The organism is Paenibacillus sp. 10L310 (assembly GCF_056395745.1).
The window spans coordinates 1-57,671 of the sequence record NZ_JBFTKC010000008.1 but is presented as its reverse complement, the minus strand read 5'-3'; the positions used below and the strand labels follow the sequence as shown (position 1 = coordinate 57,671).

The following is a 57,671-nucleotide window of genomic DNA, read 5'->3' as shown; positions in this document are numbered from 1 at the left end:
AAGTCAGTTGGCTCCACAACGGATATCTGATCTACCTTGTATTGGATAATCGTTCGATCTGTCAGGGTGACTTCCATTGAATCACCGATCTGGAGTTCTCCCAGACGATTGAACAGCCGTCCTTTTTTGTGGGCGCGATGAGCGGCTATGGCAGCATTACCTTTGTTCCCGATACGGGTGGTTTCAACAAGATGGGTTGCAGCTACCTTCATGTTGTCCTCCGTTGCACCCTCCAGAATCGGTAAGTGGACATCAATCTTGTCAATCGATAGCACCCCCAACGTATCCGACGAGGCCTCTTGCACTGTACCTGTATTGTCAGTAGTCGGCTCGGCAGAAGCTGCATCCTGTATGCCTTGTTCGAAGGAGTGATTAAGCTTAGACAAGCCGTTTTGCAATTGCTCCAGATCGTTCATGACACGGGTTTGCTGCCAATCATAATACGTTTCCCGCAGGAAAGGAAAGCTGATGATCAGGATGCCCAGTAGAACGAGCAGAATAGAGAATTTTTTCATTATACATCAACTCCCGTTGTCCAAGAAAAATAGTATACCTTTCTCTATTCTACTTACGGATCTATACAAAATATGGACAGGGACGAAAGGATGTACAGAAATGTTCGAAGGGGGAGAGTCGAACCAAAACAAAACCTCCCCGTTTCGCTACAGTAGGAAGACTGCAACGCTACGGGGAGGTTTTTTTAATATGAAGTTAAATCGTAGTAACTGTATAAGTTAAACTATCCATTTACATGAGAACGTAGAGGACAGAAACAACCTGATTCTTCGTTAGTGCTTATCAGCTGGTGAATCCGTAGGTGTGAAATCACATTCCTGTAGCGGCACCACTTTGGTCTTTTTGATCCATTTGTAACCGAGCCACAACACCAGGAACAGGGGTACGCTCAAGTAGGCAACGATGGCTCCACTCCAGTCGATCTGATCACCCGTGAATGCCTGATAGTTCTGTCCGATGATCACGATAATACACAGGACAAAGGCAAAGATCGGCCCAAACGGGAACCAGCGTGCCCGATAAGGCAGATCGCTCAGATCCCTGCCTTGTGCAACGTATGCACGACGGAAGCGATAATGACTGATAGCGATACCCAGCCAAGTGATAAAACCACACATACCGGATGCATTCAGCAACCACGTGTACACAATCCCATCACCGAACAGCGAGGCAAGGAATGCCAACATACCAACGGCTGTTGTAAGCAAAAGTGCATTCATTGGAATACCCTTTTTGTTCAACTTGCCCAAGAAACGAGGGGCTTTACCGTCACGGGCAAGGGCATAGAGAACCCGGCTTGAAGCATACATGCCTGAGTTACCGGCAGAGAGTACAGAAGTCAGAATAACGGCATTCATGACGGAAGCCGCAATGGCGAGGCCAGCTTTCTCAAACACCAGTGTGAACGGGCTGACACCGATATTTTCCAGGTCACCTTTGAGCAGATTCGGATGAGTATACGGGATGATCAGACTGATCACGGTAATCGCCAAAATGTAAAAAATCAGAATGCGCCAGAATACCTGACGAATTGCACGAGGGACATTCTCGCGCGGGTTTTCACTTTCACCGGCGGCTACCCCGATAAGCTCGGTACCTTGAAATGAGAATCCAGCAGCCATGAACACACCAAGCACAGCGAAGAATCCGCCATGGATGGGCGCATCACCGATGGTGAAGTTGCTGAAACCAACGGCTTCTCCGCCCATAATACCAAAGATCATGAGCACACCAACGGCCAGGAAGATGATAACAGTAGCGACTTTGATAATGGCGAACCAGTACTCGGACTCTCCATAGCCTTTAACAGACAACACGTTCAAGGAAAAGATCAGCACGAGGAACAATAAGCTCCATAACATGGATGAACTGTCGGGGAACCAGTATTTAATGAGTACAGTAGCGGCAGCAAGCTCTGCTGCAATGGTTACCGCCCAGTTGTACCAAAAGTTCCAGCCCATGGCGAACCCGAGAGCAGGATCGACAAAACGTGCGGCATACGTATTAAATGAACCGGAGTCCGGCATAAAGGTAGCAAGCTCACCAAGGCTGGTCATTAGGAAATAAACCATGATGCCAACGGCCACATAGGCAATTAATGCTCCACCAGGGCCTGCGGTTGAGATGGCGGTACCACTTGCGAGAAACAGCCCGGTACCAATTGAGCCACCGAGGGCGATCATCGTCATATGGCGTGCGCGTAATCCTTTTTTCAGGGAAGGTCCAGTTGTTGTTGTTGGGTTACTGCGGTCTTGCATGGAAACACTCCTTCATTCGGTATACTGATGTTTGCGATACTTGAATTCATAAACAAAAGACCACAGGCATCAGCCTGCGGTCTTTAATATTTCAATGTCCGCACCATGTCCCAGATGATTAAGATAGCTCAACACAGAAGAATTCATACCTTTATATAAAGGAAATGTACTTCCGTGACAGTTCTGCGCCTTTCGACAGCAGCCCCAGCTCACTGGACCGTATAAGGAACGTCCAGCGAGCTTCGGCGGGTACACCTTTCGGCTGATCTCATAAGCGGCTCCTTAGCGCCTCCATCAGCGTACTGATCGCACCCGCGACCTCTACCTCACCATCAATGGATGAGGTGTATCTATTGTCTATGAAATTATGAACAACACAACTTAACACCGTGTGTCCTGTTTAGTAAACAGACAATCAGTATAACGCGCATGGTTTTCCAGTGCAATAACAATTGTTGGATGTGAGGTCTGAGAGACGACTATTCCTCTTTTTTATTACGGCCAGCCATCTGCTGCCATACCGTTCCAGCAGCCTGTTCGCCCGATTCGATCCGCTCCAGAGCCATCTTGGCCTGCAGGCTGACTTCAAATTCAGGATCATCGGCTGCAACGCGCAACGCTTGCTCTGCTTCTTCAGTTCCGACCTCATAGAGAAAACGTGCTGCACGCCAGCGTACAAGTTTACTTTTATCGGATAACGTAGCTGTCATGGCTGGAGTGGCGGCAGGATCACCGATATCCGACAAGGTATCCCCGGCAGTCCGGCGTACCGCAGGAGAACTGTCCTGAAGTGCTTCATACAGCAGTTCCATCGCTTCCGGTGTACGAATGTCACCCAGGTATACGACAGCCAAGCGACGTATCTGCATTTTGTTGTCATGCAAGGCATGGGCTACGAGAGGCAGTCTTTCTGCCGTAGGCTCCATGCTGTCAAATGCCGCATAGCGAACATTCCAGTCTTCGTTTCGCAGAGCCTCTTCAAGTTCGGCTCCATCCAATTCACGGCGGCGCTCGACGAACTCTTCGGATTTGGTACCATGTTCAATGGCCTGTTTAATGACTTGCTCCAGCCGTTCCGGCGGGTAAGCGGCTTCCAATTCCTGCTCGACTTCACGTGCAATATCAGGCAATTCACCATATCGAACACCGTAATCACTCAGTTTACGTTCTTTGATCATCGTTGCACTGGCGACTTCTGTTACGGCTTTGACAAAGCGGTCTGACAACGAAATTCGTTCTTCCTTGACCCCGGCCTTGACCCTAATTTGCATCGGTACACCTCGGAAGAATTGTACAAATACCTGTGCTTCTCCGAAGTGCTCGCCTGAACCATCTTCGGATTCAATCCAGTCCAGATCGATGCCGTGCTGTCCAAGGCGATTTTGGACTTCGCCCAAGATAACGGACCAGTCGGCATTCCCTTTACGATCAAGTGCGACAAAGTCTGTTGTGTGGAACACACTCTTTACACCGGGAATATGAAGCATCTGGCGAATGAACGCCGGAGCAGATCGTTCGTTGTCCAGTGTATATGTTTTGCGAATTCCGTCCTCCAGACGTTCATCGAGATGTAACATCATCGTATTTGGACTCGGTGTTGGTTCAATGGAAACAATATTCATCAATGTAACCTCCTATAGTACCAGATTCATCTTTAACTTCCCGTAAATTAAATCACACGGGTATTTCTCTATTTTACATCAATGTGTGGAATCTGCGAAATCATCCAGAAGTGAAGTGGACGTGTCTAACACTTAATGTGAAGAAGTGCGAAATTTGTTAACACTTCTTTCATGTTCACGCACAAACATTTTTAAACGAAAATTGGCACAATAAAGATAAGAATCAACTGGAGGTATACCTATGGAACCCATTACCGTGCTCTCGGATGGAAAACGTCGTATTGCATATGAGAATATTATTCAATTGTTCACGAACTGGATTGAGGACTCAACATCTGGTTCTGCGATAGAAACACATCGGGGAAGTTGGGAAAATGCCCGTTATTGTATTGTTGATTATCAGGTTGCCGAAGAAGCGGTGTCAGCAGCAAATGCCATTCGGGCTTTTATGCCACAACTTCCGTTACTAGTCATTACGGATTTCCAATCCCTTATTCGGAAGCGTCACCTGCAAGAAATTACAGGTACGGGTGAGATGAAGATGATTCTCTGGAACGAGCAAGACCCGAATCAACTAATCAAGGATATGGAAAATTGGTTTCATTCTTCGTCTATCCATAACTCAAAAATAGCCATACCACCCATCTTATCCATGAGATAAAAGAGAGATATGGCCAAAGATGTTTAACTTTATAATCGTTACGATCGTATTAGATCACATATTTATAGCCTGTTCCCCAAACCGTTTTAATATAACGTGGGTTCTTGGGGTCAGGCTCAATTTTTTTACGTAGACTTGAGATATGAACATCAATGGTACGATCCAGATAGGCGCGTTCGGAGCCTTTGATCCGATCCATCAGTTCATTGCGGGTGAACACTTTACCCGGATTGCGGTACAATTCCTTCATAATCTCAAACTCAATATGAGTGACCTCGATTTCAACGCCATCCACAAACAGGGTTCTTCTGTACTCATTCACATTCACATGTCCAGTAACCTCTGCCTGCTTGTCTTCTTTTACCGGTTTATCCTGATAGGAAATGATTGATCTTCGCAGCAGTGCTTTAATCCGGGCATCCAACTCTTTCAAACTAAATGGTTTGCACAGAAAGTCATCCGCACCATTATGCAATGCACGAAGTCGATCATTCAGCATGGTGCTTGCCGAGATCATCAGAATGGGCACAGTGGAGTGCTGGCGAAAGGCTTCTACGAGATCATTTCCATCCATTTCAGGAAGCATGAGATCCGTTACAACAATATCCGGCTGGAATTGTGGAAACAGTTGAAGTGCCTCGCGGGCATGATGAACCCGTTCAGTGATGTATCCTTCCTCCTCAAGAAAGAAAGCAATCATGTCGGCCAGATTTTTCTCATCTTCTATAAGAAGTACTTTGATAGTCATAGGGTCACACTCCTGGTGAAAATAATATGTTAAGAAAATGCTAAAAAAACAAGGTGAATTGCGAATAAATGCCGCAAATTTTTTAATGTTTCTATCCCAAAATATAGGATGTATATGTAGAGAAAGAATACGCTTTTTGAATGAACTTCAATATTCTAGCATGAATGCAGTTTGGTTGCCGATCAATCAGAATTTCCCAAAGCTACACCAAGTATTAATTACAGTATAATGGATCAGAACGAGTTAAGGGGAAAAAAGTAATATTGTATCCGCTTAAGTTTATAGGGGGAACCAACGTTGTTGTTGAAAACAGAAGAAAAAATGATCCATGAGGGCAATTGCCTATGGATCGTATAAAGGCAAGACAAATGCTGGATTGGGTCGTGTTGAAACTGAGAATACCCTGGATTGGGACCAGCATTCTGATCATTCTGGGCTCACTAAGCACTATTTTTCCGTTTACTTTATTCTATGGTGTACAGTTTATGATTGGTAGCGCCGCAGCACTCATTGCTCTTCGTTTGCATGGGGCCATCTATGGATTTGTCACCCTTACAGTTATCCATCTCCTGAATACCGTCTTTGTTGGCTTTGTGCCGCACAATTTAACTGTCATGCTTGCCCACTTCATGGAATTAATCTGGATGCTCGTTTGGCAGATCCGCTGGAAGAATGGCAGCTTAATCAAGGCTAATGCTGTCTTTTGGGTAGTCATGTTACTTCCTGTTATCTATGCCGGGCATTTTATGTTGGGTTTAAATATAGACGATTTAAAGTATGAGTATATGTATATTGCTGTGATTGGTATGGTGAATGCGCTGATTGCGGGAATTGTAGTTGATTTTTGGATCACCACGGGTGAACACAAGTCAAAACGCATGGGAACCATTCCATTAACAAGAATTGCGTTTAAATACGTAGTCGCCTTTGTGGTATTTGTTTCACTCGTACTGTTATCCGCAGATAGCCGCAGACAATTGGGTCAAATGAATGATGCCATATTACGTGATATGAAATATGCAGCAACTGCGGTTGTTCAGGATATTGATGAAGAGTATGTTACCTCCGAGAATATGGATCAGAATATGGCGCGTTATCATCATCTACTGGGTGTGAATGTGATTCTGCTGGATCGCAATGATACAGTCGTCGCTTCTGGTTTGAATACACTACAGGTGGGCGAGTATCTGGACATGGACAGATTCCGTCTTCTGAAGTCGAGGGATAACCTCATTCTGTTAAGTTCCGCAAATATCCATTACAGCGATGTATTGAATCATTGGAAACAAGCCTCTTTTATCTATGAAGCAGAAATGACAAGGTTAACACCTTATCGGGTATTCATTGTGACTGACTCGTCCGAGTATTACCCCCGAATCGAATCCATTTATCTGACCACGCTGCAATCCCTGTTCATCATCATCGTGGCTTCCATGATCGTAGCGGCTCCTCTCAGCAGTAAGGTTGTTAGCCCGCTGTTAAGACTGACCCGAATGACAGGCTCTCTTCCGAGACTGCTGTTTCGAAATGGGAAGATGGAGTGGCCAACCAGCCATGTAACCGAAGTACAGATCCTGATTGGTAATTTGCGCAAAATGGCCGATGTGCTGCTGGAACAATTCGAACAGATTCGTCACGACAAGTTAACGCTGGAGGACAGGGTTATCGAGCGTACCAAGGAACTCAAGAATAGTGAAGAGGTCAAACGTGCCATTATTGAATCCTCTATTGATGCGATTATCGCTGTGGACTCCAATGGGCTGATCGTTGAGTTTAATCCGGAGGCTGAAAGAATGTTTGGATTGCGTCGGGAAGAAGTGATCCTGCACAAGGAAGCGCCATCTCTTTTTCAAGGGGCCAGCTGCAAGGAGATCAAGAATTTGCTGGAGCGATTTGAATATGTTGAAGGTAAAAGATACACCATCGTTGAAGAAATTTCAGGTATCCGACGGGATGGTTCCGTATTTCCGATTGAGTACAAAATTGTTGAGATCCAGTTGGGCAAAAATGAGACATTATATAACCTGTTTATTAAGGATATTACGGAGCGGACCAGAGCAGAAGAAGATCGTGTACGTCATGCCCTTGCGCTGGAGAAGCTGAACTCGGAGTTGTTCAATGAGAAGATTGCCATCCAGGAACAGCGAGATATCAGTGAGCAATTTATTGAATCCGTACGAGAAGGGCTCGTGATGTCTGATCGATCAGGTACCATAACCATCGTCAATCGAAGGATAGAAGAGATGTTTGGTTTGGGTGATTTTATGGGCAGATCCATTGAGGATTTGGCGCAGGCGATTGATACGATGGTATTAACGGACAACTTCAATCTGATGGAACAGACGAGAGCATTCCTGAATGGAGAAACGGCGTTTATCGAGACCGAATTTATATTCAATAATGTGGATAAAAGTGTATTTTCCTTGTACATGAAGCAGATGGATGTCCCCGGTAAAAACCATGGGTTTCTGCTGGTGTTCCGTGACCGAACAGGAGAAGAACGGCTGGATCGGATGAAAAATGAGCTGATCAGTGTGGTATCTCATGAGCTTCGAACGCCTGTAGCCACCATTATGGGATATGTGGAACTTATGATGATGTATGACCTTCCGGCAGCTCAACAGCGGGAATTCATGCAGACCATCTCTTCGGAGGGCAAGCGGCTGAGCAGTTTGCTCGATGATGTACTCGATATTCAGCGTCTCGACAACGAAGGTATGACTTACCACATGACGTATGTACCGCTGGTGGAGTTGGTAGAAGGGGTTGCCGAACAGTGGAATATGAAGTCTGCCCAACGTATCTACGTGCATACGTTTAATGGAGACTTTTTTGCTTATGCGGACCAGAACAGGATGGTTCAGGTTCTGCATAATCTGGTGGGTAATGCAGTTAAGTATTCTCCGGGAGCCGATCGTATCGATGTTACGTTATGGGAAGAAGAGGAATGGTTATGTCTTGATGTGCGTGATTACGGAATAGGTATTGCGGAGCAAGAGAAGGACATGCTGTTTAACAAATTCTATCGGGTCGATAATTCGGATCACCGGCAGATTGGTGGAACAGGAATTGGGTTGTACATTTCCCGTAAAATTGTAGAGGATCACAAGGGTACGCTGACCTTTATATCTGCACCGGACAAAGGAAGTACGTTCAAGGTACGACTGCCCAAGCAGGACGTATTGGTCTGAATTTAATGAAGAATGAAGAAATGTATTCCACTTTTTTTATGAATAATGTTTATGTACGAGACCTACGGATAGAGCCTTTGCCCTTCAGCGCGTGAGCGTGATAAGGGGAAAGGCTTTTTTTGTTTTTCAATTTCCCCGGATAAAAAAACAACTTCTTTTGCAAACTGTCTATAGAGCCATAATTTGCATCCCATGCAAAAGGAGGACGGCAGGTATATGTTCCGTAAACAAGAGAAAACACTCATTATCGTCTGTCTGGTTGCAGCTGTGGTTGTGCTGTATGCCGTTGTGAAGAGCATCATCCGAATCATGAGTTATTGAGATACACGTTCAAGCAGAGTAACTGCTGTCGTACATAACGATTATGTGAAAGAGGAGTGTAACCATGTCATCCCTGGACCCTGTTTTGCTCAGCCGGATACTAACCGGCCTTACCCTGTTTGTACACATTATTTTTGCCTCTATTGGTGTAGGTGTTCCACTTATGATTGCCTTGGCCGAGTGGCGAGGACTCCGAACCAATGATATGCATTACACCTTGCTGGCACGCCGGTGGGCGCGAGGTTTTGTCATCACCGTTGCTGTTGGCGTCGTTACAGGCACCTCGATCGGATTACAGCTCAGTCTGCTGTGGCCGATGTTTATGCGGGTAGCGGGTCAGGCAATCGCCCTGCCGCTGTTCATGGAGACGTTTGCCTTTTTTATAGAGGCGATCTTTCTTGGAATTTACCTCTATACGTGGGATCGTTTCAAAAAGAAATATACGCATATGCTGCTGTTGATTCCGGTAGCTCTCGGCTCATCTGCATCTGCGATTTTTATTACAACGGTGAACTCCTTCATGAACCAGCCTCAGGGATTTACCCTGATTAATGGCATCATGAAAGACATTCATCCGATTGCTGCCATGTTGAATCCGGCAACGCCAACCAAAGTGTCCCATGTACTCGCCTCATCCTACACCTTGAGTGCAGGTATCCTGGCGGGGATAGCCGCCTTCAGTTTGCTTCGGGGACGGGATCATGTGTATTACAAAAAAGCACTGAAACTCACGACGGTATCTGCGCTCGTATTTGCCATTAGTACCGTCATGATCGGCGATTCCTCCGGTAAATTTCTTGCGAAATATCAGCCGGAGAAGTTGGCTGCCGCAGAATGGCATTTCAAGACGATGAAAGAGGCACCGCTCGTTTATGGGGGGATTTTGGATGAGAACAATGAAGTGAAATACGCGATTGAGATTCCCTATGCGCTTAGCATTTTGGCGGGTAATCGTCCAGATACGGAAGTGAAAGGTCTCGAAGAATTTCCGGCGGATCTGAGACCACCACTATCCATACATTATATGTTCGACCTGAAGGTCACCACCGGAGTGATCATCCTGATGATTCCTGTGTTATATGTACTGCGGCGCTGGTTGCCAGGGCGCAAGCCCTATCCCAAGTGGCTGCTGCTTGGCATTGTCTTGCTGGGGCCACTGGCCATGATTGCGATCGAGTTGGGGTGGATGTTCGCTGAAGTTGGCAGGCAACCTTGGATCTTACGCGGATATATGAAGGTGGCGGAAGCGGCCACGACGTCAACTTCGGTAGGATGGATGTTAGTGTTGTTCATATTGCTGTATCTGATCCTGTGTTTCTCGTGCATTCGGGTACTCAGCAAGCTGTTCCGTAACAAGGAAGCAGAGAAGGAACTAGAGTCTCTGGGGCTTGAAGGAGGGATCGTGCATTGAGTTTCGAAATTGCAGGCATCGCAATATTGTGGACGTTTTTGTTCGGTTACCTGATCGTTGCTTCGATTGATTTTGGCGCCGGGTTCTTCAGCTTTTATAGCATTTTGACCGGGCATGAGAACAAAATTCATAACATCATTCAGCGCTACCTGTCTCCCGTGTGGGAAGTGACGAATGTGTTTTTGATCTTTTTTGTGGTCGGACTGGTCGGGTTTTATCCGGACAGCGCCTTTTATTACGGGACGGCCTTGCTGGTGCCGGGTTCCCTGGCCATTGTACTGCTTGCGATCCGGGGCGTGTATTACGCCTACAATACCTATGGCAATCATGGGCAGAACAGCCGGATCTATATGGCATTGTACGGGGCGACGGGATTGCTGATTCCAGCCGTGTTCTCCACCATTTTGGCAATATCCGAAGGCGGGATCATTGAAGAGGTGGGCGATCAGGTGTTTTTTCGCTGGCGTGAATTTTTGACGAATCCCTATACATGGTCGGTTGTTTTGCTTGCACTGGTTAGTGTGCTGTACATCTCGGCGATGTTTCTATCTTATTATGCAAAACGGGCGGGGGATGAGCCGGCATATGAGGTGCTTAGAGAGTACGCGCTGCTCTGGAGTTTGCCTACCATTTTTGCAAGCTTTCTGGCTTTTCTGCAGATTAACAAACAGAATCCCGAACACTTTGAGCAGATGGTAAATATTTCATGGATGTTCATCGCTTCGTTTATTTGTTTTGTCATTGCCGTGTCGCTGGTGTGGAAAAGTAAATATCTAGGTTGGTGTTTTGTTGCTGTCATGCTTCAGTTTGCCTTTGCCTGGTATGGTTACGGGCGATCCCACCTTCCGTACATTCTGTATCCTTACATCAATATTTACGACGGCTTTACGAATCGCACGATGGGGATTGCGCTCATTACAGCGTTTAGTCTGGGGCTACTCGTGCTCATTCCTTCGCTTGTGCTGATTATGAAGCTGTTCCTGTTTGATGCCAATTATGTGCGCGGTAATTCTGGTAAAAAGAAAGGATGAGTCTGTTCATGCACCCATACATGTTCTCACTCATGACTTCCTTGCTGGATCCACTATCTACTGAGGGAGTCACGGGGATACCCGGTATAACCGGATTGAGCTTTTTTGAGACATTCACCATTATGTACGCCCCTCCACTGATCATTGCGGCTGCTATTGTCTTTCTGTTTGTATATCTGGCCGTATATAAGAACCCAAAGGATTGATTGGTTGGTACGTCCATTCCCGTTTGGGGTAATCTCTTGTTAAGAAATGAGGAAGGGAGGAGTGCCCTTTCATGCCAAAAATCCGTTATAACAATATCGATAATGTAAGTACGGACAAAACGCTGAAGGAATTCAAACAATGGAGGGAGCAACGGCGGAGCAAAGTGAAGGACTACTCCTACACCGTGCCCAAACACCCGCCTGAACTGGATTATCTGCATGCCAACCGGGATGACACAAGTATTACCTGGATTGGTCACTCCACGTTTTTCATTCAATATTATGGATTAAACATCGTGACTGACCCGGTGTGGGCCGAAAAAATGGGATTTCAACGCAGGCTCGGTGCCCCCGGCATTCCGATTCAGGATATTCCACCGTTGGATGTGATTCTGATATCCCATTCCCACTATGATCATCTGCATCTGGCTTCCTTGCGTAAGCTTATTACAGCCAAGACGTTGCTGATCGTACCCGATGGTCTGAAACGCAAGATGATTCGCAAAGGATTCCATCGATGCCAGGAGATGAAATGGTGGGATCATATGACACTTGGCGGAGTCAAAATAACTTTTGTTCCTGCACAGCACTGGACGCGCCGAACGTTGTTTGATACCAATACGTCTCATTGGGGCGGTTATGTATTGGAATCGAATCATTCGGCAACGAATTCAGCAGTGGAAAGTGCTACAACAACGAACAATCAGGATGAATCATCCACGGAATCAGGGAAGGACGAAACATCCAAAACATCCGGCGGTCCGCCTGTGTTGTATTTTGTGGGTGATACAGGTTACTTCCAGGGTTTCAAAACGATTGGAGAACGCTTTGACATTGGGGTTACCCTGATGCCCATCGGTGCCTACGATCCGGAATGGTTCATGACTTCTCAGCATGTGACACCCGAAGAAGCGCTGCAGGGGTTCGTTGAATCCGGCTCACAGCTCATGGTGCCAATGCATTACGGCACATTCAAGCTGGCGGATGATACGCCCAAGGAAGCGCTGGATCGGCTGGAAGTTGAACGTGAACGTTTAGGCATTGGTAAAGAGCGGATTCGGGTGCTTGGTCATGGCGAAACACTCCGCATTCATCACGAGGAAGGTAAACAGGGCTAACAAAAGTGAGCCAAATATGTTAATGTAGGGATATGCCTGCATGAACAGTACATTTACCAAATCTTTAATAAGTAAAAAGCGGCCAATTTTCGAATTTGCCGCTTTTTTGTGTTATAATATGGTGCCAGAATAGGCATCGGGATATTGAATCCATGATTTACGCAACTTGCTATTCATGCAGTATGCAGATTAACCAATAAAGGATGGTATGCTTAATGATCAGTACAAGCGGCATCACGCTCCGCTACGGAAAACGTGCACTTTTTGAAGATGTAAATATCAAATTCACGCCAGGGAACTGTTACGGCCTGATCGGCGCCAACGGAGCCGGCAAATCAACATTCTTGAAAATTTTGTCTGGTGAGATTGAAGCCAACTCGGGAGAGGTGCACATCACCCCGGGCGAACGTATGGCCGTTTTGAAGCAAAACCACTTTGAATATGATGAGTATCCGGTTCTCGAAACGGTCATTATGGGTCACGCTCGTCTGTATTCCATCATGAAAGAGAAGGATGCTTTGTATGCGAAGGCAGACTTCACAGAAGAAGACGGTTTGCGTGCAGGTGAGCTTGAAGGGGAATTCGCTGAGCAAAACGGCTGGGATGCTGAACCAGATGCAGCGGCGCTCCTGATCGGTCTTGGCATTGTACGTGACATGCATGACAAAAAAATGATAGAGCTGAGCGGAAACGAAAAAGTCCGTGTATTGCTGGCACAAGCGTTGTTTGGCCGTCCAAACAACCTGTTGCTCGATGAGCCTACCAACCACTTGGACCTCGAATCCATTCAATGGCTGGAGAACTTCCTGATGGATTATGAAGGTACCGTTATTGTGGTATCCCATGACCGTCACTTCCTGAACAAGGTATGTACGCATATCGCAGATATTGACTTCGGTAAAATCCAGATGTACGTAGGTAACTATGACTTCTGGTATGAGTCCAGCCAATTGGCACTTGCTCTGCAGCGGGATGCCAACAAGAAAAAAGAAGAGAAGATTAAAGAGCTGCAAGCCTTTATTCAACGTTTCTCTGCGAACGCTTCGAAGTCCAAACAGGCGACTTCCCGGAAGAAAACACTCGACAAAATCACATTGGATGACCTTCGTCCATCCAACCGTAAATACCCGTTTATCAACTTCAAGCCTGAACGTGAAGCAGGTAAACAATTGCTGACGGTAGATCGTATTGACAAATCCATCGATGGTGTGAAAATGTTGAATGATGTGAGCTTTGTGGTGAACAAAGGTGACAAAATTGCATTTGTTGGCCCGAACGGAAATGCCAAATCACTGTTATTTGATATTCTCATGGGTGAAACCGAAGCAGATAGCGGCGAATATACTTGGGGTATAACGACGACTCAGGCTTATTTCCCGAAAGACAACTCTCAGTATTTTGACGGTGTAGACATGACTCTCGTGGATTGGCTCCGTCAGTATTCGAAAGATCAGGATGAAACGTATCTGCGTGGATTCTTGGGCCGTATGCTGTTCTCCGGTGAGGAGTCCCAGAAGAAGGCTAGCGTACTCTCCGGGGGGGAGAAGGTTCGTTGTATGCTGGCAAAAATGATGCAGACAGGTGCAAACGCACTGATTCTGGATGAGCCAACGAACCACTTGGATCTTGAATCCATCACAGCACTGAATAACGGTATGATTGACTTTGACGGCACAATGCTGTTTACATCCCATGACCATCAGTTCATCCAAACGATTGCTAACCGGATTATCGAAATTACGCCAACAGGCATCATCGATCGCCAAATGAGCTATGACGAATATCTGGAAAGTGATGAAATCAAAGAACTGCGCAATAAAATGTATCCGGTAGAAGCTTAATCTAAGCATCATCTGCGGCACATGATTATAGGAACACCAAAGAACCGCAAGCCTCTGTGAAGAGGGCTTGCGGTTCTTTTTGTAATTCAATGGTTTCTCGGCGGCTTTAAGACCTAAGATCCACCAGTACGGCGACGTTGGTTGTTAGGCTTTTTGTTGTTTTGACTCTTCATCGCTTTAGGTCCGCCTTCAAAGTAGGCGCTGGATTGGTTACCAGAATTTGCTTGTTCTTTCTTTTGCGCCAGTTTTTGGCGTATAGCATCCTGCAAACTGACCTTTTTCGGTTCGTTATTTTCGCTCATCGTTATTTCCCTCCCGGTCTTACAGTGAGCCGTCCAGATTGGACGGGATGTACCTATTTTATACGTTTTATAAAAGCCCCACAAGGGCAACCTGATAAAATGCTCAAAACCTTTGGTTTTACCCAGGCCAACATTTTTTCTCAATAACTACAGCCCTGCCGTCTGGCAACTTTGTTTCGGCTTGCCTACAGCAATGCAACCTGGCAACACTGTTTCTGTAGACCCACACGCTCCGCATTTGGTAACATGGAAAAACCGTAATACGAAACGTTAAAGGGGTGTCGCCCGGTTTGAACGCTTATGAAGAAATTCGAAAAGGGGAGCGAGGGGCTTGGGTTAGTATCGTAGCCTATCTCGTCTTGTCCGCTTTTAAGCTGATCTGTGGATATTTATTTGCTTCCAGCGCCTTGCTGGCCGATGGTTTTAATAACCTTACAGATATTGTAGCATCCATTGCTGTACTGATTGGGCTTCGGATCTCCCAGAAACCACCTGATTCGGATCATGCCTATGGTCATTTTAGAGCGGAGACGGTTGCTGCTTTGGTAGCTTCATTTATTATGGCTATGGTTGGGCTGCAAGTATTGGTTGAAGCCGTTCGCTCCTGGTATGAAGGAGCCTTTGTTGCTCCAAACCTGTGGGCGGCAGCGGTGGCTGTAGTCTGTGCTGTGGTGATGTTAGGCGTGTACCGTTACAATCACCGTCTGGCAAAACAAATTAATAGTCAGGCTCTGATGGCTGCGGCGAAAGATAATCGTTCCGATGCCTGGGTCAGCATAGGCGCTGCAATTGGAATTATAGGTGCGCAGTTTGGACTTCCATGGCTGGATAAAGTAGCTGCCATTGCTGTAGGTCTGTTGATCTGCAAAACGGCTTGGGAGATTTTTCGGGATTCTACACATCGTCTTACCGATGGATTTGACCAGAAGGAACTGACGGATCTCAGATCCTCCGTAGCACGCGTTCCCGGTGTTGAGATGATCAAGGACGTGAAGGCACGTGTGCACGGCAGTCATGTACTTGTGGATGTAGTCATTGAAGTGGACGGAGGCCTAAGCTTGATTGAAGGCCATCAGATCTGTGACCGTGTTGAAGAGCGGTTGAAGCGATCGCATAACATCATGCATGTACATGTACATGTGGAACCAAAGACGGAAGAAGTCACAAGGAACCCTTGAACAGGGAGTGAACATCTTGGAAAATGAAAAGAGGACAGCCGCGATTGTGCGTGCTGTCCTCTTTACTTATCGTTAGAACGATTATACGATGTTATTGAATGGCAACGTGGATCCACGCTTTGCCTTTCCAAGTGTATACTTGTACCCACTCGCCGCCATCGAATCCATCAACCACTTCACCTGTTGTATCGATGACTTGGGAGCCTAATGCACCGATTGGTTTACCGTTAGGTGCATCATAGAACCAAGTGCGCTCCAGAAGGTTCAGCAACATCGTTGGTGCCAGTACTTCATCACCTGGTTTTACGAGTGGCTCTTCAAACATTTTCTCATCTGTAGTCGTAGCTGGCGTTTCAGTTGTAGTTGAAGTACCTTCTGCACCTGTAGTGTCTACTGTTGTACCTGTTACAGTCTCAGCAGTACCTTCTACTGTTTCTACAGCAGGTTTGTTCACTTCAACAGCCGGAGTTGTTGTGGTCGTTGGTGTTGTTGTAGCCTCAGTTCCTGTTTCCGGATTTACCGTTCCAGTAACCGCTTCCTCCGCACCCGCAGCGGCAGCCATCGAACCCATCAACGTTAAAGCAGCGGCAAAACTTACGATTTTTTTCATTTTGTTTTTCCTCCTCGGTAGGTATGTAAAATGTTGTCCTGATTACAAGTAACCAAGCAAGCACCCTTATGAATCACAAATTATAACAATATTTTCTTGCATTCTCCAGTGTCAACTGGCTCATATGTGGGTATATAGCAAGCCTGTAAATATCATACTTCAGTGGGATAAAACCGGGTTGGCTATCTCAAAAAGGTCCTGTTTTTTTTGGGATTCATACGAGAGCGGATTGGAATAAAGCAGAAGGGAGTGCAATACATAATATAGAAAAGTTGACCTATGCCTGAACGCACAAAAGCCAATCGGCTTGGGAGCACGATCGGCTTTTGTATGTAATCGTTTAGTAAACACTCAGTCAGATCAGAGCCTGAGGTTATCGCATTCGGCTACGTCCCGTAATCAGGGAGATTACGAACAGTACAACAAAGATGAAGAAGAGTACTTTCGCGATTGAAGCAGCTGCTTCAACAATACCGAAGAATCCAAAAATACCTGCTACCAGTGCAATAATTAGAAATAATACAGACCATTTCAACATAAGTATTCATCCTTTCGTATAATTGATTGTGGAGTGAGTTGTGTTCACCTCACCGCCTTGTGTAGTCTAACTTTAACCGAGTGCTAACCGCTTGAAACATTGGTTTTTTTTCCAAGCGAAGGCATATATGAAGGGATATATAATATTGTTTCGTCCGGGAAATCGCCGGGTAACTATAGCAATAACAAACTGATGCACATATGGAAAGAGAGGTTCTTCTATGATCTATCAAATTAGCGTGGCCCTGATTGCAGTGGCATTTGCAGTACTGGTATTCTTTTTAATTCGTACCTTGAAATCCGCTCAGGGTTCTTTGGACAATGTCTCACAGACATTGCAGGAGGTACAGAAAACCATTGACGAACTTAGTTATGAAGTGAAGCAGACGGTAAGACATGCCAATGATATTACGGTGGATGTACAACACAAAATGAAAAAAATTGATCCTGTTATGGAATCTGTTGAGAATCTGGGAGAAGTGTTAAATGAAGTGACGGCAGCAGCCAAACAAGTTTCCACAACGCTGATGGCGAAATTTCAGACCAAACGTAACAACGCTGAACAGACCAAGCATGCTGAAGCGGTTCATGTAACTGCACCGCCTGCTACATCAACGGATCGTACCCTGCAATCCTATGAAGCTACATATAATGGTGAAGCTAAGGGCGGGAAAAACTGGATGAAGTATGTTGATGTTGTAGCGAACGTATGGCAACGGATGCGCAAGTAACATGACCGCTTTGTAACCCATGAAGAAGCCTTCAGAGCGGTGATGAACCTGATGAAAGGGTGAGAATCATGATGAAACTACTGCTTGTGATGTTTAGCGTAATTTCTCCCTTTTCCGTTCAACCGGCAGCGGTACCCGCTGCTCACGATATGCAATGGACGGCAATGGAAGAGAAGGCGTCAGAGGTAACTCTGGCTGTTGATCGATCCGAGACTTTCCAGCATTTTCGGACTCTGAATGGCATTTCTCTGGATGACACCATGGATGATTTGTTGGCCAATAAGGGCCAGCCGGGGCATAAGCAGGAAGATCCTTATCTGGGATGTCCTGAATATCACTTTCATGATGTGAAGGTTGGCTTGTGTGAAGATACGGATGTCATTCAATATGTGCATATCGATGCATCTGAGAATCACATCATGTTAAACGGAAAGAGAATTGAGATGAATATTGAAGCGATCCATCATGCTCTAGGGAAACCTTATTATGTGGCAGAGGACGGAGAAGTGTTTCTCCGTGGAGACCAGGCTCTGAAGGTATATATGAAGTCAGGATCTCATCAGATTGAAGGCATTGATCTTTTTGATGACACAGTTTCCTAGGATTGGTTATTACCAAATCGTTTCAAACCCATATAGTATGGTTATATACTAAGTAGCTCGATACAGAAGATTAAATCAGAGGAGAGTGGAAACGATGAATTCAACCAATGAGCAAGCTTATGCAAAAGTGGTAGAAAACGGAGTCCAGGCGGTAGAAGCGGTGAAAGAATTGCAGATTACCGGATACCTTGCTGATCAAATCTTTGTTCTCGCCCATGAGAAGGATCGTACAGATCGAATTGCCGATACAGCAGATGCCAAAGAAATTGGCATAAAGGAAGAAGGCGTATTTGATTCCTTGGCGAATCTGTTCCGCTCACGTGGTGATGAACTCCGGGCAAAAATTGTTTCGATGGGCTTTACCGAAGCCGAAGCGGACTTCTACGAGAGTGAACTCGACAAGGGTAAAGTACTCGTTATTGCTAAAAAGAAAGATTAACTCGATAAGTTGAAGTTTGCTGAACATGGACAAGCTTCTGAATCATTTATGTAAAATGCTTAATCAAAAACATAGATAAGGAATGGGGCTTTCCCCATTCCTTATCTATGTTTTTGCAAGTTTGGAAGCGGGATCAGGACGCTGCAAAAACAGGGTGAGTCGCGGGGATATTCCCCTACGATGGTGCCATTTACTGATAGAAGTTTTTTGTTTTTACGATTATAGTTATACTAGGAATTATTATGTCTACTGCCGTTTTGTATGCAAAATTTGTATAATCAACGTTTGTTTTAACCTAATAAGAATCGACAAACCCGGACGCCACAGATAAGGAGATATCAATGAGAATACTTATTGTTGACGACAATCCGACGAATGTCATTATCATTCGAGAAATTCTGAAAAAAGAAAACTATCGTGACATTGTAACGGCGAGTTCCGCCATGGAAATGTTTGAAGTGTTAGGAATTGGGGAGGAAAGCAACGAACTTCGTCCAAGACCGTCGGATATTGACCTGATTTTGCTAGATATGATGATGCCTGAGATGGACGGTATCGAAGCCTGCAGTATTGTGCAGAAATTTGAGAATCTGAAGGATATACCGATTATTATGGTGACTGCCATCGGAGACTCCAAGAAACTTGCCGAAGCATTGGATGCTGGTGCATCTGATTATGTGACCAAGCCGATTAATAAAGTCGAACTGATGGCCAGAATTCGACTCGCACTTCGTTTGAAACAGGAGAAGGATTGGCATAAAGAGCGTGATCAACGTATTCAGGATGAGCTCAAGTTGGCAGCGATGGTCCAAAATGCTGTATTAAGTCCGGCAATTAGGGACCCGTTGTTCCAAGTGCATGCCATCTATAAACCATCCTTTGAGCTTGCGGGTGATCTGTATTCTTGGTACCCCCTTGGGGAAGGCCGTTACGGAGTACTGCTGCTCGACATGATGGGACACGGGATATCTTCATCCCTGTTTACCATGTTTATCGCTTCTGTGTTGAAAGATACGGTTACCACTTATGTGGATCCAGAGAAGGTCATTCAGGAGTTGAACCGTCGTTTTAACCAGCTCCATCTGGAAAAACAATTGGTGCAGTATTATTTCACGGCAATTTATCTGGTCGTTGATACACGGATGAAACGTATTGATTATGTTAATGCAGGGCATCCACCTGCTTTATTTTTCCGAAACGACGGCAGTGTCACCACATTTGACAGCGTCTGCTGTCCTGTTGGTTTATTTGACAAGATGGATATTGAACCACAAACGATCCATTATGAGGGTGACGGGCATATTGCACTCTATACGGATGGATTATTGGAAGCTGTTCAGGGCGGGCAGGAAGAACAACATGAATTCCTGATCGAAAAACTGACCGGCTCACATCAGTGGAATGAAGCTGCTATGCAGGCCATGTTTTTTGACGACGAAATTCCCCAAGAGCGGGATGATGATAAATGTCTGGTCTGGATTACTTTGAATAAAGGGGCGGGGGATGAATGAAGATCAGGAATAAACTGCTGATTGGTTTTACCGCTCTGATGGCCATTTTGATCGTGCTCACGTTTGTGAGTTATGAACGGTTAAACAGCAGTAATCAACAGATTGATCAGATGTATCAGGAACGTTATCTCAAAGTAAGGTTCACTTCTGCTGCACGTGGAGAGGTCAATGATATAGCCAAAGTGCTGGCTAACTTGTTATTGAATCCGAACAATTCGATTAATGCTGCTGAGGGTGACCTGAAGGAGATGAAGGATCGGGGGGATGGTTACCTCGCAGAAGTGAGAAACCGGGCAGACAGTGCACCTGAACATCAACTGGTGGATCGTGTGAATACGGCGTGGACCGCTTATACATCTTATGCAACGAGACAGATCAACCTGATGTCCCAAAACCGGGTAGAAGATGCGAATAACTACCGCAATTCAACAGGACTCGCGGTGCAAAAAGAAACTGTGGATAGTTTGAATGCTCTTTCACGTTATCAGGACCAAGAGATTGATGCTGAGATTAAGAACGCTAACGAAGCGTATACGAGAGCAGTACAGATCACGATAAGTATCATGATTGCCGGGTTGTTGCTTGCATTGGGTGTCATTCTGTGGGTGTTGCCGAGTATTACACGGGGTCTGAACACTGTATCTATGATGATTACCAGCTTTGGTAAAGGGCGTTACCGTACAATTAGACGCATACAGGTCAAGTCCACGGACGAGATTGGTCAGATTGCCAGTGTGTTCAAGGATGTATCCAGTGATCTGGAAGAAAAACTGGAGATCGAGAGGGCTTATGTGCAGGCTCAGCAGGATCAAAACTGGATGAGTTCGAACATCGCAAGAGTCCCGGAGCTGCTTCGGGGGATTGGCTCCATTCGCCAAATTTCACAGATGTTTATCAGTGAGTTCACACCTGTGCTTGGTGCTCAGTTGGGTGTCGTCTATCTGATCGATGAGGAGAAACATCCCGACGAACTGAGACGTTACGGTGCATACGCATTTGAAGAGAACGAAGATGTTGGTAAGGAAATGTATCGCATCGGGGAAGGCCTGATTGGTCAAGCCGCGCTGGATATGACACCGATTATTCTGGAAAATACGCCCGAAGATTACGTGCATATTGGTTCAGCTTCAGGCTCAACACGTGCTGCGGGTATCATGATCTATCCTGTCGTGTTTGAAGATGAACTGATTGGTGTAGTTGAAGTGGCTTCCTTTGAAGGTTTCAATGAACTGCACAAGCAGTTATTCACACAACTGATTATGAACCTGGGCGTAATTTTGAACAACGTTCGACGTCGTTTGCGTGTGGAGGAGCTGCTGCGTGAATCCCAGGCACTGACTGAGGAACTGCAGGTTCAATCGGAAGAATTGCAGACACAGCAAGAAGAACTTCGTCGTTCCAATGAGAATCTGGAGGAGCAGACAGAGGCGCTTAAACGATCTGAGGAGTTGCTACAGCGTCAGCAGGAAGAACTGGAACATTTTAATACGGAACTCATTGCCAAGACGCGGGCGCTTGAAGAGCAGGTGCGTGAAGTTGAAGAGAAAAATGACGAAATTGAGAAAACGAAGACACAGTTGGAACAGCAAGCTACACAGCTGTCGATGACAAGCAAGTACAAGTCCGAATTTTTAGCGAATATGTCACATGAACTCCGTACACCATTGAACAGTCTGCTCATTTTGTCCCAGTTATTGTCGGAGAACAAAGGTGGAAATCTGACTGACAAACAGCAGGAATATGCGCAAACCATCTACATGTCGGGCGCGGATCTGCTGAAGATGATTGATGAGATTCTGGATCTGTCCAAGGTGGACGCAGGTAAGATGGATATCAATTATGAGACCGTACGAATGGAAGAGCTGACCAGCTTTGTTCAGCAGAACTTTGGACCGATGGCGAACAAAAAGGAACTGAACTTGAATATTGATTTCGACAGCGATCTACCGGAATGGGTGTACACCGACAGCCATCGCGTCAAACAGATTTTACGGAATTTGTTGTCGAACGCATTTAAGTTCACCAATCGAGGTTCGGTTAGTCTAATTGGACGACGGATGAAACCGGAAGAACTGCCGGGTTATATGAACACCAATCAGGAATATCTCGGATTTAGTGTAAAAGACACCGGCATTGGTATTCCATCGGACAAGACGGATCTGATCTTTGAAGCGTTCCAGCAAGTAGACGGGACCACAAGTCGGAAATACGGTGGAACTGGTCTGGGATTGTCCATTAGCAGGGAACTGGCACGTTTGCTTGGTGGTGCAATACAGGTGGAATCATCCGAGGGAGAAGGTAGCTGCTTTACCTTATACCTGCCGGATAATCATGAAGAGGAAGCCTTGGCGGAGGAAGGTGCTTCAAGAGAAGCGGCTGTTTCCTCAGAGGATCTTTATGAAAAGTCCATCGAAGCACGGACCATGCTTTCAAGTCATCAGTCCATTCTCTCTCCTGATCCGGAGCGTAGCGTGGGTACAGATCTTTCTCCTTCCCATACTCCAGATGTCACGCAGATCGAAGATGATCGGGAGAATCTGATGGAAGGTGACAAAATCCTCCTCATCATTGAGGATGACGTGAACTTTGCACATATTTTGATGGATATGGCGAGAGGAAGAGGATTCAAAGCTCTTGTTGCCCTTCAAGGTGATAAAGGACTTGAAATGGCACGTCAATATTTGCCGGATGCCATTATCCTGGATATTCAATTGCCGGTGATGGATGGTTGGACCATTCTGGGCGAGCTGAAGAGCAGTTCGGCAACACGCCACATTCCGGTTCATGTGATTTCAGTCATTGATGATATGAAGCAAGGTCTGATGATGGGTGCCATTGCGTATCTGAAAAAACCTTCGAGCAAGGATTCACTGGATAAAGCATTCTCGCATATCAAATCATATACTGAGAATCAATTGAAACGACTGTTGATCGTCGAAGATGACGAAATTCAGCGTAAAGCCATTATTGAATTGATTGGTCATGATGATGTTGCAATCACTGCTGTGTCGACAGGTAGTGAGGCGTTAAATGAATTACACAGCCAGCGTTATGACTGCATGGTACTGGATCTGATGTTAACGGATATGACCGGTTTTGAGTTGCTCGACCAGATTCGTGATGATGAATATCTGAACGATCTGCCGATTATAATTTATACAGGCAAAGAACTGGATTCCAAGGAAGAAATGAAGCTGCGCAAATATGCGGAATCCATCATTATCAAAGATGTGAAGTCACCGGAACGTCTGCTGGATGAGACCACTTTGTTCCTGCATCGGGTAGAAGCCAATTTGCCGGAAGACAAGCGTCGAATCTTACAGAAACTACACAACAAAGAAACGTTGTTTGAAGGCAAGAAAATATTACTTGTAGATGACGATATTCGTAACGTATTTGCCCTTTCAAGTGTTCTTGAAGGCTATCGGATGGATGTGACGTTTGCTGAGAACGGCCGAGAGGCTTTGGAGATTTTGGACAAAAATCCGGAATTTGATCTGGTACTCATGGATATGATGATGCCAGAGATGGACGGTTATGAAGCGATGACACGAATCAGACAGATCCCGCAGTTTGAAAAGTTGCCGATTATTGCGCTTACGGCCAAAGCCATGAAAGAGGATCGCGGCAAATGTATTGAGGCTGGAGCATCTGATTATGTGAAAAAACCGATCCAGACAGATCAATTGTTATCCTTAATGCGCGTATGGCTGTATTCGTAAGTTCATTATTCGTAAGTTCATTATTCGTATGTTCATTGTTTGGGTAATGAAAGACAATACGACGAATACGCAAGTAACAAATGAAGAAGTGGAGAGAACTTATGACACCGTGGGAACCTACCGAGACGGGGGCAGATTTGGTCCGTATGCCGCAAGATGAAGAACGCGAGCTGATCGAGATTGAGTTGCTGTTGGAAGGCATGCACCGTTTATATGGATATGATTTTAGAAACTATGCACTGCCATCCCTCAAACGAAGAATCTGGCATCATGCACATGCTGAAGGTGTTAAGAGCATATCCGGCTTGCAGGAGCGTGTTCTTCATGACCGTTCCGCGTTTGAACGTTTTGTACAGAACTTATCCATCCCTGTAACGGAAATGTTTCGAGATCCTTCGCTTTTCCGAATGTTTCGGGAACAGATTATTCCTATCCTGAGAACCTACCCGTATATCCGAATATGGCATGCGGGATGTTCTACAGGAGAGGAAGTTTATTCCATGGCCATCATGTTGCATGAGGAAGGACTGTATGACAAGGCAAGAATCTACGCAACGGATATGAATGATCGCTCTTTGCAACAGGCCAAAGAAGGCGTATATGGTATTGAGAAAATGAAACTATTTACTACAAATTATTTGGAGTCAGGGGGTACCAGAGCCTTCTCCGAGTACTATACAGCGAAATACAATTCGGTGATATTTCATCCTTTTCTAAGGAAGAACATCATTTTCGCCGAGCACAACCTGGCAACAGACCGGTCATTTAACGAGTTTAATGTTATCTTTTGCCGCAATGTCATGATTTATTTTAATGATGAACTGCGGAACCATGTGCATGGGCTGTTTCATGAGAGCTTGAGCCACTTTGGTATTCTGGTTCTGGGGTCGAAAGAATCGATACATTTTACAGAGTTCAGTGATACCTATGAGCCGTTAGACCGGACCGAAAAAATATACCGGAAGATCAAATAGGGGGTTAGGGTTAGCCATGGGGCTCAATGAACCAATCCACATATTATTGGTAGATGACCGCCCTGAGAACTTGCTTGCTCTTGAAGCAGTTCTGGAATCGGAACAATATAAACTCGTTAAGGCAACTTCCGGAGAAGAGGCACTCCGCTGTCTGCTAAAAGACGAATTTGCGGTTATCGTTCTCGATGTGCAGATGCCTGGAATGGACGGAATTGAGACAGCAAAGTTAATTAAGGCACGGGACAAGTCCAAGGATGTGCCGATTATATTCATCTCTGCGAATAGCAGAGAAGCGGAGCACTTGTTTGCCGGATATTCAGCCGGGGCCATTGATTACATGGTTAAACCATTTATTCCTCAGATTTTGAAATCCAAAATCGAGGGCTTTGTGGAGATGTTTATCACCAATAAACGTTTGAAGACACAGACCATGCTTCTTCACCAGAAGACACAGGAACTGGAGAAGATGAACCAACAACTCATTCAGGCCAAGGAAGAAGCAGAAATTGCAGCCAATGCAAAGACTGAGTTCCTGGCAATGATGAGTCATGAGATTCGTACACCGATGAACGGAGTTATCGGTATGGTTGATCTGCTGATGGAAACGAAACTGAGGGAAGATCAGAAGGAATATGCAGACATCGTTCGTCGCAGCGCAGATGCACTTGTCACGGTTATCAATGACATTCTTGATTTTACCAAGATGGAATCAGGCAAAATGGAACTTGAAGAGCATCCTTTTGAACTTGTCTCCTGTATTCGGGAAGTGCTGGGATTGTTTGCTGCAGAAGCAGGCAAAAAGAATCTGGAACTGGATTATTTCCTGGAAGATTCTGTCCCTGAATTAATCTATGGGGATATGGCAAGGCTACGTCAGGTTCTCTTGAATCTTATTGCCAATGCAATCAAATTTACAGACCAGGGCGGCGTATATTTGATTGTGTCAGTGAATGAAGAAAAAGACGGACAAATGGCATTGGAGTTTGCTGTTAAAGACACCGGGATAGGTATCGCTTCAGACAAAGTGGATCGCCTGTTCCAGCCTTTTTCCCAGTTGGATACATCCATGACACGTAAATACGGTGGAACTGGCTTAGGACTGGCAATATGCAAGACTCTGGTTGAAATGATGGGTGGACAGATCTATCTGGATACAACAGAGCAACGGGGAGCGACGTTTGTATTTACAATTCAGGCGAAACGTTATGTAGAAACTGAACTGGTCCAGAGGAACGGGGAAGAGAAACCAACGGATGTGAAAAATGAGAATAAATATCCTACGGTATTAATTGTGGATGATCATCCGATCAACCAGAAGTTGATGGCGATTATGCTCGGTAAGCTGGGGTTGCTCTCAGACATTGCTGAAGATGGGCAGAGCGCACTCGATATGGTAAACAGTAGCCGTTATCCCTATGACTATGTGTTTATGGATCTGCAGATGCCTGTGATGGACGGTTTGGAATGTACACGGCGGATTCGAGAGAGTCTGACCCAGTCTAATCAGCCAATCATTATAGCCATGACTGCTAACGTGATGGAAGGTATTCAGCAGCGCTGTATTGCTGCCGGCATGGATGATTATATTAGTAAACCGGTGAAAATGGGCAATGTAAAACAGAAAATAGCCCAGTTTCAGAAACAACGACAAATGTTAGACCCAGGCCCTTCAGCCATGAATCAGGCCAATTGAAACATTTTCCAAACTTCTTTCTGATTCACTCGTGCTGAAGTTGGGTTATTAGGTAATGAAACCATTGATCAGGAGAGAGATGTCTAATGAATACAAATAAAAATGAAAAATTCAATGCAAGAACTGAAACTCAGGACGGCGTGTGCACGGTGTATCTGACTGGCGAACTGGATTTGTCGGTTGCTCCTGACTTCCGCTTGGTGATGGAGCCGCTCGTGGATAACAAGGAACAGGATCTTGTGATTAATATGAAAGAATTGAAGTATATCGATAGTACAGGGATTGGTATCCTGTTATCTGTTCTGAAGGCCAGACATGGAATGGAAGCTCGCTTTGAAGTACAGGAAGTTCCTGCGCAGATTCAGAAACTTTTTGATATGACGGGCATCGCCAAATTCTTTGTCACACAGAAGAATTCCCAATAGGAAAGGATCGAAAAAGGAATGAATGCAGAAGTTCAAAGAGTCACCCTTAATTTACCTGCGACAGCTGATTACGTTGATATTGTAAGACTCAATCTCTATGGAGTAGCATCCAAAATGGGATTTTCCTACGAAGACATTGAGGATATGAAAGTTGCTGTATCCGAGGCCTGTAACAACTCTGTATTGTATGCCTACTCACACGAAGGCGGCATGGTTGAAGTTGTATTCGAAGTGGATGGCGAAACATTGTCCATTATTGTCAAGGACGAAGGTGCCAGCTTCGAGAACATGAACCCTGCTGTGTCACGTGCCGGTCTACACGACAAAGAACTGACGGAAGCACAGATTGGTGGACTTGGGTTCTACCTGATGCAAGCCTTGATGGATGATGTCAGTGTGGAAAGTGAGACGGGCAAAGGTACGAAAGTAGTACTCGTAAAACGTCTTGCAAGAAGTGAGGAGAAAGTATGAATGAAAAAGTGACTCCCCCAGAGTCCATGTCTGAAGCTATAGGTTTGATCTGGGAATACCAGCAGACCCTAGATAATGAAATTGCAACAGTTCTCATCCGTAAATATGAACCAATGGTCAAGATGGCAGCAGGTAAAATCGCTCGGAATCGCCCCGATCTATACGAAGACTTGTATCAGACCGGGCAGATGGCTTTGATTCGTTTGCTTAAGCAATACGATATCAACCTGGGTATTCCGTTTGAACCTTATGCCATGAAGAGCATGATCGGTCATATGAAGAACTACTTGCGTGATAAATCCTGGTATATTCAGGTGCCCCGGAGGATTAAGGAAAAGGGAGCCCTCGTGCAACATGCCATTGATGAGTTAACCGTTAAGCTGGAGCGCTCACCCGGTGTGAACGAAATTGCTGAATACCTTGATCTGACTGCAGAAGAGACAATTGAAGTTCTGGCTGGTCGGGAATGTTACCACTATGTATCACTGGATTCTCCTTTATCTCAGGATGACAGTGCAGCAACATTGGGAGAACTGATCAGTGCAGATGTGAATGACTATGATTCGGTCGAAAAACGGATGGACTTGCAACAGGCATTGGGACAATTGAAGGAACAAGAACAGCAGGTACTTATTCTAGCATTCCAGGATGGCCAATCTCAGCGGGCAATTGCCCAGAAGCTTGGTGTTTCACAGATGAGTGTATCTCGGATTCAGAAGCGAGCTACAGAGAAATTGAAACAGATCATGTCTAATGCTTCAATGTTATGACAAATGGAACCCTAATGTTGTTGAGTACGGCATAAAGAAGGACACGTCAATGCGCTGAAATGCATACGTGTCCTTTTTGGGATCAAAAAGATGGGTATGCAATGAAGAACATGAGTGCAGGAGTGGATAAAGTGATTGTGAACCAAATCAAGTTGGAAGCTCGCCGTGACAAGTTATCTTGCTCGGACCATTGGCAATGGTGGGATTGGGTTGCACCTGACACCGATAGCATGAACGATGCGTTGGGGGAGCTGACAGAGGCGTTTCCGGATATGCGGTATTGGCTTCATAAGATTCCGGAAGTGGAATCGAATTATTTGTCCGTCCGTTTCGTGAATGGTACTGAACCAGTCATATTTGGTTCATTGTTGTATGCGGTCAAAAATGAGAGAGATGACAAACGTCAAGATAATCAGATGTTTTTCTATGTCGATCGCAATAACCTGGTTACCTTGAATATGGATGACAATACACGAGGCATTATGAAGACGGATGAACGTGCCCATATGTTACAGCAATGTAGTGAAGCCAGGGACGGGATGTTTGTACTTTTTCGAGCTATACTGCATTACTACCATGTAGGGATGGATCATTTTGAGATGAACCTGCGTGAACTGGAACGGAAGATGGAATCCCGCAATGCCCGAACTTTAATGGACCAGATTTTGGCCGCCCGATTTGAACTGTTATACTGGAGCAATCTGTTTATCCCCTACTCGGAACTGATGGCTGCTGCCCATGAGGCTTATCTCAGTGAAATCAACGAAAATCGATATTTCCAGCAGCTCCAACATCGAGTAGAGCGAATGGAACGTTTGTTTAGTCACTACGAGAAAGAGATCGATACGTTAATCTCCATTGATAATGCGATCTCCGGTGTACGTGGCAATGAGATCATGAAGACGCTGACCATTGTTACTGCTGTGTTCATACCTGCCACGGCAGCTGGCGCGATATGGGGGATGAACTTTGAGAACCTGCCCTTTATCGACAAATCATGGGGAGTTGTACTGGTCCTTGTTGTCATTATCTTAAGCATGATCAGCATGTATGTATGGCTGATGATGAAAGGCTGGACAGGAGATCTGCTCAAAGTGAAATCCTCACAGCCTTCAGCTGAAGAGACAGAGAAAAAAGGAGCAACGGAAAAACGTAAGGGATAGCCTACTGTTGGTTAGTCCTCTTAGTTTTTGTAATCTTCAATATAACCAAGCAAGTCAGCGATATATTGGCCCACAATCGGCATATTCACGAATTGGCTGAGAATGAATGCCAGCAAACCGAGAACAACAAAGGTACCCACAGTCAGACCGAGACCTCGTGCCATGCCCGCTGTAAAATTGGTAATAATCCGCTTTTTGGGACTGCTGTAATTCTCAATAATATCCTTGATCTGTGCTCTCTCCAGACTGTCCGCAATCTGGTCCAGACGGGTGTTCAATCGCTTTACCTCATGACGCAATTCAAAAGGATGCTCGCTTGTATCATACTGCTGTGCCGGTGTTCCTCCCGTAATTGGAGTATTACCGTTGATTGTAACTTTACTCATATTATTTGTCCTCCTCAACTCTCATTGGATAAAAAATAGCCAGCTGGAGTGCAGCTGGCTATTAGTCACTCGATCTGTATCGCCTTACAGGCTAGTCGAGTTAAGTTCTTTACGTGCATCTTCCTTCGCTTCAACGGAAGCGGCAGCCACTTCATCAGATGCACGGGATGCTTCGTTAGCCACATCAGCGGACGCTTTTCTCACAGAGTCCATTACATCATTGCGGCCTTGATTTACCGTTTTTGCAATGTCGGAAGTTTTGGAAGAGACCGTTTTAGCCAGTTCAGTGGCTTTGTCACTTACAACAGTTGCCACTTCTTTGGTGCGGTCAGTAACGATGCCCACTTTCTCGGAAAGGTCACCACGCAATTCACGTCCCGGTTTAGGCGCAAAGAGTAGTGCTGCAGCAGCTCCCAGCAAACCCCCGATGAAAATACCTTTTGCGAAAGTCGAACCCGTCTGTACAGGATATTGCTCTTCTGCTTTATTCATGTCTAATCACTCCTTCTTCAATTTAAGAAACAAATACGAAACAACGAACACCTTGTTGCCCGAATCAGGCAGCCTGTCTTAGCAGTCTGGACACAAGCCCCAGCAAGAAAACAAAGAGCGCTGTACCAATGATGGCAGGGATAATGGCAAAGTTACCGATAACTGGTCCCCAGTTACCAAGCAAAAGTGCTCCCAGCCAGGCTCCGGCAAATCCGGCAATCATTGCACCGATTATGCCTCCAGGCATGTTGTGACCGGCAAGTGCATCTCCGATCAAACCGATGATGACAGCCATCACAATGCTGATAATGATGCCCCACATAACAACCGCCTCCTTTAAACTTGATGTAGGATGTTGTCTGTTCGCGTTTGCTTACTTCGTATATAAACCCCGTGCAACCCTGTGAAACAATAAAGATGAGGATGAATGAACTGGAAATCAGAGGAATTGATTCTTTAGTGGCTTTGTTTAATGCCTTTAACCATGCAGAAGATCCATGCCAATCCAGCAGTAAATCCAGTAAATACATCTGTAGGATAATGAACGCCCAACATGATCCGGCTGAGGCCAATCAAGAAAATAAAACTAATACCACATAGAACAGGAAGCCACACACCGGAAGAGTTATGTCGCTGTCGTTCAATGGCCCAGATTACAAAGAGCATGCCGTAAAAGCCCATGGAGATCATGGCATGTCCGCTTGGAAAGCTGTACCCGTGAACGACCAGCAGATGATCCAGTTCAGGTCTGCTTCGTCTGAAAAATTCCTTCAATAAGGTGTTCAGAATCCACATCATGGCAAAACTTCCCGTGAGCGCATATCCATATACAACAAACCTTGGACTGCGTTGAATGAAGAAAAGAAGAGCAAAACCTCCTGCAGCCACAGCAGAGATTTTGAATGAGCCCAGTGCGGTTATGAATGCAGTGTAAGGGAATAGATGAAGACGTGAATCTGAATTCAGATAAAATAATTGCTGAATTTGATCATCCAGACGAATAATAACATCAGCACCCAACCAGGCACCCAGACCTGCCAGGATAAATATGACCGATGCGCTGAGGGCCAGACCAGCCAAACCCCAGTTGAGGAGTGGACGTAATAACGTACCGGAATTTGAACTGAATGAGGCTGGTGAATACGTTTTGCGCGGCATAATGAGTTTCTCCTTCAGTTATTGTAGTAGATGAACATAGATGATAAAGCTATACCCGAAATGCCTGTCGAAAAAACTGTAAAAACGTCGCTTTTGTACTATACTATTTAAGATATCCCATGCGGCGTCGTGACGCAAAGCAGAGATGAAATCGGGAGCACAAAGGAGAGAACTCGCATGGAGAGTGCCTTGTTAATTAAAGAATACCGTGCAGGCGTTATGGAATGCGCCCATTACGGACACATAAGTATTACGGATGAGTATGGACGAATCGTATACTCGGCTGGTGACCCTCATTTTAGAGCGTTCACTCGCTCATCTGCCAAACCTTTTCAAGCCATTCCGGGTATTCGAGCAGGAATTGCCAGTCACTATGGCCTATCGGCACAGGAGATTGCCATTATGTCCTCTTCGCATCGTTCGGAACCGGAACACATTCGGGTGCTGGAGCAGTTATCTGGTAAGATCGGATTGGGAGAAGAATGCCTGATCTGTGCACCAAGTTATCCGCTTAATGAAGAAAGCCGTAATCAATGGTTACGTGGACAAGGAGAGAAACGGCGCATCTTGCACAACTGCTCCGGAAAACATCTGGGAATTCTGGGGTACAGTCAGATGAAGCAGGTTGATTTGGGCAGTTATGCTGAACCGGATCATCCGGTACAACGAGAAATTCTTGAAACCTTTGCCGACCTGGCAGGTATTGAAGAAAAAGAGATTAAGCTTGGGACGGATGGCTGCGGCTTTCCGGTATTTTCTTTGCCGTTGTCGGCATTATCGAACGCTTATCTGAAGCTCGCTTGTCCAGATCTTATCGCTGACCCTTCCACAAGAACAGCTGTAGAGACCATAACATCAGCTATGAATGAACATCCGTTGATGGTTGGTGGCACGGAGCGTGTAGATTCAGTGCTGCTGGAAGACAATAACATTGTAGCGAAGGGTGGATTCAAGGGGGTATTCGGTTTTGGTCTGAAAAAAGAAAGACTGGGAATCACCTTCAAGGTGCTTGATGGTTCTGAGGAAGAGTGGGCCTTCATTACCCAATCCATCCTGAAACAGATTGGTTATTCCAATGAAAGAACCATTGCACGATTGGCTGAAGTGTTCCCTTCGGACATCCGAAATGATGCGGGTACCCTTGTAGGTCATGCAGATAGTGAGTTCATTCTTCACTCACTTGAAGATAGCGTATAACCTTAAGAAGGGGCGTGATTAGAGTTGCCGGACCCCGGGTAAAGATGACATACCAACTGGTATTCATCTATACAATTCATATACACGCATGGACTGCCGCGGTAATGTGGCAGCTCTAAACCCTTGGAGGTGGATGAACATGATTAAAGTGGTGACATCGGAAGAAAGGCACACGTCGGATCGAGGTTGGATACACAGTGAATTCAGCTTTTCCTTTGCGGATTATGATGATCCAAGCAACGCCCATTTTGGCTGTCTGTTGGCTCATAATGAAAACACGCTGATGCCGCAAGAAGGCTTTAAGAAACATCCACATCATGATCTTGAACTTGTCAGCTATGTCATATCGGGTACACTCAAACATACGGATAGTATGGGAACAGAACAATTGCTTGAACCGGGTACGGTCCAGGTGATGAGTGCGGGTACGGGAGTGGAACACTCCGAGACCAATCCGTCAGCGGATGAACCGGTACGTTTCCTCCAGATGTGGTTTTTGCCATCGGAGCGTATGCTGAAACCATCCTATACGAATCGGAGAATAGAGCCGCAGGAGCATTTGAACCGTCTATGTCCGATTGTATCCGGGCAAGGGGGAGAGGGAAGCGAAGGCGCATTGCCTATTTCCCAGGATGTTACCTGTTACCTCTCCCATTTGGAGTCCGGGAAAAAGTTGATGTACCCGCAACACGAAGATCGACGGACACATCTTTTCCTGATTAGTGGGCATGTGGAGATTCATTGTTCGGATGGCAACTTCAACCTCAAGCCAGGGGATGCCGCACGAATTCGCAAAAGCTGTGATCTGCAAATCACGAGCACAGACAGTGAACCTGCTGAATTTGTTTTGGTTGACCTGCCTTAAGGATATAAACATGCGAAAAAGGACCTGTTCCCACGGTGATGTGGAAAACAGGTCCTTTTTTGGCTTAAGATTTACGAAGATTACCCAGTTCCGAAGCGACAGCTTCCACTTCAGAGATACTGAGATGTTCCTTGCTCAAAATCATTTCATACAGGTCAAACAGATCTTCATATTTCTCAAGTGGGAATGAAGAAGCTTGCATGGCGGCACCGCTTGCCATACGAAGTTTGGTTTTGATCGCTTCAATCATATATTCCATATTGGCTGCTGTTGCTTGTGATAAATCCATCGTTAAGTTCATCCCTTCCGTATCGGAAACTCTTGTTATTGTATCATGATTGGAAGCGCTCAGGCTAATGCTTTTGCGAGGAAACCAAGCATCGGTTACAATGATGGATACAACAACAGGATTTAACGGAAACCTGAGTGTACTGGAGGGAATACAGTTTGGCAGCGTATAAGCGAGAAATGGTTCGCCATCAAGGAAGGGAAGTCCGCAAAGGCGTGCCTGCAGAGAATCTGGTCTTATTTTTCAAAAACATCGTTCAACTTCATTCTCCAGCTGAAATCACGTTTGTCTGCATCGGTACTGATCGTTCCACCGGGGATGCTCTGGGTCCAATGACAGGAAGTTTACTGCAAGAGAGCGGAATGGAGAACGTGATTGGCACGCTGTCTTCCCCTTGTGATGCAGATACGCTGGAAAAGAAATTGGCACTTATTCCTGCACACCATGCCATCATAGCGATTGATGCATGTCTGGGTCCAAAGCAGGCGGTAGGTACATACTATCTCTCGAATAACCCACTCATTCCGGCCCAATCGGTCGGAGGCAAGCTACCCCCTGTTGGACAATACAGTGTAGCAGCTGTGGTTAATGCGAATGGACCAAGGCCCTATTCCATTTTGCAGATGACCTCGCTTCACTTGGTTATGGGGATGTCCCGAACGATTGCAGATGCCGCAATTGAAGCATGGAAATGAAGACAAACGTTTCATTCATGATATGTAGGCTTAATAATATACAACCTGAATTATTTAATTCGCGCAGAGAGAGGGATTCATATGGAAAAAGTGATGTGTGATGGAACGACGATTTGTTATGCCGAACAAGGTAAGGGAGAAGCACTCATTTTGCTCCACGGATACTGTGGCAGTTCATCGTATTGGGATGAGGTCGTACCTGAACTGGCACGCAGCTATCGCTGTATCGTACCTGATCTGCGTGGACACGGAAAAACAGATGCACCTGTAGGAAGTTATACCATCGAACAGATGGGCAACGATGTATTACAGTTGATGGATGAGTTGAATGTGGAAAAAGCGGTCCTTCTGGGACACTCGATGGGGGGATACATTGCGCTCTCGATTGCACAACGTCACCCGGAGCGTTTGAATGCATTTGGTCTGATTCATTCGACAGCCTATCCGGACAGTGAAGAAGCCAAGGAAAAACGCCTTCGTGCTGTATCCACCATTCAGACCGAAGGTATCGTGAATTTTGTAGATGGACTGGTTCCCGGACTGTTTGCACCGGAACATGTGGAATCGTTATCTAAGCATGTAACACGTGTGAAGGAAATTGGATACCAGACTGCTCCTCAAGGTGCTGTTGGTGCTGCACTTGCTATGCGAGAACGCCCGGATCGCCGCGATGTGTTATCGGCTACACCTTTACCTGTATTGCTGGTTGCAGGAGAGAAGGATGCTGTTATCCCGCCAGAACGTACATTTACAAGTGACAAGCCACATATCGTGCAAGCCGTGATTGCGGGTGCAGGTCATATGAGCATGTATGAAGCTCCTGAAGAATTAATTCAGGTCATTAAACAATTTATGGCTGGATTATCGAAGTAATTGATGAAGTGATTTATGTTGATATCATTAAAATATAGTTTGGTTTCTGGATGATTCAACCTCTTGTGGAGGAGGAGTACCCAGTTCCATTTCAACCGAGCCCCTGCCACGTCCCTTTGGGATAGGCGGGGGCTTGGTGTGTTCATGTCCAGAGCAAAGACACGTGTGTCTTGTTTTTGGCTTTTTGTGATGGCATGAATTAAAATAAATATAAAGGAACGATATGAGGGCGATTGAATGTATAGGGTCGAATGATGAGGGGGCATACAGCATGTTCAGAAAAGATTATCTGCTCCGCATGATGGAGGAAATGACTGAAGCAATAGGCAAAGTGTTCACGCTCAAACAGCAGCGTAAGCACACCGAGGCATTGTCTGAACTGGATGAGTTGATGCGCAGGCAGTTTGGGTTGAACTTATCTCTACTGAACTCATTGCCAGCAGAGGATGTTATTGAAATGTTCCGTTTTCGCGGAATAATTGAGGTAGATAATCTGCAGCAAGCCGCGAGGCTGATTGAAGAAGAAGCTTACATCTATCAAGAGAAGGCCAAAGTGGAAGGCATAGATGATCAGGAGAGAATGGACGCAGAGGATGACGCCCTCATTCGATTGATGAGATCACTTCATTTTTACCTGTATGCATTGAATCATGGCGCTAATCCCAAGTTGTTGGACGCACCGGAACGGGTGGAGGGTGTGTTGGGGCTTACGAAAGAATATGAACTCCCTGCTCGAACCGAAAGACAGCTTGCCCTTTATCGTGAACAACAAGGGCGTTATGACCAGGCAGAGAACAGTTGGTACAGGCTGCTACAGCTTGGTGCTGAATTCCCGGTGAGCTACCGATATGATGTACAGGCGTTCTATGGAAGGTTGAGCCCACTCACGGATGAACAACTGGAGCAGGGCGGTCTGCCACGGAACGAAGTTGAAGAGGGACTAGCTGAACTAAGTCGTAAAGAGATGAACTCATAAAATATGGATTGGATCAAGGCCTGTTACATGCCTTTACTTGGAGAGGGAACGGAATTGTGGTATGGTAACGGTTGACCAAACCAAATCGAAAGTGAGATGTACCCCGTGGATTCATTGCGAAAGCTTATACAAGACATCTTTGAACAGAATTCGCTGATTACAGCGACCTGGAGCCAGCTGCGCAGACGGGACAATGTCTCGTATACCAAAGTGCAAGTCAAGCCGGTGACACTGAAGAATCAGCTGCATTATCAATTTGCATTTCATTATAACAACAAAGTGCTGCACGAGAATTTGACTCCGGCTGAAGCGGCTGAGCGCATGACTTTGTTATGCGAAGAGACGTTTCGTCAAGGGCTGCTCTGTACGACCGAGGCAGACTATCAAATTTTGATCAGCAAAAAATATAAAGTATCCATTCTGACCAAATCTGCTTCCAAAACTGCGGTGGATCTGTCGCATAATCGCAAGAAACAATATGTACTAGAAGAAGGCGTACCTGTATCGTTCCTCGTTGAACTTGGTATTATGAACGAAGAAGGTCGTGTGCTGGCCCGCAAGTATGACAAGTTCAGACAGATCAACCGTTTCCTCGAAATGGTGCAGGATGTCATTCCACATCTGCCGGAAGGACGTCCACTGACCATCGTTGATTTTGGTTGCGGCAAGTCTTATCTGACATTTGCGTTATATCATTATTTGTCTGTACAACAACGTCGTTCACTCAAGATTATTGGGCTGGACTTAAAGGCAGATGTAATTGAACACTGTAATGACCTGGCTAATCGATTGCATTATGGCGATCTGAAGTTTCTGGTTGGAGACATCGCGGACTACGATGAATTGAATGAAGTGGATATGGTTGTCACGCTGCATGCCTGTGATACAGCTACCGATGCTGCTTTGGAGAAGGCAGTTCGTTGGGGGGCTTCTGTTATTCTGTCTGTTCCTTGCTGTCAGCATGAACTGTTTGATCAAGTAGAGGCTTCCGTGATGAATCCGTTGTTGTCCCATGGCATCCTCAAGGAACGTTTTTCCGCACTGGCTACGGATGGGATTCGTGCCAAGTTGCTTGATCTGATGGGATACAAGACACAATTGCTTGAATTCATCGATATGGAGAATACGCCTAAAAACATATTGATTCGTGCTGTTCGCGGTCAGGCTGGCGAAGTGACGGAGATGTGGAATGAATACACAGCTTTCCGTGATTTCATTCATGCTGATCCATATTTGGAGCGGGCTTGTGCCGATTTGCTTCCTGGCGATGGCAAGCAGGCCGATGGGGAATCAAAATCGAGCAAAGAAACCGTTCAAGATTCCGCAAATTGCGACCTTTGCTGAGTGTGCCAACGCCAATCCAGGGACATACTGCAATTAGGGTCCCTGAATGTAAAATGATATTCAATGCACATACTGCGTAGTAAGCAACATCATAACTGTCAGATGTATATCAGGCAGAAGGACCCGTTATCGGGATCTTCTGTCTTTTTGTTATGCATATGGAGCGGTGGAAGGAGGGTAGAGATGAAGAATAGGACAATGGATAAGGGAGTTGTGAGGGATAGACGAGGGTATGCGGCGAACGAGGTAATAGTGAAACAGGCGTTTGAACGGTCTCACCATGCAAATGGTACAGAATATGTAGATAACAGGGACTTATGTAATGGGGACAGTAAGGGCAGTAAAGACAGTAAAGACAGTACATATAATAGGGAAGATACATACAACAAAGATGATACGTATAAAAAAGAGGATAAAAATAATCCAAATGGAGCTATTCAGACCGATGCGTCAGGGAGTTTTTCTCAAAGTTTGAGGTGTAAACGTTATTCAGGATCTGGGTGGACTGTTGGGTTGGGCATACTCTCTATTGTCTTGCTGCTTGCAGGATGTCTGAGTCGGGGACTGTACTATCAAGCGGATATGTACCCTGTCCTATTGATCGCAGCAGGAAGCATATTGATTATGTTTTTGCTTTTCCTTGTAGGTATTCGTCCACAGAAGGCGAGTGAACGAATACCTATGTCATTGGGACAGGGTCGGGGGAGACTCGAACGAATCGTTGAGAAAATTTTTCGATTTCCAGGAATGTGGCGGGTATTATGGCCGCTGGGGATGATGACATGTTTTGGGCTACATGCATGGGTAGGCTCGGTGAGTAAACAGGGCAGCATGGATGAGATGCTGCGGTGGAGCCTACTTGCGATGTTTACGCTGCTCACTGCAATACTGGCTACGCGCACGGATGGTGCGCGTTGGTTAGCTTGCGGTTGGCAGATGGCAGGAGGCTTGCTTGTGCTAAGCGGCATCCTTGCCGTATGCGGGATATTGCCGCTGCCCTTCGGGGTGATGCGGACTGCTGACCCCGAGATCAGCTCCGCCGGAGCAAGGCTCAGCGGACTATTGCAGTACCCGAATGCGTACGGTGCCGTTGTTGGCATGTACGCATTGGAGCGGCTGACAGCCGCCGCACGAGTCATAGCCCGGCCTGTACCGGCCGGGCGACTCATCGCGGCAGTGCTGCCGCTCATGCCTGCGCAAGCCGCGCTTCTGCTGAGCGAGTCGCGCGGCGCTTGGCTGGCGACCGGCTGCGCCGCGGTCGCCGCCTTTGCTTTGCAGCGGCGCGGTGCCCGCCTGCCGCTGCTGCTGGCCATGGCCGCACCACTGGCGTGCGCGGCCTGGCTGTACCGCCAGCTGGTTGCTGCCCAGCTGGCGCCTGCACCCGTGCCCGGCCTGCTGGCACTGGCCGGGGCATGGGCAGCTGCGCTGCTCGGCACGCTGCTGCTGTGCCGTCTATGGCACAGCGGCGCCGCCAAGGCTCCACGCGCCGCTGCCCTGACGGCCATCGTGCTGGCGGGAGCCGCCGCCGCACTAATGGCCGTGGCCTCCACCGCCGATCGCATCGCGGCGGGTGTCGGCACTGGGGTGTCCCGCCTACAGATGTGGCGGGACGCCCTCCAGCTGTGGACCGAGGCCGCATGGCTCGGCCACGGTGGGGATACATGGCGCAACATATTCCGCGCCATTCAATCCTCGCCTTATGTCGGAGGCGAGGTCCACAACGGCCTGCTCGATCTCGCCCTGGACACGGGCATGATCGGCATCGTGCTTGTCGCAGGGTGGTTTCTCCTCACCCTGCGAAGCATCTTTCATTTTGCACCGCAGCTCATGCCTTCTGTGCTTATTTTTGGCCTGCATGGGGCGATGGACTTTGACTGGAGCTTTACATTATTTTGGATGCTCTTCATCTGGCTCGGTGCTTGGGCAACTGCATTGAAGACGGAAACAGAGGGAGTCCAACGATCCGGCGTAACTGTAAAATACACTCCTATCAGATCCAAATCGGGATCTAAATTGAGATCTAAATCGAGATCTAAATCCAGATCCAGATCCAGATCTCTTTTCTTGCGATATTTATCAACCGAATCCCACCCATCAGCTGTCTCGATGCGTTCCTTCTTTCATATTTTTCAGCGAGTAACTGCTTGGCTAATAAGGGTATCCACAGTGATGATCATCCTTTTCTGGATTGGTGGAACAGTCTGGCTGACCTCTCGATATGCCGTAGCAGAAGTGCAGTACCATCAGGCGATGTCTGAACCGGATGGCACACCAGCACAGAAGGTGCATCTTATGGCTGCTCTTCAGTCTAACCCGAATCGACCGGATATCGTGATATCCCTTGCACGATCTCTTCCGGGACGAGAAGCAGAATCATTCCTTTTGAACAGCTTGTCCCATTCCCCGATGCACCCTCAGATTTACATCGAACTGGGACGATTGGTAGCCCAATTCGGCGAAGGACAGCAGGCTGGAGAATATTTTGAACAAGCGATCGCATTGAATCGGTATGATGGCATTGGCCAATCCACGGCTTTGTATTGGATGGAGCAGGCAACGCGGCGGGAATGGAAGGCAGGATTCACGGATCGAGCCCGACAGACTGCCGCCGCTGGTGTCCAGATGTATGAACGGTATCAACTGCTGACGGAGGAAGTGGAGGCAGGAAACGTTCGCAATGATCGTCGTTTTGTACTGGAAGAACATGCTCCAGGCTATGGAGAGAACCTGCGCAGGCTTGCTTCGGGTTCTTCTCCTCCGTTCACTCCAGAGTTGACCAAGCGGAGCCCTTGAATCACTGCTGGATCTTGACGTTTACCCAAGCTATATGATGATGGATGTCAACGTCTAAAAATTCTGGGAGTCCAAGCCGGTTGCTCCTCGCGGATGGGTATGCGATTTTCTAAGGAACACAGGACGTCTTATTTGGCCTTTAGCTCCTCCTTTTAAATTGTAAGGAACATCAGACACGTTATTTCCGGAAATTCCCTAACAAAAACCTATAAAAGGTCAAAAATTCCGATATAACGTGTCTCAGGTTCCTTAGATTTCTGCAGACGCTTCAAATCGTTGAATAAGACGCCTCAGATTCGTTACCGCTCATGGGCTTGGGCTTGAGTATGAGAATGAGCATGAAAATATAATCCCAGCTTATGTTCATGCTCCCCATGGTGGTCGGCTCCATGCTCTGCTCGATCCGCAAGCCAGAGGACGACCCTGAACTCCGCCCAGAGCGAAGCTTTACATCATAAGTGAGCAATTCGCATTTATGTTGTCTCTATCGCTTGCTCGTACGTGAAGGGGGCATTAACATCACACGTTAAGGACACAGTGCCCGTGCCCTCACCCGTTCCTAACATGTTCAGATTCGCTTAAGATTCGCTTCAGCTTTGCTACGTCTTTCAGTAGGTTTGAAGACACAGCTATCTGCCTCATTCCTCCATAATCTACAGACGATAACCGCCAAATGCGTGCTGAAACGCATCTTTTAATGGTTCAACGTCTACTTCCCACATCGCGGCGATCTCTGCACTGACATCCTTGTTCCACCACTCACATAATTTCTTGCGGTTATCGCGATTCTCCCCAATCCAGAGCAGATTTGTGATCACTTTACCGTAATAATATTCTTCCGCCTGTTTCATCCGTTCGGGAGAGACATATACTTTTAGCCTTTTGGCTGTCCGGTACAATTCCTTGCTGCATGCTCTGCGAATTCCTCTGGCGGAAGGAAGGTTTTGACCGGATTGCTTATGTTTGACCGGCGGAGAACCGGGTATTGACTTGTGTGACATCTTCTCACGCTCCTCTCCCCATACCATATGCGGACTGCTACGAACGGGACACTATCCCAACCTCGTGAAGTAGCAACGTCCACAGCCCTGTGATAAAATAGGGACGAACATCCATGGTGCGGAGGGGCACCGCCAATCAGGATGGAGAAAGAGGGTTGAGATGGACTTTATTCATAACCTTGTTGGCCAATTGTTCGATTGGATTCAAAGTCTTGGGTACTTTGGAATCATGCTTGGATTAATGTTGGAAGTTATCCCAAGCGAAATTGTGCTGGCGTATGGAGGTTTTCTCGTTTCACAAGGTAATATCAACTTCTTCGGTGCTATGATTTTTGGTACTGTGGGCGGTGTGATTGCCCAGTTATTTATTTACTGGATTGGCCGTTATGGCGGCAGACCTGTACTTGAACGCTACGGTAAATACATACTCATCCAGAAAAAACACATCGACCATTCCGAGGAGTGGTTCCGCAAGTATGGTACAGGTGTCATTTTCACAGCGCGTTTTGTTCCGGTGGTAAGACATGCAATCTCCATCCCGGCTGGCATCACGAAAATGCACACAGGCAAATTCATCTTGCTTACTACACTCGCTGTTATACCTTGGACTGCATTGTTTATATATTTAGGGATGATTCTTGGAGATCAATGGAAGCATATTGATGAGAAAGCGGCACCATATGTTATGCCTATTTTGCTTGTCGCTCTCGCCCTTATGATCGTTTATGTACTTATTAAATGGATGAATGTTCGTAAAAAGAAAGGAAGTGTCTAGTCATGGGTAAACCCAACTTGTCTCACAAATTCGGTAAAGGTCTTCCACCGAAAGATTTTATCGAGAGTATGACCAAGAACCAAAGTGAATTCCAGGCCAACTATGATAGCTTTACTTGGTCGAACGAAGAGGATCGTGAGTTCTTTGAGAGCCTGAACCATCGCGATGATCTGCGTGTGTTAATTTTGGCTGCTGACTGGTGCGGGGATGTTGTCCGTAATATTCCGGTTGTGTTCCAGGCGCTTGAAATCTCAGGAATTCCAACAGAAGTTCTGATTATGGAGAACCATCCGGAAGTGATGGATGAGTTCCTGACGATGGGTGGCCGTTCCGTGCCAGTCGTTATTTTTGCAGATACAGGTGGTCATGTGTTAGGTCAGTGGGGACCTCGTCCGCAGCATGTACAGGAAGTCATGATTGAATTCAAACGCCTTAATCCGGATCGTGAAGCAGCAGATTATCAAGAAAATTTGGCTGTAGCGCGTCAAGAGATTGGTAAACGTTATGGGGAAGGAACGGAGTCACATGCGGCCATTATCCGTGAGCTGCGTGAACTGATTTCGGGTTACTAAGCCGATATGCTTAACATTCGTACGTTTACACTAGGCCCGCTTCAGACCAACGCGTATCTTCTACAAGGAGATGATCCGGGCAAAGCCGTCATTATCGATCCAGGCATGAATCCAGGGCCGCTGCTTAAGGCGATCCAAGACTTGGAGATCGAAGCCATTCTCCTCACTCATGCTCACTTTGATCATATGGGCGGGGTAGATGAGATCCGTAAATTGAAGGGATGTCCCGTTTATCTTCATGACTTGGAGAGTGACTGGCTCACCACCCCGAAATTAAATGGATCTTTGAATTGGCCACAGGCGACACCACCGCTTTCGACAGATCCTGCTGAATATGCCATGGACGAAGGGCAGAAGCTGAATCTGATTGGTCATACGTTTAAAGTGTTCCATACACCTGGACATTCACCAGGCAGTGTAAGTTTGCTTTGTGATAACGACCTGTTTGCCGGTGATGTGCTGTTCCGCATGGGTGTGGGCAGAACGGACCTGACAGGAGGGCGTGAACGGGATCTGATTGATTCAATCCAGAACAAGCTTTACACCTTTGCTGATGAAGTGAAAGTATATCCAGGTCATGGTCCCAAAACGACCATTGGTTATGAGAAACAGAACAATCCTTACGTGTCCGCAAGATAATCCGACATGATATGTGAAGAAAGTCTGGACAAGTGACAACTTTTTCATTAGAATAGCAATTAGTTGTTACAAGCGTTAAGGCATCATCTAACTGAAGCATTACCAAGAAACACCCAACCTCGCGAAGCACGCAGACTGTGGTCTATACCCGGTTTGCGTTCTTTTTTTTGTTTTCAGCCCCTTTTTATCACAGAATTAGCCTTTTTTACGCTACATAGAGATGCAAGATGCGCTTCATCACAAGCCAGTTTTAGACCAATAGCAAGTACAGATTGATTTAGAAATGATGAGTTTAAGAAAAATAGTATATAAGTTGAACTAATCATTTACACAATAACGGAGAGGGCAGAAAAAACCTGTAAAAGCGAAGCTACAAGCTTTCTGCAAGAAAGCAACTTCGAAAGCATAAGCTATCACCGGATTTCCCCTTTAAGAAAAGGGAATCAAAAAATCTGGGGATAACAGCGATTGGAAGGTTATTCCGTCATCGTAGTGTCAGTGTAAATAATCTTTAGTTCAACTTATATAGATCATGAGAGTGGGGAATATCAAAGTGGAGAAAACAAGAGTTATTCCGTTGAATCAGCGTGTCGAGTATCCGATCATTGAAGAAAACCGTCGCATATTGGAAAGTGGGAAAAGAGAAACAGGTACTGAGCGAGCTTTAATACATAACCCTAGCGTGACCAATGAAGTGGTTAAGTCTCAGCAGAATATATGGGCAAGCCGTGTTTTAAGAAACGGAGCCCGCAACCAACCGTGGTTCGACAAGCTGCAAGATTACCGGAATCAAGTCTGATTGCCCGGGAAATTGTCGGGTTTAAATTTTTTTTTGATTTCATTGAACGTTTTTGCAGAGCCTGTCGTATTAACTCCAGATTGAACGGGAAGCAGGTGATTTCATGATAAAGGTAGCTGAGCTTGAAGAGGTACGCAGAGCAGTATCGGGAGACGATAGCGCACTCGCAGCGTTGTTGCAACGTCACTACACGTTTGTGTATAAGTATCTTGTCAAAGTGACAATGGACGCTAACCTCGCAGAAGAGACGGTGCAAGATACGATGATTCGTTGTATGGAAAATATCCATCGATATGATGGCACGTCTGCCTTTTCATCATGGATGATCACCATTGCGACCCGCATCTATATCGATAAGACAAGACGTAAGAAGAGAGAACAGAACTGGCTTGCTCTCATTCGGGATCAGGCTGTACGTCGATTCCGCTGGCAGCTTGAGATTCGGAATGAAGAATGGACAGATGTCATGGATGCGATGACAAGACTGACACCCGAACATCGTGTTGCAGTGTTACTGAAGCATTATTATGGATACGGGTATGACGAGATCGGGGAAATGCTGGATATTCCTGCGGGAACGGTGAAGTCACGCACAGCTTATGGTCTCCGTCAGTTAAGAAAGGAGCTGGAATAAGGATGAGCAGATCAGATGATGCACAAGAACAAGAAGTTGTGGAACGATTGCAGCAACACATGAAAGTGCTGGATGATGCATTTGATCCGACAAGTATTCCTTCTTTGGGTGCACTTGAAGCCCAAGTCAGGGAACGGAGACAGATTAGACGTCGAGCCAATTGGATTGAGATGATATGTTTCTGGTTGGTTGGATTGCTTGCCATTACCTTTGGGGCATTATTTTTCGTATCTGCTCCAGCTCTTTATCTGGGAATCCAGGCGCTTGGTACAGCTGTTGCGGTGATTTTGGCTGTGATCTGGGCCGGACGGCGCCGGAAGGAGGTTCGTCATGAATAAAATACATTATTCATTGGATGAGATTTCTCCACTGTGGCTTACATTGCTTGGCATTTTTCTTCTGGTTCAGGGCACATGGATCTTTCAGGACGCACGCAGACGTGGACGTTTCCCTTGGTTATGGGGATTATGGGGAATCACAGGATTTCCCACGCCGCTTATAATATATTGGTTTGTCGTGATTCGATCACAGCGCAAGCCAGGTGTACGGAAACAGAAATAACATCATTTTAAAAATGGAAAAAAGATTTTGCACAAATATGTTGTTTAATTCTAGTATTCCTAGACATCGTTATTCTTTTCTAGTAGACTATACAAATAAATATTAATGATAGACTACCAGGAGGTTAGACGATGCTGCGATTAGGAGAGAAGGTTGTCATCGTCGCGGATGCGTTTGAGCAGAATCTTCCTGTGGGGGAATATGGTTTCATCATCGCTTATGACCGGAATCCGGACAATGCGTTCGATTACGTGCTTCGAGTGCCGCAGGTGAACCGGAACTTTTTTGTTCCATCCGGCGACGTCGATCTGGAAGAGGTTCTGCTGAAGCAGGAAGCTGAGCGGGTCGAGCGAGAAGCGTTGATAGATTACGCCCTTGCGACACACAATGAGAAGCTGTTTCATCATCTGATGAACGGAGATTTTCAAGCTGTGGAAGAGGAAGAGGAAACCGCGAACGATGTTATGTCACAGGCGGATTTTATAAAGCAGGTTAATCTGCGTGCATGGATTTAGAATTTTAAGAGTCGGCTGATGCCGGCTCTTTTTTATTTTATAAGTTTGATTTTAGCTTCCCGGAAGCCTGTCAGGTCATTTGCATTGAATTGTCGAACTATCTCACCTATAATGAAAAAAGTTATCTTGAGACTTTAGCCCGTTAAACGAGCGATTCGTTTCAGGTCGTTTCGGGAATCAGAACGAATGAAGGAGGCATCCGCTAATGAGTATTTCGAATAATGACGTTCAGCATGTGGCCAAGCTGGCCCGGCTCAACTTGACTGCTGAAGAAGAACAGACCCTGACAGGTCAGCTGAACGCGATTTTAAAATATGCAGAAAAGCTGAATGAGCTGGATACAGAAGACATCGAGCCCACCACTCACGTTCTGCACGTAAGCAATGTTATGCGTGAAGATGAGACCAAAGAAAGCCTGTCGATTGAACAGGTGATGCGCAATGCACCGGAAGAAGAAGACGGGCAGTTTAAAGTGCCTGCAGTAATGGAATAACGGATAACCGGAAGGAGGACAAAAACTGTGAGTTTATTTGAACAATCGTTGCCTGAGTTACATAACAAGTTGCATGCCAAAGAGCTGTCGGTCAGCGATTTGGTGGATCAGGCGTATCAGAACATTGGCGCGCATGATGATAAAGTTAAGGCATATTTGGCACTGGATGAAGAAAAAGCACGCGCTCGTGCACGTCAACTGGATGACCGTCTGGTTAGCGGCGAGGAGAAAGGTTTGCTTTTTGGTCTGCCTGTAGGTATTAAGGATAACATCGTTACGAACGGACTGCGCACGACGTGTGGTAGCCAATTCCTTCGTAATTTCGACCCGGTGTATGACGCGACAGTTGTCCAGAAATTGAAAGCTGCAGACACCGTAACTATTGGTAAACTCAACATGGACGAATTCGCCATGGGCGGCTCCAATGAGAATTCAAGTTTCTCCCCTGTACGTAATCCATGGGCACTTGATCGTGTTCCAGGAGGTTCCAGCGGTGGTTCGGCAGCAGCTGTAGCTGCGGGAGAAGCATACTTCACGCTTGGATCAGATACAGGTGGCTCCATCAGACAGCCTGCTTCGTATTGCGGTGTTGTTGGATTGAAGCCGACGTACGGACTTGTTTCCCGCTTTGGATTGGTTGCATTTGCATCATCCCTGGATCAGATTGGTCCTTTGACGAAAAATGTTGAAGATTCTGCTTATGTATTGCAAGCCATTGCTGGTTATGACGCCAAAGATTCGACATCTGCAAAAGTAGAAATCCCGGATTATTTGAGCGGACTGACAGGTGATGTCAAAGGGCTTCGCATTGCCGTTCCGAAGGAATACATCGGCGAAGGCGTAGATCCACAAGTGAAAGAGACAGTTTTGTCTGCATTGAAAGTTCTTGAAGGGCTCGGGGCAACATGGGAAGAAGTATCCCTTCCGCATACCGAATATGCGGTGGCTACGTATTACCTGCTGGCATCTTCAGAGGCTTCTTCCAACTTGGCTCGATTTGATGGTGTACGTTATGGCGTGCGTGCTGACAATCCGGATAACTTGCTGGATCTGTACCATCAGTCCCGCAGTCAAGGTTTTGGTCCGGAAGTGAAACGACGTATCATGCTCGGAACGTATGCACTCAGCTCGGGTTACTATGATGCCTATTATCTGAAAGCACAGAAGGTACGTACATTGATCAAACAGGATTTCGACAATGTATTTGCCAAATATGATGTGATTATCGGACCAACTGCGCCAACTACGGCGTTCAAACTGGGTTCACAGGTGGATGATCCACTTACGATGTATCTGAACGATATTTTGACTATTCCGGTTAACCTTGCTGGTGTACCTGCTGTTAGCATTCCATGTGGATTCTCGGATGGATTGCCTGTTGGCCTGCAGATTATCGGTAAAGCCTTTGATGAAACAACCGTATTGCGTGTAGCGCATGCGTTTGAACAAAATACAGAATTCCACAAGCAGCGTCCGCAGCTGTAGACTGCCCGGAACGGAGGAATATAGAAATGTCCGCATCTAAATATGAAACGGTCGTTGGACTTGAAGTCCACGTGGAGTTGCATACCAACTCCAAAATTTTCTGTGGCTGCTCCACAGCTTTTGGAGCTCCGCCGAATACGCATACCTGCCCGGTCTGTCTCGGACATCCGGGTGTACTGCCTGTATTGAATCGTCAGGCGGTAGACTACGCCATGAAGGCAGCGATGGCCCTGAATTGTACGATTGCTGATGTCAGCAAGTTTGACCGTAAAAACTACTTTTACCCCGATTCACCAAAGGCCTACCAGATCTCGCAATTCGATCAACCGATTGGTGAGAACGGCTGGATTGATATTGAAGTAAATGGTGAAACGAAACGAATCGGCATCACGCGTCTTCACTTGGAGGAAGATGCAGGGAAGCTTACACATATTGATGGCGGATACGCTTCTTTGGTGGACTTTAACCGTGTCGGTACTCCACTTGTGGAGATTGTATCCGAACCTGAGATTTCTTCTCCGGAAGAGGCACGTGCGTATCTTGAAAAAATGCGTGCAATCATGCAGTACTGTGATGTGTCGGACGTGAAGATGGAAGAAGGATCACTGCGTTGTGACGCCAACATCAGTTTGCGTCCACATGGACAGGAGAAGCTGGGAACAAGAGCCGAGCTGAAGAACATGAACTCCTTCCGTGGTGTTCAGCGTGGTCTCGAATATGAACAATACCGTCAGGCTGAGATTCTGGATGATGGCGGTGAAGTGGTTCAGGAGACGCGTCGCTGGGACGAAGCTCAAGGGAAAACACTGTCGATGCGTGGTAAGGAACAGGCGCATGACTATCGTTATTTCCCGGACCCGGATCTGGTGAAGCTGCATATCGATGAAGCCTGGAAAGAGCGGATCAGAGCTACCATACCTGAGCTTCCAGACGAGCGCAAGGCGCGTTACACGGCTGATTATGGATTGCCTAGTTATGATGCAGAGGTTATTACCTCCTCCAAAGCTGTGGCAGATCTTTTTGAAGATAGTCTGAAATACACTCAGGATGCGAAGTCCGTATCCAACTGGATCATGGGCGACTTGCTGGGTTACCTGAATACGAGCAACCTTGAAGTGACTCAAGTTCCACTGACAGGTCAAGGCTTGGGTGAGATGATTGGCCTGCTTGAGAAGGGCACAATCAACAGCAAAATCGCCAAAACGGTATTCAAGGAAATGCTGGAGAGCGGCAAGCTTCCACAGCAGATCGTTGAAGAGAAGGGTCTTGTGCAGATTAGTGATGAAGGCGCCATTCTTGCCATCGTTGAGCAGGTTGTAGCGAATAATCCTCAATCCGTGGAAGACTATAAAGCTGGTAAACAAAAAGCCATTGGCTTCCTTGTTGGTCAGGTTATGAAAGAAAGTAAAGGCAAGGCGAATCCCGCTCTAGCCAACCAACTGCTTGCAGATGTACTGAACCGCTAATCCTTCCGGTGAGGCCGGACAGAAAGAGGCTCGTCCCTGTGACAGCCTCTTTTTGGTATTGATAGATACAAATGTATTTCGGACGGGGGAACGGATATGAACATTCAACCATTGTCACTGAGTGATCTGGAGACGTTGGGACAGTTATGGAGACTACAACATGTAGCTTATCGATTGGAAGCCGAAATCATCGGATTTCAGGAGATTCCTCCTTTGATGGATACGATGGAGACACTTCGGGATTGTGGAGAGAGTTTTTATGGCTGTATCCATGATGACGGAGAGCTTATCGGGGCTGTCGCTGTAGCGGAGGAAGAGGAGAATACACTGACCATTACACGAATGATGGTGCACCCGGATCACTTTCGCAAGGGAATTGCGGCATCTTTGATGACGTATGTGTTGGAACAGCATGCGGATCTTCCGCGTTATATCGTCTCCACAGGAACGTTGAATCAGCCCGCAGTGAATCTGTACACCAAATTTGGTTTTAATCCCGTGGAGGTCACACAGATTGCACCTGGAGTGGAATTAACGACTTTTCACAAGAATAAACTTTAATAATATTAACAACTTGAGGAGGAATACCGACTTTGGGCGATCCCTGGTTCATTGATGAGTGGCACATTTTATTACGATTATTGCTGGCTATGCTGCTTGGAGGGCTCGTAGGCCTGGAGCGGGAACGGTCCAATCATGCTGCCGGTTTGCGTACCCATATCCTGGTATGTCTTGGCTCTGCACTGATTATGATGTTGTCTGTTTATGGCTTTAAAGATTTTGCTAATGAATTAAACGTAAGGATTGATCCAGCGCGTCTGGCTACTGCTGTAATTACTGGTGTCGGATTCCTGGGAGCAGGGACAATTCTCTTCACGGGAAAATCCATTACCGGACTGACTACAGCAGCTTCAATCTGGGTTGTTGCAGCCATTGGGCTCGCAGCAGGTGCGGGATTCTTTTTTGCCTCTATCGTATCCACCGTTCTGGTATTGCTTAATCTCTGGGTATTTAACAAATTAGAGCTAAGGTATCTACGAGGGAACAAACTGCATGTCGTTACACTTCATACCTTGTCAGAACCCGGTTTTCTCGAACAACTGTCTTCATGTATGGAGCAGGAGAAGATCAAAATTCGTAAAATTACCGTGAATGAACAAGACTTGGCTTATGCAGAGATGGTGTCGGTTGAACGTAAAATTGAGATTGTGTTACATGTTCAGGTACCGCATGATTTCCAAACGGTAGGCTTGGTATCCAAGTTAAGACAATGGGAACACGTTACCAAGGTGTCGATCGAATAATGAATTACAACCCTCCCCAGGCCAGTAGTGCCGGAGGGTTTTTGGTCATATCCATATTTCTTCCAGTTACTCTCCTTGCTCTTTAGGGTACTATCTAACCAAATGCATGAAGAGCGGAAGGTCAGATCAGAAGAGAGGAGTATGTTATGAAACGGAGACGTCAATTGAACCAAAAGACTCGTACAGTTCAGACCAAACCGGTCAGAAATCGGACTCACAAGTTTATTGCGGGATTACTGAGTGCCATTATTCCTGGTCTGGGTCATATTTATCTGAGATTGTACATGAGGGGTTTGACCTTTATGCTGCTTGTTTTGCTTGATCTGTCAGCAGTGTTGTACTTCTCATCCATTGGTATACAGATCAATGTGCCATTGCTCATCTTGCTGGCTTTGTGTATTCCGGTTATTTACTTTTACAATGTATATGATGTGTTGCAATCTGCAGATTGGGTCATGATGCGCAGACGTAGAGCAGTAACCCAGGCAACTTCGGACAAGCCGATAACCAATGAACGTTCTACACGAGATGCAATGATGGTCTGGGAGAGAGGCATATCGTTTGGATTACTTCTGATTGTGGGAGGATCTTTAATGGTACTTTTTTTCCGCAAACCACGTTGGTTTCAAGAGCTTCTCGCCATGTACGGCGGATATTCATTTGCGGTTCTCATGATCGTAGGCGGTTTGCTTCTGTTTGGTCGTGAGTTCTGGGTGATGTTGAACAAGAAAAAAATGTAGTGGAAACGATACAAGGAGGGAACGTGATGAACCGTAAAGTCCGGGTTGGCCGCTATACGGCTGCCGCCTTAATCATAGCGGTCGGTGTGCTGTTGATTTTGGATAAACGGTGGGGAACTGACTACGTATATGAGATGGTGGACTGGTGGCCATTTTTGCTCGTTGTTTTGGGTGTTGAATATATTGTGCTGTTTCTGTGGACACGCAGAAGAAACAAGGTGCAATCGGATAACCCGAGCAATCCTGATGAGCAAATCAAAGTACGTTTCAGACCCGATGCCAAAGGCATTCTAACCTCACTGATTTTGGCAGCTTCCGTATTTATCGTTACCGAGCAGGATCATTACATGCACTTATGGAATAGAGTGAGTCTAAATCTCGGAGCGGCATCCATGGACTACAGTCAAGCGGCAGGATATATGGAGGATAAGGGCACGATTCGTGTACCTGTTCGCATGGATACGTCAGATCTGGTGGTTGAAGGTGTCAACGGAGATATCTCGGTACAACGCGGAGATACGGATGAGATTGAAGTACGGACGGTGATCTGGGTAGATCAGACGACGGAAGTACAGGCAAAGGCCGTTGCAGCAGCCTCTTTTGTAGAGGCCGATGGTACAAAAGTGATTTATATCAAAGCTACAGGCAAGACGTATGGAGACAATGAAAAAACGCAGCCGCGTATGAATCTTACCATAACGATCCCGGATGATCGTCGTTTTAATCTGGATATTCGAACTTCCAATGGAGCCATATTATTAAACCGTCCGGAAGCCATTAGTACCATACTGGCCGAAACGGGTAACGGACGTATCCGGATTACCAATGCTGTTGGAGATATCTCCGGGAAAACGTTGAACGGGGATGTCATTGTAGCCAACGCCATAGGTAATGTCGATCTGGACAGTAACCGTGGAGATATGAAGGCTCGCGGTATTTCCGGCGATGTAGATCTTGCTACACAAGTGGGAAGTATCAGTATTGCGGACTCCGTTGGTGAATTCATCGCAGAGACACGCAACGGCAATATTACGCTGGATGGAGCCAATCTGGGAATCAAAGCCCAATCGCTTAATGGCAGTATTAACATCGTATCTACCAAAGTCGGAGGGGACTGGGATGTGTACAGTGCGGTGGGAGCCATTAACGTATTACTTCCTGATCGTGGAGACTACAGTCTTGCGGGTTCCAGCAGTTATGGAGATCTAAGTACGGATCTGCCGTTCAAAGTACAGAATAAAACCATAGAAGGCCAGCTCGGTGAGGGCGAGTACAGGGTGAAAATTGAAGGCAACAGTGATCTCACCATTCAGAGTAACCCGGCTGTATCTACGCCTGAAACAGTTACACCTGATTCTGAAGATACGGCTGAGAATCTGGAACAGACAACCGAAGACGGAGCAAATTCCCAGGAGGATTCTACAGAGGTTCCTTGACTGCCGCGTTGACAATAAACTTGTAATCGCCGTACAATAAATGTACACTGGCAAGATTACACGGCATGAAAGATGGATTGTCGTTCTTAATGGCCGGGAATCAACTCTGAGCGAGGAGACGGTAACTTACTCTTCACCAGAGAATGAAAGGTAAGGCGGTGGGTTTTATGGCAACACGTGTCCAACATGCGTTGGAGCATCTGAAAACGACCGGTGTCCGTATTACACCCCAGCGTCATGCCATATTGAACTATCTGATGGAATCCATGGGGCATCCGACAGCCGATGAAATTTACCGAGCCCTTGAACCCCAATTTCCCAGTATGAGCGTGGCAACGGTATATAATAATTTGAAGATGTTTCTGGAAGCTGGCATGGTCCGGGAATTGACATACGGAGATAATTCAAGTCGCTTCGATGCCAATGTGACGGATCATTATCATGTTATCTGTGATCAATGCGGCAAGATTGAAGACTTCAGCTATCCTTCACTCAAAAGTGTAGAGCTTCAGGCGGAGTCTAGTACAGGATTCGAAGTACACGGTCACCGATTGGAAGTATATGGCGTTTGCAAAAGTTGCAGGGATTAAGAGAGTTGAATTACAATATTAACGTGCAGAATTCAGTATGGATTCTTCACGTTTTTTTTTAGCATTTATGCAAAATGCTCATCTTTATAACAACTTATGCGCACATCCTTATGATCAGCATAATTAACGGAGGTAGACGTTTGGGTAGAAAAAGCAGATATACACGTCAGAAGCGACGTTCATTTTGGCCCGGTTTTCTCGGGGCTTGTCTGATCGCCGGGGGGGCTTACTGGCTTATAACAAATGTATGGTTGAACCAGACCCATGAAGACCCCGACTGGGTAGGAAGAAGCCAGCCTATTTTTGTAGATGGGCAACTGATGGATGGAGACGCTCTGGGTACAGGAGATCAACTCAAGTTGCCTGTAGATGTGCTACAAGAAGCGATTGATGCAGGCATACGTTATGAATCAGAATCGGGAGATATCATTATTGCCTCTCCTCAGCGAGTCCTTCATATGAAAGATGGAAGCACACAAGCAGAACTTAATCACAAAGATTATCCTATGACAGTTAAGCCTGAGGTTAAGGACGGAGAAGCCTATATTCCGCTCAAACCTTTGAAAGAAGTATATGGCATAACCGTACAGGAAGATTCAGTAACAGGTGCTGTGCTGCTGATGCGTGGTGGAGACATGATACAGTATGCAGAGATTGATACGTTATCATCCAAAGCCGACAAAACGGTGCCGTTATATAAACGTGGGGGAGAATCCTCACCAATCATTGCCGACATGGAAAAGGATGCACGGGTACGTGTTTGGCAGACGGGTGATAAACAGAGTTTTGTTCAACTCGATAATGGATACGCCGGATATGTAGATAATGATTATATTGTCCTCACCGAGAAAAAGAAGGTGGACTTGCCCAAGTATACGCTGACTGCAGTAGAGAAGAAGTGGCAGAATAAACCGGTAAATCTGGTTTGGGAAGCCGTGTACAATCGTCAGCCTGATGTGGGCTCTATCGGTAAAATGCCAGGTGTGAATGTGGTCAGCCCCACATGGTTTCATATTACGGATGGACAGGGCACTGTGAAAAGCAAGGGAAACCAAGCTTATGTGAACTGGGCTCACCGTTCGGGTATGGAAGTATGGGGACTCATGGATAACAGCTTTGATCCGGACGTTACAAAAGAAGCTGTAGCTTCTTACGAGACACGTACTCATATTATTGAGCAGATGTTAGAGTATGCACAGACGTATCAACTGGATGGTATCAACATCGATTTTGAGAACGTGTATACCGATGACGGGCCGAATATTACGCAGTTTGTGCGCGAGATCAAGGCGATGGCTCGTATACATGGATTGATGTTATCAATTGATGTAACACCAAAATCAAACAGTGAGATGTGGTCTGCCTTTCTGGATCGCCGTGCATTAGGTTCTTTTGCAGACTATGTTATTGTGATGGCTTATGATGAACATTGGGCGGCCAGTCCCAAGGCAGGTTCAGTAGCATCTCTGCCTTGGACCGAGGCTTCCATGAGACGCATACTTGAGGAGGATGAAGTCCCTTCTAACAAGTTGATCATGGCGGTTCCGCTCTATACCCGGATATGGACGGAAGAGACGAATGATCAGGGTGAGGTTAAAGTGTCTTCCAAAGCGGTGGGCATGAATGCCATTGTGGAGCTGATCCAAGAGAAGAAACTCAAACCTGAACTGGATCAGGCAAGTGGACAGAACTATGTGGAATATAAGGAAGACGGAGCTACCAAGAAAATATGGATCGAAGATGCCGTGTCCCTTCAGGCGCGTGTGGATTTGATTGCTTCGCTGAAGCTGGGCGGAGTAGCAGCATGGAATCGAAGCTTTGCTAATGCTTCTGCATGGGAGGTATTGAAGCAGGCTGGGTACCAGAAATAATTTACTCATGCTCCGTGTTCGACGGATCTCTTCTCTTGTTTTGCTTTGCAAAAGTCAGAAGTTGCCCTCGTCTGATACCATCTTACATGTAATTTATCATTTTATTAGTCATAGAAATTATAACTTAACTTCATATCTTAGCATTGATAACAGCAACAAGGCTTACTTACAAGCCAAGTCCAAAAAGGTCCGGTAAACATACCGGGCCTTTTTTTTTGTTCTTCAATGAAATTAAGGGAAAAGACATTTAGCGGTTGGAGATCATATCGTGCTAACCATCGGTGGGGGGAGCTTGTGTAGAAGGCGCTTTCAGTTGTTGACTGGTCATGTTGGCTTTATTAGGGTCCAGGGTGAGGATGGTATGACAGAACATACAACGATCCGTTTTGCCAAGCATCTTGGTTAACTTCCCGCATTCCGGACAGTCGACTTGTACTGCACTGGTGGAGAGCATACCCGCCCAGAAATAAATGGCTAGACTGGCCATCATGGCAATCAGTCCGATGACGAGTCCGACAGCTGCGAATACCTTGCCTGCATGTCCCCAGAAAACAATCCCGGCTGTTCCCAGTATCATTAGGCCCATACCTAGCATGGTCAGTAGTAATCCCCAAGTGCGAAAAGCATTAATTTTTGCTGATTTAAAAATCATGAAAAATGCTCCTATCGTATGAGTAGTATTGGACCTGGAAAAGAAGGAAACTTCAGTCTGGATGTAGAATTACATTATAACTGACTTGGCGCTTATCTGCCATGAAATGTATGGAGGGAATCGTGGAATTAAAGAACCTTGCTTTTTTGTCCGAACAGTCGGAAGAGACAGGGGCAGTTGGGGCTATCGCTTATTCCCACCCGGGAGAGCGATTCCACGGCTCCCTAATTCAAGATTTCGAATTATTAGTACTTGTTGTTCATAATGATGATCAATTGAAGTCGACGGTCGGACATTACAGATATGGTGATCTTCGTTATCAGATGATCTATGCGAGCCGTCATGAATTAAAGAGTAGTGTAGTAACCGGGAATCATAATAATCTCACCCAGTGTCTGATTGAAGGTGAGATTATCTGGGAAGCGGACAGCGCCTTAAGTGATTTGCGAGAAGAACTGTCTACCTATGGGGCAGAATTGCGTGAGCAGAAGCTGCTTCATGAATTCACCAGTTTCTTGAGAATGTATGTGGAGGCCAAACGTCATATTCAGGAAGGTCATGTTGTAGACGCCTACTACAATGTATTAGAGGCTCTGGGGAACTGGGCAAGAATTGTATTGATTGAACAGGGGATATACCCGGATCATGCCGTCTGGACACATGTGCAGAATCTGGATCGCGCTTTATGGAAACTTTATCAAGAGCTTACCGTAAGCTCGGAGACGCTGGAGCAGCGAGTAGAGCTTGTCCTGCTTGCCTGTGAGTTTTCCGTAATGTCCAAAATGAGTGAGTGCTCAGAACTGCTGCTGCGTGTGTTAAGAAGTCGCAAGGAGCCGTGGAGCATGAATGAACTTGTTCATCATCCACAGTTAAGATTTGTTCGAGAAGATCTGCCTTTGGTAATACGTAAGCTGGTCTTTCGTTCTATTGTAAAAGAATCGGCAGGATGGCCATCAATCGGAGGAGAGGGCCGGGAAATTCGGTATTGGATTGAGGCATAACCTTCTCCAGAGGCCTGACATTATATTGATAACATAAGGGAGGGGAAACCTTCCTTTTTTGTTTGTTTAATAATTTATAAAAAGATGTTGACTCTCATTCACGATATATGATACATTATATTTCGTTCCTCAAACGAGATTATCGCCAACAAACGATAAATTCTTCAGAGGAAAAGTGAAGAACTAAAGCTTCAAAAAAGAAATTAAAAAAAGTTCTTGACGAAAATAAACGAAATGTGTTACATTATTTAAGTCGCCGCCGAAACTTGGTTGAGACGAAAAAAAGTAAAACAAATCGTGTTTGATCTTTGAAAACTGAACAACGAGTGAGTAAACATTCTGCTTGCAGAATGAACGCGAAAGTTTGAGACAAGCCTTGGCTTGAATCGRCTGGAGCACAAATGAGATTTTTAATCTCGTCAGATTCAAAATGAGCTTATCGCTCTTTTCAATACTTTATTGGAGAGTTTGATCCTGGCTCAGGACGAACGCTGGCGGCATGCCTAATACATGCAAGT

58 protein-coding genes, 1 rRNA gene and 1 riboswitch (1 of these 60 running past the window's edge) are annotated in these 57,671 nt (G+C 46.1%); of the genes, 45 read left to right on the top strand and 14 right to left on the bottom strand.

Annotated elements, in window-relative coordinates:
* From AC1DE7_RS18210 to AC1DE7_RS18200, 3 genes are all read right to left on the bottom strand, one after another.
* On the bottom strand, nt 1-515 hold the 5' portion of the coding sequence (locus AC1DE7_RS18210) for a class D sortase (protein ID WP_477534921.1). 127 nt of this gene lie to the left of the window's left edge; only the first 515 of its 642 coding nucleotides appear in the window; the start codon lies at nt 513-515; the stop codon falls past the left edge of the window.
* Nucleotides 516-788: 273 nt separating this feature from the next.
* A complete protein-coding gene (locus AC1DE7_RS18205) occupies nt 789-2,273 on the bottom strand; it encodes an amino acid permease (RefSeq protein ID WP_477534920.1) in 1,485 nt (494 codons plus the stop codon).
* Between the two features lie 116 nt (nt 2,274-2,389).
* Nucleotides 2,390-2,605: riboswitch (Lysine riboswitch) on the bottom strand.
* A 147-nt stretch (nt 2,606-2,752) separates the two neighbouring features.
* Nucleotides 2,753-3,895, bottom strand: a complete 1,143-nt coding sequence (locus AC1DE7_RS18200; RefSeq protein WP_127546582.1) for a virulence factor — start codon at nt 3,893-3,895, stop codon at nt 2,753-2,755.
* Nucleotides 3,896-4,136: 241 nt separating this feature from the next.
* Here AC1DE7_RS18200 and AC1DE7_RS18195 point away from each other — a divergent pair, with 241 nt between their 5' ends.
* Entirely contained in the window at nt 4,137-4,556 is a 420-nt protein-coding gene (locus tag AC1DE7_RS18195) for a hypothetical protein (protein WP_036606962.1), read from the top strand.
* A 49-nt stretch (nt 4,557-4,605) separates the two neighbouring features.
* Here the strand turns inward: AC1DE7_RS18195 and AC1DE7_RS18190 are convergent, their stop codons facing one another.
* The gene (locus tag AC1DE7_RS18190) at nt 4,606-5,304 is read right to left on the bottom strand and encodes a response regulator transcription factor (protein WP_017692253.1); all 699 of its coding nucleotides are present in this window, start codon (nt 5,302-5,304) and stop codon (nt 4,606-4,608) included.
* 344 nt (nt 5,305-5,648) lie between these two features.
* Here AC1DE7_RS18190 and AC1DE7_RS18185 point away from each other — a divergent pair, with 344 nt between their 5' ends.
* From AC1DE7_RS18185 to AC1DE7_RS18160, 6 genes are all read left to right on the top strand, one after another.
* Nucleotides 5,649-8,495 (top strand): ATP-binding protein, encoded by a 2,847-nt coding sequence (locus AC1DE7_RS18185; RefSeq protein ID WP_477534919.1) that lies wholly within the window; start codon nt 5,649-5,651, stop codon nt 8,493-8,495.
* 385 nt (nt 8,496-8,880) lie between these two features.
* Nucleotides 8,881-10,227, top strand: coding sequence for a cytochrome ubiquinol oxidase subunit I (locus AC1DE7_RS18180; protein WP_036606964.1), 1,347 nt, complete (start codon nt 8,881-8,883; stop codon nt 10,225-10,227).
* Nucleotides 10,224-11,258, top strand: coding sequence for a cytochrome d ubiquinol oxidase subunit II (locus AC1DE7_RS18175; RefSeq protein ID WP_036668011.1), 1,035 nt, complete (start codon nt 10,224-10,226; stop codon nt 11,256-11,258). The genes AC1DE7_RS18180 and AC1DE7_RS18175 overlap by 4 nt, the downstream gene beginning before the upstream one ends.
* Nucleotides 11,259-11,266: 8 nt before the next feature.
* Entirely contained in the window at nt 11,267-11,464 is a 198-nt protein-coding gene (gene cydS / locus AC1DE7_RS18170; protein ID WP_127546575.1) for a cytochrome bd oxidase small subunit CydS family protein, read from the top strand.
* A gap of 71 nt (nt 11,465-11,535) precedes the next feature.
* Nucleotides 11,536-12,582, top strand: coding sequence for an MBL fold metallo-hydrolase (locus AC1DE7_RS18165; protein WP_127546573.1), 1,047 nt, complete (start codon nt 11,536-11,538; stop codon nt 12,580-12,582).
* Between the two features lie 215 nt (nt 12,583-12,797).
* Complete coding sequence (locus AC1DE7_RS18160) at nt 12,798-14,423, top strand: ABC-F family ATP-binding cassette domain-containing protein (RefSeq protein WP_036668008.1); 1,626 nt, start codon at nt 12,798-12,800, stop codon at nt 14,421-14,423.
* Nucleotides 14,424-14,536: 113 nt separating this feature from the next.
* Here the strand turns inward: AC1DE7_RS18160 and AC1DE7_RS18155 are convergent, their stop codons facing one another.
* A complete protein-coding gene (locus AC1DE7_RS18155; RefSeq protein ID WP_017692261.1) occupies nt 14,537-14,725 on the bottom strand; it encodes a hypothetical protein in 189 nt (62 codons plus the stop codon).
* A 290-nt stretch (nt 14,726-15,015) separates the two neighbouring features.
* Here AC1DE7_RS18155 and AC1DE7_RS18150 point away from each other — a divergent pair, with 290 nt between their 5' ends.
* On the top strand, nt 15,016-15,903 hold the full coding sequence (locus AC1DE7_RS18150) for a cation diffusion facilitator family transporter (protein ID WP_036606974.1): 888 nt from the start codon (nt 15,016-15,018) through the stop codon (nt 15,901-15,903).
* A 91-nt stretch (nt 15,904-15,994) separates the two neighbouring features.
* On the opposite strand, the gene AC1DE7_RS18145 is transcribed toward AC1DE7_RS18150, so the two are convergent.
* Nucleotides 15,995-16,513 carry a hypothetical protein gene (locus AC1DE7_RS18145; RefSeq protein ID WP_127546571.1) on the bottom strand — a complete coding sequence of 173 codons (519 nt, stop codon included), beginning with the start codon at nt 16,511-16,513 and terminating at the stop codon, nt 15,995-15,997.
* A 373-nt stretch (nt 16,514-16,886) separates the two neighbouring features.
* Entirely contained in the window at nt 16,887-17,051 is a 165-nt protein-coding gene (locus AC1DE7_RS18140; RefSeq protein ID WP_017692264.1) for a DUF1328 domain-containing protein, read from the bottom strand.
* 220 nt (nt 17,052-17,271) lie between these two features.
* Here AC1DE7_RS18140 and AC1DE7_RS18135 point away from each other — a divergent pair, with 220 nt between their 5' ends.
* From AC1DE7_RS18135 to AC1DE7_RS18085, 11 genes are all read left to right on the top strand, one after another.
* Nucleotides 17,272-17,781 carry a DUF948 domain-containing protein gene (locus AC1DE7_RS18135; protein ID WP_477534918.1) on the top strand — a complete coding sequence of 170 codons (510 nt, stop codon included), beginning with the start codon at nt 17,272-17,274 and terminating at the stop codon, nt 17,779-17,781.
* Between the two features lie 68 nt (nt 17,782-17,849).
* Entirely contained in the window at nt 17,850-18,383 is a 534-nt protein-coding gene (locus tag AC1DE7_RS18130) for a hypothetical protein (protein WP_036606978.1), read from the top strand.
* A gap of 94 nt (nt 18,384-18,477) precedes the next feature.
* Nucleotides 18,478-18,822, top strand: coding sequence for a YflT domain-containing protein (locus tag AC1DE7_RS18125; RefSeq protein WP_017692267.1), 345 nt, complete (start codon nt 18,478-18,480; stop codon nt 18,820-18,822).
* Nucleotides 18,823-19,163: 341 nt separating this feature from the next.
* Nucleotides 19,164-20,333 carry a PP2C family protein-serine/threonine phosphatase gene (locus AC1DE7_RS18120; protein ID WP_036606980.1) on the top strand — a complete coding sequence of 390 codons (1,170 nt, stop codon included), beginning with the start codon at nt 19,164-19,166 and terminating at the stop codon, nt 20,331-20,333.
* The gene (locus AC1DE7_RS18115; RefSeq protein WP_076253594.1) at nt 20,330-24,055 is read left to right on the top strand and encodes a response regulator; all 3,726 of its coding nucleotides are present in this window, start codon (nt 20,330-20,332) and stop codon (nt 24,053-24,055) included. The genes AC1DE7_RS18120 and AC1DE7_RS18115 overlap by 4 nt, the downstream gene beginning before the upstream one ends.
* Nucleotides 24,056-24,156: 101 nt before the next feature.
* The gene (locus tag AC1DE7_RS18110; protein WP_477534917.1) at nt 24,157-25,029 is read left to right on the top strand and encodes a CheR family methyltransferase; all 873 of its coding nucleotides are present in this window, start codon (nt 24,157-24,159) and stop codon (nt 25,027-25,029) included.
* A 16-nt stretch (nt 25,030-25,045) separates the two neighbouring features.
* On the top strand, nt 25,046-26,722 hold the full coding sequence (locus tag AC1DE7_RS18105) for a response regulator (protein ID WP_477534916.1): 1,677 nt from the start codon (nt 25,046-25,048) through the stop codon (nt 26,720-26,722).
* An 86-nt stretch (nt 26,723-26,808) separates the two neighbouring features.
* Nucleotides 26,809-27,147 carry an STAS domain-containing protein gene (locus tag AC1DE7_RS18100; protein ID WP_036606989.1) on the top strand — a complete coding sequence of 113 codons (339 nt, stop codon included), beginning with the start codon at nt 26,809-26,811 and terminating at the stop codon, nt 27,145-27,147.
* 18 nt (nt 27,148-27,165) lie between these two features.
* Entirely contained in the window at nt 27,166-27,618 is a 453-nt protein-coding gene (gene rsbW / locus AC1DE7_RS18095) for an anti-sigma B factor RsbW (RefSeq protein WP_036606993.1), read from the top strand.
* Nucleotides 27,615-28,388 (top strand): sigma-70 family RNA polymerase sigma factor, encoded by a 774-nt coding sequence (locus AC1DE7_RS18090; protein ID WP_036606995.1) that lies wholly within the window; start codon nt 27,615-27,617, stop codon nt 28,386-28,388. Before rsbW ends, AC1DE7_RS18090 begins: the two co-directional genes overlap by 4 nt.
* Nucleotides 28,389-28,489: 101 nt before the next feature.
* Nucleotides 28,490-29,551 carry a magnesium transporter CorA family protein gene (locus AC1DE7_RS18085; RefSeq protein WP_243391501.1) on the top strand — a complete coding sequence of 354 codons (1,062 nt, stop codon included), beginning with the start codon at nt 28,490-28,492 and terminating at the stop codon, nt 29,549-29,551.
* Between the two features lie 20 nt (nt 29,552-29,571).
* Here AC1DE7_RS18085 and AC1DE7_RS18080 read toward each other — a convergent pair whose 3' ends face one another.
* The 4 genes from AC1DE7_RS18080 to AC1DE7_RS18065 form a co-directional block, all read right to left on the bottom strand.
* On the bottom strand, nt 29,572-29,937 hold the full coding sequence (locus tag AC1DE7_RS18080) for a DUF5665 domain-containing protein (protein WP_017692276.1): 366 nt from the start codon (nt 29,935-29,937) through the stop codon (nt 29,572-29,574).
* 84 nt (nt 29,938-30,021) lie between these two features.
* Nucleotides 30,022-30,429, bottom strand: coding sequence for a YtxH domain-containing protein (locus tag AC1DE7_RS18075; protein WP_076212649.1), 408 nt, complete (start codon nt 30,427-30,429; stop codon nt 30,022-30,024).
* A gap of 64 nt (nt 30,430-30,493) precedes the next feature.
* The gene (locus AC1DE7_RS18070) at nt 30,494-30,751 is read right to left on the bottom strand and encodes a GlsB/YeaQ/YmgE family stress response membrane protein (RefSeq protein ID WP_017692278.1); all 258 of its coding nucleotides are present in this window, start codon (nt 30,749-30,751) and stop codon (nt 30,494-30,496) included.
* Nucleotides 30,752-30,885: 134 nt separating this feature from the next.
* Nucleotides 30,886-31,587 (bottom strand): phosphatase PAP2 family protein, encoded by a 702-nt coding sequence (locus tag AC1DE7_RS18065; RefSeq protein ID WP_477534915.1) that lies wholly within the window; start codon nt 31,585-31,587, stop codon nt 30,886-30,888.
* A 177-nt stretch (nt 31,588-31,764) separates the two neighbouring features.
* On the opposite strand from AC1DE7_RS18065, the gene AC1DE7_RS18060 reads away from it, so the two are divergent.
* Together AC1DE7_RS18060 and AC1DE7_RS18055 are read left to right on the top strand one after the other, a co-directional pair.
* Nucleotides 31,765-32,784, top strand: a complete 1,020-nt coding sequence (locus AC1DE7_RS18060) for an asparaginase (RefSeq protein ID WP_036606999.1) — start codon at nt 31,765-31,767, stop codon at nt 32,782-32,784.
* Between the two features lie 139 nt (nt 32,785-32,923).
* Nucleotides 32,924-33,649, top strand: a complete 726-nt coding sequence (locus AC1DE7_RS18055; protein ID WP_036607001.1) for a pirin family protein — start codon at nt 32,924-32,926, stop codon at nt 33,647-33,649.
* Nucleotides 33,650-33,713: 64 nt separating this feature from the next.
* On the opposite strand, the gene AC1DE7_RS18050 is transcribed toward AC1DE7_RS18055, so the two are convergent.
* Nucleotides 33,714-33,938, bottom strand: a complete 225-nt coding sequence (locus AC1DE7_RS18050; RefSeq protein ID WP_036607002.1) for a DUF1128 domain-containing protein — start codon at nt 33,936-33,938, stop codon at nt 33,714-33,716.
* A gap of 158 nt (nt 33,939-34,096) precedes the next feature.
* Between AC1DE7_RS18050 and yyaC the strand changes: the two genes are divergently transcribed.
* The 5 genes from yyaC (at nt 34,097) to AC1DE7_RS18025 (ending at nt 40,619) form a co-directional block, all read left to right on the top strand.
* Nucleotides 34,097-34,633 carry a spore protease YyaC gene (gene yyaC, locus AC1DE7_RS18045; protein ID WP_477534914.1) on the top strand — a complete coding sequence of 179 codons (537 nt, stop codon included), beginning with the start codon at nt 34,097-34,099 and terminating at the stop codon, nt 34,631-34,633.
* 81 nt (nt 34,634-34,714) lie between these two features.
* On the top strand, nt 34,715-35,506 hold the full coding sequence (locus AC1DE7_RS18040) for an alpha/beta fold hydrolase (protein ID WP_036607004.1): 792 nt from the start codon (nt 34,715-34,717) through the stop codon (nt 35,504-35,506).
* Between the two features lie 271 nt (nt 35,507-35,777).
* Complete coding sequence (locus AC1DE7_RS18035) at nt 35,778-36,482, top strand: DUF6483 family protein (protein WP_076328910.1); 705 nt, start codon at nt 35,778-35,780, stop codon at nt 36,480-36,482.
* A 96-nt stretch (nt 36,483-36,578) separates the two neighbouring features.
* Complete coding sequence (locus AC1DE7_RS18030) at nt 36,579-37,826, top strand: class I SAM-dependent methyltransferase (RefSeq protein WP_477534913.1); 1,248 nt, start codon at nt 36,579-36,581, stop codon at nt 37,824-37,826.
* Nucleotides 37,827-38,009: 183 nt separating this feature from the next.
* On the top strand, nt 38,010-40,619 hold the full coding sequence (locus AC1DE7_RS18025) for an O-antigen ligase family protein (RefSeq protein WP_477534912.1): 2,610 nt from the start codon (nt 38,010-38,012) through the stop codon (nt 40,617-40,619).
* A gap of 653 nt (nt 40,620-41,272) precedes the next feature.
* Here AC1DE7_RS18025 and AC1DE7_RS18020 read toward each other — a convergent pair.
* Nucleotides 41,273-41,620, bottom strand: a complete 348-nt coding sequence (locus tag AC1DE7_RS18020; RefSeq protein WP_477534911.1) for a dehydrogenase — start codon at nt 41,618-41,620, stop codon at nt 41,273-41,275.
* Between the two features lie 160 nt (nt 41,621-41,780).
* Here AC1DE7_RS18020 and uptA point away from each other — a divergent pair, with 160 nt between their 5' ends.
* From uptA to AC1DE7_RS17935, 17 genes are all read left to right on the top strand, one after another.
* Nucleotides 41,781-42,395 carry an undecaprenyl phosphate transporter UptA gene (gene uptA / locus AC1DE7_RS18015; RefSeq protein WP_036607012.1) on the top strand — a complete coding sequence of 205 codons (615 nt, stop codon included), beginning with the start codon at nt 41,781-41,783 and terminating at the stop codon, nt 42,393-42,395.
* Nucleotides 42,396-42,397: 2 nt separating this feature from the next.
* Nucleotides 42,398-42,967: a thioredoxin family protein gene (locus AC1DE7_RS18010; RefSeq protein ID WP_017692292.1), complete on the top strand. Its 570-nt coding sequence runs from the start codon at nt 42,398-42,400 to the stop codon at nt 42,965-42,967.
* A 6-nt stretch (nt 42,968-42,973) separates the two neighbouring features.
* Nucleotides 42,974-43,606 (top strand): MBL fold metallo-hydrolase, encoded by a 633-nt coding sequence (locus AC1DE7_RS18005; RefSeq protein WP_036607016.1) that lies wholly within the window; start codon nt 42,974-42,976, stop codon nt 43,604-43,606.
* 532 nt (nt 43,607-44,138) lie between these two features.
* Nucleotides 44,139-44,405: a hypothetical protein gene (locus tag AC1DE7_RS18000; RefSeq protein ID WP_164783448.1), complete on the top strand. Its 267-nt coding sequence runs from the start codon at nt 44,139-44,141 to the stop codon at nt 44,403-44,405.
* A 103-nt stretch (nt 44,406-44,508) separates the two neighbouring features.
* The gene (gene sigY / locus AC1DE7_RS17995) at nt 44,509-45,039 is read left to right on the top strand and encodes an RNA polymerase sigma factor SigY (protein WP_036667999.1); all 531 of its coding nucleotides are present in this window, start codon (nt 44,509-44,511) and stop codon (nt 45,037-45,039) included.
* Nucleotides 45,040-45,041: 2 nt separating this feature from the next.
* A complete protein-coding gene (locus AC1DE7_RS17990) occupies nt 45,042-45,377 on the top strand; it encodes a YxlC family protein (RefSeq protein WP_036667998.1) in 336 nt (111 codons plus the stop codon).
* A complete protein-coding gene (locus tag AC1DE7_RS17985; RefSeq protein WP_051449535.1) occupies nt 45,370-45,600 on the top strand; it encodes a hypothetical protein in 231 nt (76 codons plus the stop codon). The genes AC1DE7_RS17990 and AC1DE7_RS17985 overlap by 8 nt, the downstream gene beginning before the upstream one ends.
* A 131-nt stretch (nt 45,601-45,731) precedes the next feature.
* Nucleotides 45,732-46,115: a hypothetical protein gene (locus AC1DE7_RS17980; protein ID WP_024631336.1), complete on the top strand. Its 384-nt coding sequence runs from the start codon at nt 45,732-45,734 to the stop codon at nt 46,113-46,115.
* Between the two features lie 205 nt (nt 46,116-46,320).
* Entirely contained in the window at nt 46,321-46,608 is a 288-nt protein-coding gene (gatC, locus tag AC1DE7_RS17975) for an Asp-tRNA(Asn)/Glu-tRNA(Gln) amidotransferase subunit GatC (RefSeq protein ID WP_036607033.1), read from the top strand.
* A 27-nt stretch (nt 46,609-46,635) separates the two neighbouring features.
* Nucleotides 46,636-48,093: an Asp-tRNA(Asn)/Glu-tRNA(Gln) amidotransferase subunit GatA gene (gene gatA, locus AC1DE7_RS17970; RefSeq protein WP_477534910.1), complete on the top strand. Its 1,458-nt coding sequence runs from the start codon at nt 46,636-46,638 to the stop codon at nt 48,091-48,093.
* Nucleotides 48,094-48,119: 26 nt separating this feature from the next.
* On the top strand, nt 48,120-49,559 hold the full coding sequence (gene gatB / locus AC1DE7_RS17965; protein WP_047841558.1) for an Asp-tRNA(Asn)/Glu-tRNA(Gln) amidotransferase subunit GatB: 1,440 nt from the start codon (nt 48,120-48,122) through the stop codon (nt 49,557-49,559).
* Between the two features lie 96 nt (nt 49,560-49,655).
* Nucleotides 49,656-50,120, top strand: a complete 465-nt coding sequence (locus AC1DE7_RS17960; RefSeq protein ID WP_036607041.1) for a GNAT family N-acetyltransferase — start codon at nt 49,656-49,658, stop codon at nt 50,118-50,120.
* A 32-nt stretch (nt 50,121-50,152) separates the two neighbouring features.
* Nucleotides 50,153-50,863: an MgtC/SapB family protein gene (locus tag AC1DE7_RS17955; protein ID WP_017692302.1), complete on the top strand. Its 711-nt coding sequence runs from the start codon at nt 50,153-50,155 to the stop codon at nt 50,861-50,863.
* Nucleotides 50,864-51,009: 146 nt separating this feature from the next.
* Nucleotides 51,010-51,603, top strand: coding sequence for a hypothetical protein (locus tag AC1DE7_RS17950; RefSeq protein WP_036667995.1), 594 nt, complete (start codon nt 51,010-51,012; stop codon nt 51,601-51,603).
* A 26-nt stretch (nt 51,604-51,629) separates the two neighbouring features.
* A complete protein-coding gene (locus AC1DE7_RS17945) occupies nt 51,630-53,039 on the top strand; it encodes a DUF4097 family beta strand repeat-containing protein (RefSeq protein ID WP_076253605.1) in 1,410 nt (469 codons plus the stop codon).
* A gap of 167 nt (nt 53,040-53,206) precedes the next feature.
* A complete protein-coding gene (gene perR, locus AC1DE7_RS17940) occupies nt 53,207-53,629 on the top strand; it encodes a peroxide-responsive transcriptional repressor PerR (protein ID WP_026081471.1) in 423 nt (140 codons plus the stop codon).
* Between the two features lie 140 nt (nt 53,630-53,769).
* Nucleotides 53,770-55,500, top strand: coding sequence for a glycosyl hydrolase family 18 protein (locus tag AC1DE7_RS17935; RefSeq protein WP_340018516.1), 1,731 nt, complete (start codon nt 53,770-53,772; stop codon nt 55,498-55,500).
* Between the two features lie 271 nt (nt 55,501-55,771).
* Here the strand turns inward: AC1DE7_RS17935 and AC1DE7_RS17930 are convergent, their stop codons facing one another.
* Entirely contained in the window at nt 55,772-56,152 is a 381-nt protein-coding gene (locus AC1DE7_RS17930) for a DUF2614 family zinc ribbon-containing protein (protein ID WP_017692307.1), read from the bottom strand.
* A 122-nt stretch (nt 56,153-56,274) separates the two neighbouring features.
* On the opposite strand from AC1DE7_RS17930, the gene AC1DE7_RS17925 reads away from it, so the two are divergent.
* Nucleotides 56,275-57,153: a nucleotidyltransferase-like protein gene (locus AC1DE7_RS17925; protein WP_477534909.1), complete on the top strand. Its 879-nt coding sequence runs from the start codon at nt 56,275-56,277 to the stop codon at nt 57,151-57,153.
* A 456-nt stretch (nt 57,154-57,609) separates the two neighbouring features.
* A 16S ribosomal RNA gene (locus tag AC1DE7_RS17920) occupies nt 57,610-57,671 on the top strand; the annotation flags it as partial.

Coding starts and splice junctions, on each gene's coding strand:
- AC1DE7_RS17960 (WP_036607041.1), top strand. CDS start 49,656: ATGAACATTCAACCATTGTCACTGAGTGATCTGGAGACGTTGGGACAG.
- AC1DE7_RS18050 (WP_036607002.1), bottom strand. CDS start 33,938: ATGGATTTATCACAAGCAACAGCAGCCAATATGGAATATATGATTGAA.
- AC1DE7_RS18125 (WP_017692267.1), top strand. CDS start 18,478: ATGAATTCAACCAATGAGCAAGCTTATGCAAAAGTGGTAGAAAACGGA.
- AC1DE7_RS18160 (WP_036668008.1), top strand. CDS start 12,798: ATGATCAGTACAAGCGGCATCACGCTCCGCTACGGAAAACGTGCACTT.
- AC1DE7_RS18040 (WP_036607004.1), top strand. CDS start 34,715: ATGGAAAAAGTGATGTGTGATGGAACGACGATTTGTTATGCCGAACAA.
- AC1DE7_RS18130 (WP_036606978.1), top strand. CDS start 17,850: ATGATGAAACTACTGCTTGTGATGTTTAGCGTAATTTCTCCCTTTTCC.
- AC1DE7_RS18145 (WP_127546571.1), bottom strand. CDS start 16,513: ATGAAAAAAATCGTAAGTTTTGCCGCTGCTTTAACGTTGATGGGTTCG.
- AC1DE7_RS18155 (WP_017692261.1), bottom strand. CDS start 14,725: ATGAGCGAAAATAACGAACCGAAAAAGGTCAGTTTGCAGGATGCTATA.
- sigY (WP_036667999.1), top strand. CDS start 44,509: ATGATAAAGGTAGCTGAGCTTGAAGAGGTACGCAGAGCAGTATCGGGA.
- AC1DE7_RS18115 (WP_076253594.1), top strand. CDS start 20,330: ATGAAGATCAGGAATAAACTGCTGATTGGTTTTACCGCTCTGATGGCC.
- AC1DE7_RS17945 (WP_076253605.1), top strand. CDS start 51,630: ATGAACCGTAAAGTCCGGGTTGGCCGCTATACGGCTGCCGCCTTAATC.
- AC1DE7_RS18200 (WP_127546582.1), bottom strand. CDS start 3,895: ATGAATATTGTTTCCATTGAACCAACACCGAGTCCAAATACGATGATG.
- AC1DE7_RS18070 (WP_017692278.1), bottom strand. CDS start 30,751: ATGTGGGGCATCATTATCAGCATTGTGATGGCTGTCATCATCGGTTTG.
- AC1DE7_RS18140 (WP_017692264.1), bottom strand. CDS start 17,051: ATGTTGAAATGGTCTGTATTATTTCTAATTATTGCACTGGTAGCAGGT.
- AC1DE7_RS18110 (WP_477534917.1), top strand. CDS start 24,157: ATGACACCGTGGGAACCTACCGAGACGGGGGCAGATTTGGTCCGTATG.
- AC1DE7_RS18180 (WP_036606964.1), top strand. CDS start 8,881: ATGTCATCCCTGGACCCTGTTTTGCTCAGCCGGATACTAACCGGCCTT.
- AC1DE7_RS18010 (WP_017692292.1), top strand. CDS start 42,398: ATGGGTAAACCCAACTTGTCTCACAAATTCGGTAAAGGTCTTCCACCG.
- AC1DE7_RS18060 (WP_036606999.1), top strand. CDS start 31,765: ATGGAGAGTGCCTTGTTAATTAAAGAATACCGTGCAGGCGTTATGGAA.
- AC1DE7_RS18135 (WP_477534918.1), top strand. CDS start 17,272: ATGATCTATCAAATTAGCGTGGCCCTGATTGCAGTGGCATTTGCAGTA.
- AC1DE7_RS18065 (WP_477534915.1), bottom strand. CDS start 31,587: ATGCCGCGCAAAACGTATTCACCAGCCTCATTCAGTTCAAATTCCGGT.
- AC1DE7_RS18100 (WP_036606989.1), top strand. CDS start 26,809: ATGAATACAAATAAAAATGAAAAATTCAATGCAAGAACTGAAACTCAG.
- rsbW (WP_036606993.1), top strand. CDS start 27,166: ATGAATGCAGAAGTTCAAAGAGTCACCCTTAATTTACCTGCGACAGCT.
- AC1DE7_RS18085 (WP_243391501.1), top strand. CDS start 28,490: ATGAAGAACATGAGTGCAGGAGTGGATAAAGTGATTGTGAACCAAATC.
- uptA (WP_036607012.1), top strand. CDS start 41,781: ATGGACTTTATTCATAACCTTGTTGGCCAATTGTTCGATTGGATTCAA.
- AC1DE7_RS18105 (WP_477534916.1), top strand. CDS start 25,046: ATGGGGCTCAATGAACCAATCCACATATTATTGGTAGATGACCGCCCT.
- AC1DE7_RS18000 (WP_164783448.1), top strand. CDS start 44,139: ATGAGAGTGGGGAATATCAAAGTGGAGAAAACAAGAGTTATTCCGTTG.
- AC1DE7_RS18165 (WP_127546573.1), top strand. CDS start 11,536: ATGCCAAAAATCCGTTATAACAATATCGATAATGTAAGTACGGACAAA.
- AC1DE7_RS18080 (WP_017692276.1), bottom strand. CDS start 29,937: ATGAGTAAAGTTACAATCAACGGTAATACTCCAATTACGGGAGGAACA.
- cydS (WP_127546575.1), top strand. CDS start 11,267: ATGCACCCATACATGTTCTCACTCATGACTTCCTTGCTGGATCCACTA.
- AC1DE7_RS18030 (WP_477534913.1), top strand. CDS start 36,579: ATGTACCCCGTGGATTCATTGCGAAAGCTTATACAAGACATCTTTGAA.
- AC1DE7_RS18020 (WP_477534911.1), bottom strand. CDS start 41,620: ATGTCACACAAGTCAATACCCGGTTCTCCGCCGGTCAAACATAAGCAA.
- gatB (WP_047841558.1), top strand. CDS start 48,120: ATGTCCGCATCTAAATATGAAACGGTCGTTGGACTTGAAGTCCACGTG.
- AC1DE7_RS18025 (WP_477534912.1), top strand. CDS start 38,010: ATGAAGAATAGGACAATGGATAAGGGAGTTGTGAGGGATAGACGAGGG.
- AC1DE7_RS18090 (WP_036606995.1), top strand. CDS start 27,615: ATGAATGAAAAAGTGACTCCCCCAGAGTCCATGTCTGAAGCTATAGGT.
- AC1DE7_RS18205 (WP_477534920.1), bottom strand. CDS start 2,273: ATGCAAGACCGCAGTAACCCAACAACAACAACTGGACCTTCCCTGAAA.
- AC1DE7_RS18035 (WP_076328910.1), top strand. CDS start 35,778: ATGTTCAGAAAAGATTATCTGCTCCGCATGATGGAGGAAATGACTGAA.
- perR (WP_026081471.1), top strand. CDS start 53,207: ATGGCAACACGTGTCCAACATGCGTTGGAGCATCTGAAAACGACCGGT.
- AC1DE7_RS18075 (WP_076212649.1), bottom strand. CDS start 30,429: ATGAATAAAGCAGAAGAGCAATATCCTGTACAGACGGGTTCGACTTTC.
- AC1DE7_RS18005 (WP_036607016.1), top strand. CDS start 42,974: ATGCTTAACATTCGTACGTTTACACTAGGCCCGCTTCAGACCAACGCG.
- AC1DE7_RS17950 (WP_036667995.1), top strand. CDS start 51,010: ATGAAACGGAGACGTCAATTGAACCAAAAGACTCGTACAGTTCAGACC.
- AC1DE7_RS18055 (WP_036607001.1), top strand. CDS start 32,924: ATGATTAAAGTGGTGACATCGGAAGAAAGGCACACGTCGGATCGAGGT.
- AC1DE7_RS18190 (WP_017692253.1), bottom strand. CDS start 5,304: ATGACTATCAAAGTACTTCTTATAGAAGATGAGAAAAATCTGGCCGAC.
- AC1DE7_RS17980 (WP_024631336.1), top strand. CDS start 45,732: ATGCTGCGATTAGGAGAGAAGGTTGTCATCGTCGCGGATGCGTTTGAG.
- AC1DE7_RS18120 (WP_036606980.1), top strand. CDS start 19,164: ATGAGAATACTTATTGTTGACGACAATCCGACGAATGTCATTATCATT.
- AC1DE7_RS18195 (WP_036606962.1), top strand. CDS start 4,137: ATGGAACCCATTACCGTGCTCTCGGATGGAAAACGTCGTATTGCATAT.
- AC1DE7_RS18185 (WP_477534919.1), top strand. CDS start 5,649: ATGGATCGTATAAAGGCAAGACAAATGCTGGATTGGGTCGTGTTGAAA.
- gatC (WP_036607033.1), top strand. CDS start 46,321: ATGAGTATTTCGAATAATGACGTTCAGCATGTGGCCAAGCTGGCCCGG.
- AC1DE7_RS17930 (WP_017692307.1), bottom strand. CDS start 56,152: ATGATTTTTAAATCAGCAAAAATTAATGCTTTTCGCACTTGGGGATTA.
- AC1DE7_RS17990 (WP_036667998.1), top strand. CDS start 45,042: ATGAGCAGATCAGATGATGCACAAGAACAAGAAGTTGTGGAACGATTG.
- AC1DE7_RS17985 (WP_051449535.1), top strand. CDS start 45,370: ATGAATAAAATACATTATTCATTGGATGAGATTTCTCCACTGTGGCTT.